The organism is Bacillus sp. AG4(2022) (assembly GCF_031844465.1).
In the GTDB taxonomy this organism is placed as follows: Bacteria; Bacillota; Bacilli; order Bacillales; family Cytobacillaceae; genus Bacillus_AB; species Bacillus_AB infantis.
The window spans coordinates 341,554-399,224 of the sequence record NZ_JAUZVH010000001.1 but is presented as its reverse complement, the minus strand read 5'-3'; the positions used below and the strand labels follow the sequence as shown (position 1 = coordinate 399,224).

Annotated in this window: 55 protein-coding genes (2 of these 55 only partly in view); 46 read left to right on the top strand and 9 right to left on the bottom strand. The window is 44.1% G+C overall.

Features of this window, described 5'->3' with window-relative positions:
• The 18 genes from Q9R36_RS01970 to Q9R36_RS01885 form a co-directional block, all read left to right on the top strand.
• A protein-coding gene (locus Q9R36_RS01970) for a PTS sugar transporter subunit IIB (protein WP_311224464.1) crosses the window boundary here: on the top strand, positions 1-284 show its 3' portion. Its footprint begins 22 nt before the window's first position; 284 of the gene's 306 nt are visible here — the last part of the coding sequence; its start codon lies off the left edge, out of view; it ends in the stop codon at positions 282-284.
• Positions 285-298: 14 nt separating this feature from the next.
• A complete protein-coding gene (gene celB, locus Q9R36_RS01965; RefSeq protein WP_009790987.1) occupies positions 299-1,648 on the top strand; it encodes a PTS cellobiose transporter subunit IIC in 1,350 nt (449 codons plus the stop codon).
• A gap of 12 nt (positions 1,649-1,660) precedes the next feature.
• Positions 1,661-2,404 carry a chitin disaccharide deacetylase gene (gene chbG, locus Q9R36_RS01960; RefSeq protein ID WP_311224463.1) on the top strand — a complete coding sequence of 248 codons (744 nt, stop codon included), beginning with the start codon at positions 1,661-1,663 and terminating at the stop codon, positions 2,402-2,404.
• Between the two features lie 132 nt (positions 2,405-2,536).
• Complete coding sequence (locus Q9R36_RS01955; protein ID WP_311224631.1) at positions 2,537-2,851, top strand: PTS sugar transporter subunit IIB; 315 nt, start codon at positions 2,537-2,539, stop codon at positions 2,849-2,851.
• 83 nt (positions 2,852-2,934) lie between these two features.
• On the top strand, positions 2,935-3,264 hold the full coding sequence (locus tag Q9R36_RS01950) for a PTS sugar transporter subunit IIA (RefSeq protein ID WP_101547560.1): 330 nt from the start codon (positions 2,935-2,937) through the stop codon (positions 3,262-3,264).
• Positions 3,261-4,589, top strand: a complete 1,329-nt coding sequence (locus Q9R36_RS01945; protein WP_311224462.1) for a 6-phospho-beta-glucosidase — start codon at positions 3,261-3,263, stop codon at positions 4,587-4,589. The genes Q9R36_RS01950 and Q9R36_RS01945 overlap by 4 nt, the downstream gene beginning before the upstream one ends.
• Positions 4,590-4,802: 213 nt before the next feature.
• The gene (locus Q9R36_RS01940) at positions 4,803-5,720 is read left to right on the top strand and encodes a LysR family transcriptional regulator (RefSeq protein ID WP_009790992.1); all 918 of its coding nucleotides are present in this window, start codon (positions 4,803-4,805) and stop codon (positions 5,718-5,720) included.
• Between the two features lie 140 nt (positions 5,721-5,860).
• A complete protein-coding gene (locus Q9R36_RS01935) occupies positions 5,861-6,964 on the top strand; it encodes a 5-methyltetrahydropteroyltriglutamate--homocysteine S-methyltransferase (protein WP_311224461.1) in 1,104 nt (367 codons plus the stop codon).
• Positions 6,965-7,095: 131 nt separating this feature from the next.
• Positions 7,096-7,536 carry a cell wall hydrolase gene (locus Q9R36_RS01930; RefSeq protein ID WP_022543758.1) on the top strand — a complete coding sequence of 147 codons (441 nt, stop codon included), beginning with the start codon at positions 7,096-7,098 and terminating at the stop codon, positions 7,534-7,536.
• 299 nt (positions 7,537-7,835) lie between these two features.
• Positions 7,836-9,425, top strand: a complete 1,590-nt coding sequence (locus Q9R36_RS01925; protein WP_094767346.1) for a malate:quinone oxidoreductase — start codon at positions 7,836-7,838, stop codon at positions 9,423-9,425.
• Positions 9,426-9,524: 99 nt separating this feature from the next.
• The gene (locus Q9R36_RS01920; protein ID WP_311224460.1) at positions 9,525-9,899 is read left to right on the top strand and encodes an NUDIX domain-containing protein; all 375 of its coding nucleotides are present in this window, start codon (positions 9,525-9,527) and stop codon (positions 9,897-9,899) included.
• Between the two features lie 309 nt (positions 9,900-10,208).
• Entirely contained in the window at positions 10,209-10,811 is a 603-nt protein-coding gene (locus tag Q9R36_RS01915) for a VanZ family protein (RefSeq protein ID WP_094767344.1), read from the top strand.
• A complete protein-coding gene (locus Q9R36_RS01910) occupies positions 10,789-11,472 on the top strand; it encodes a response regulator transcription factor (RefSeq protein ID WP_094767343.1) in 684 nt (227 codons plus the stop codon). Before Q9R36_RS01915 ends, Q9R36_RS01910 begins: the two co-directional genes overlap by 23 nt.
• Positions 11,462-12,592, top strand: a complete 1,131-nt coding sequence (locus tag Q9R36_RS01905; RefSeq protein ID WP_101547582.1) for a sensor histidine kinase — start codon at positions 11,462-11,464, stop codon at positions 12,590-12,592. The genes Q9R36_RS01910 and Q9R36_RS01905 overlap by 11 nt, the downstream gene beginning before the upstream one ends.
• A 235-nt stretch (positions 12,593-12,827) precedes the next feature.
• On the top strand, positions 12,828-13,229 hold the full coding sequence (locus tag Q9R36_RS01900; protein ID WP_009791002.1) for an Rrf2 family transcriptional regulator: 402 nt from the start codon (positions 12,828-12,830) through the stop codon (positions 13,227-13,229).
• 34 nt (positions 13,230-13,263) lie between these two features.
• Positions 13,264-14,175 carry an NAD(P)/FAD-dependent oxidoreductase gene (locus tag Q9R36_RS01895; RefSeq protein WP_101547583.1) on the top strand — a complete coding sequence of 304 codons (912 nt, stop codon included), beginning with the start codon at positions 13,264-13,266 and terminating at the stop codon, positions 14,173-14,175.
• A gap of 23 nt (positions 14,176-14,198) precedes the next feature.
• Positions 14,199-14,774, top strand: coding sequence for a class I SAM-dependent methyltransferase (locus Q9R36_RS01890; RefSeq protein WP_101547584.1), 576 nt, complete (start codon positions 14,199-14,201; stop codon positions 14,772-14,774).
• A gap of 637 nt (positions 14,775-15,411) precedes the next feature.
• Complete coding sequence (locus Q9R36_RS01885; RefSeq protein ID WP_101547585.1) at positions 15,412-16,617, top strand: YecA family protein; 1,206 nt, start codon at positions 15,412-15,414, stop codon at positions 16,615-16,617.
• 80 nt (positions 16,618-16,697) lie between these two features.
• On the opposite strand, the gene Q9R36_RS01880 is transcribed toward Q9R36_RS01885, so the two are convergent.
• On the bottom strand, positions 16,698-17,693 hold the full coding sequence (locus tag Q9R36_RS01880) for a linear amide C-N hydrolase (RefSeq protein ID WP_311224459.1): 996 nt from the start codon (positions 17,691-17,693) through the stop codon (positions 16,698-16,700).
• A gap of 217 nt (positions 17,694-17,910) precedes the next feature.
• On the opposite strand from Q9R36_RS01880, the gene Q9R36_RS01875 reads away from it, so the two are divergent.
• The 3 genes from Q9R36_RS01875 to Q9R36_RS01865 all read left to right on the top strand — a co-directional run bounded on the left by Q9R36_RS01875 (position 17,911) and on the right by Q9R36_RS01865 (position 20,038).
• Positions 17,911-19,257: a PepSY-associated TM helix domain-containing protein gene (locus tag Q9R36_RS01875; protein WP_311224458.1), complete on the top strand. Its 1,347-nt coding sequence runs from the start codon at positions 17,911-17,913 to the stop codon at positions 19,255-19,257.
• Between the two features lie 12 nt (positions 19,258-19,269).
• Entirely contained in the window at positions 19,270-19,731 is a 462-nt protein-coding gene (locus Q9R36_RS01870) for a FixH family protein (protein ID WP_311224457.1), read from the top strand.
• Positions 19,732-19,858: 127 nt separating this feature from the next.
• Positions 19,859-20,038 (top strand): hypothetical protein, encoded by a 180-nt coding sequence (locus Q9R36_RS01865; RefSeq protein ID WP_129612320.1) that lies wholly within the window; start codon positions 19,859-19,861, stop codon positions 20,036-20,038.
• Between the two features lie 140 nt (positions 20,039-20,178).
• Here the strand turns inward: Q9R36_RS01865 and pdxR are convergent, their stop codons facing one another.
• Positions 20,179-21,570 (bottom strand): MocR-like pyridoxine biosynthesis transcription factor PdxR, encoded by a 1,392-nt coding sequence (gene pdxR / locus Q9R36_RS01860; protein ID WP_311224456.1) that lies wholly within the window; start codon positions 21,568-21,570, stop codon positions 20,179-20,181.
• Positions 21,571-21,680: 110 nt separating this feature from the next.
• On the opposite strand from pdxR, the gene Q9R36_RS01855 reads away from it, so the two are divergent.
• Complete coding sequence (locus Q9R36_RS01855) at positions 21,681-22,385, top strand: aspartate/glutamate racemase family protein (protein ID WP_311224455.1); 705 nt, start codon at positions 21,681-21,683, stop codon at positions 22,383-22,385.
• Positions 22,386-22,722: 337 nt separating this feature from the next.
• Here the strand turns inward: Q9R36_RS01855 and Q9R36_RS01850 are convergent, their stop codons facing one another.
• On the bottom strand, positions 22,723-24,486 hold the full coding sequence (locus tag Q9R36_RS01850) for an ABC transporter ATP-binding protein (protein ID WP_311224454.1): 1,764 nt from the start codon (positions 24,484-24,486) through the stop codon (positions 22,723-22,725).
• Positions 24,487-24,519: 33 nt separating this feature from the next.
• Positions 24,520-25,206, bottom strand: coding sequence for a rhamnogalacturonan acetylesterase (locus Q9R36_RS01845; protein ID WP_009791017.1), 687 nt, complete (start codon positions 25,204-25,206; stop codon positions 24,520-24,522).
• 295 nt (positions 25,207-25,501) lie between these two features.
• Here Q9R36_RS01845 and Q9R36_RS01840 point away from each other — a divergent pair, with 295 nt between their 5' ends.
• The 5 genes from Q9R36_RS01840 to Q9R36_RS01820 all read left to right on the top strand — a co-directional run bounded on the left by Q9R36_RS01840 (position 25,502) and on the right by Q9R36_RS01820 (position 32,614).
• On the top strand, positions 25,502-27,724 hold the full coding sequence (locus Q9R36_RS01840) for a helix-turn-helix transcriptional regulator (protein ID WP_224951780.1): 2,223 nt from the start codon (positions 25,502-25,504) through the stop codon (positions 27,722-27,724).
• A gap of 461 nt (positions 27,725-28,185) precedes the next feature.
• Positions 28,186-29,334 carry a glycoside hydrolase family 88/105 protein gene (locus tag Q9R36_RS01835; RefSeq protein ID WP_022543765.1) on the top strand — a complete coding sequence of 383 codons (1,149 nt, stop codon included), beginning with the start codon at positions 28,186-28,188 and terminating at the stop codon, positions 29,332-29,334.
• The gene (locus Q9R36_RS01830) at positions 29,315-30,646 is read left to right on the top strand and encodes a glycoside hydrolase family 28 protein (protein WP_311224453.1); all 1,332 of its coding nucleotides are present in this window, start codon (positions 29,315-29,317) and stop codon (positions 30,644-30,646) included. The genes Q9R36_RS01835 and Q9R36_RS01830 overlap by 20 nt, the downstream gene beginning before the upstream one ends.
• Complete coding sequence (locus Q9R36_RS01825) at positions 30,643-31,545, top strand: dienelactone hydrolase family protein (RefSeq protein ID WP_311224452.1); 903 nt, start codon at positions 30,643-30,645, stop codon at positions 31,543-31,545. Before Q9R36_RS01830 ends, Q9R36_RS01825 begins: the two co-directional genes overlap by 4 nt.
• Positions 31,546-31,846: 301 nt before the next feature.
• Complete coding sequence (locus Q9R36_RS01820) at positions 31,847-32,614, top strand: NAD-dependent epimerase/dehydratase family protein (RefSeq protein ID WP_311224451.1); 768 nt, start codon at positions 31,847-31,849, stop codon at positions 32,612-32,614.
• 249 nt (positions 32,615-32,863) lie between these two features.
• Here Q9R36_RS01820 and Q9R36_RS26090 read toward each other — a convergent pair whose 3' ends face one another.
• Both Q9R36_RS26090 and Q9R36_RS01815 read right to left on the bottom strand, forming a co-directional pair.
• The gene (locus Q9R36_RS26090; protein ID WP_022543767.1) at positions 32,864-33,151 is read right to left on the bottom strand and encodes a hypothetical protein; all 288 of its coding nucleotides are present in this window, start codon (positions 33,149-33,151) and stop codon (positions 32,864-32,866) included.
• 322 nt (positions 33,152-33,473) lie between these two features.
• Positions 33,474-34,343 carry a carbohydrate ABC transporter permease gene (locus Q9R36_RS01815; protein WP_009791026.1) on the bottom strand — a complete coding sequence of 290 codons (870 nt, stop codon included), beginning with the start codon at positions 34,341-34,343 and terminating at the stop codon, positions 33,474-33,476.
• Positions 34,344-34,693: 350 nt separating this feature from the next.
• Between Q9R36_RS01815 and Q9R36_RS01810 the strand changes: the two genes are divergently transcribed.
• From Q9R36_RS01810 to Q9R36_RS01790, 5 genes are all read left to right on the top strand, one after another.
• Positions 34,694-35,677: an ABC transporter permease gene (locus Q9R36_RS01810; protein WP_022543768.1), complete on the top strand. Its 984-nt coding sequence runs from the start codon at positions 34,694-34,696 to the stop codon at positions 35,675-35,677.
• 36 nt (positions 35,678-35,713) lie between these two features.
• Positions 35,714-36,379 (top strand): YesL family protein, encoded by a 666-nt coding sequence (locus tag Q9R36_RS01805; protein WP_224951787.1) that lies wholly within the window; start codon positions 35,714-35,716, stop codon positions 36,377-36,379.
• A 52-nt stretch (positions 36,380-36,431) separates the two neighbouring features.
• Positions 36,432-37,952: an extracellular solute-binding protein gene (locus Q9R36_RS01800; RefSeq protein WP_009791029.1), complete on the top strand. Its 1,521-nt coding sequence runs from the start codon at positions 36,432-36,434 to the stop codon at positions 37,950-37,952.
• A 100-nt stretch (positions 37,953-38,052) separates the two neighbouring features.
• Complete coding sequence (locus Q9R36_RS01795) at positions 38,053-39,045, top strand: pectinesterase family protein (protein ID WP_311224450.1); 993 nt, start codon at positions 38,053-38,055, stop codon at positions 39,043-39,045.
• Between the two features lie 275 nt (positions 39,046-39,320).
• Positions 39,321-40,262, top strand: coding sequence for a pectinesterase family protein (locus Q9R36_RS01790; protein ID WP_311224449.1), 942 nt, complete (start codon positions 39,321-39,323; stop codon positions 40,260-40,262).
• Between the two features lie 125 nt (positions 40,263-40,387).
• Here the strand turns inward: Q9R36_RS01790 and Q9R36_RS01785 are convergent, their stop codons facing one another.
• Positions 40,388-41,185: an alpha/beta hydrolase gene (locus Q9R36_RS01785; protein ID WP_311224448.1), complete on the bottom strand. Its 798-nt coding sequence runs from the start codon at positions 41,183-41,185 to the stop codon at positions 40,388-40,390.
• A 303-nt stretch (positions 41,186-41,488) separates the two neighbouring features.
• On the opposite strand from Q9R36_RS01785, the gene Q9R36_RS01780 reads away from it, so the two are divergent.
• The 13 genes from Q9R36_RS01780 to Q9R36_RS01720 all read left to right on the top strand — a co-directional run bounded on the left by Q9R36_RS01780 (position 41,489) and on the right by Q9R36_RS01720 (position 55,391).
• On the top strand, positions 41,489-42,253 hold the full coding sequence (locus Q9R36_RS01780) for a Nif3-like dinuclear metal center hexameric protein (RefSeq protein WP_311224447.1): 765 nt from the start codon (positions 41,489-41,491) through the stop codon (positions 42,251-42,253).
• Between the two features lie 108 nt (positions 42,254-42,361).
• Entirely contained in the window at positions 42,362-43,312 is a 951-nt protein-coding gene (locus tag Q9R36_RS01775) for an aldo/keto reductase family protein (RefSeq protein WP_224896657.1), read from the top strand.
• Between the two features lie 353 nt (positions 43,313-43,665).
• Complete coding sequence (gene uxaC / locus Q9R36_RS01770) at positions 43,666-45,102, top strand: glucuronate isomerase (RefSeq protein WP_311224446.1); 1,437 nt, start codon at positions 43,666-43,668, stop codon at positions 45,100-45,102.
• A 92-nt stretch (positions 45,103-45,194) separates the two neighbouring features.
• On the top strand, positions 45,195-46,190 hold the full coding sequence (locus Q9R36_RS01765; RefSeq protein ID WP_311224445.1) for a LacI family DNA-binding transcriptional regulator: 996 nt from the start codon (positions 45,195-45,197) through the stop codon (positions 46,188-46,190).
• Positions 46,191-46,262: 72 nt separating this feature from the next.
• Positions 46,263-47,726, top strand: coding sequence for a tagaturonate reductase (locus Q9R36_RS01760; RefSeq protein ID WP_311224444.1), 1,464 nt, complete (start codon positions 46,263-46,265; stop codon positions 47,724-47,726).
• Positions 47,723-49,216, top strand: coding sequence for a UxaA family hydrolase (locus Q9R36_RS01755; protein ID WP_311224443.1), 1,494 nt, complete (start codon positions 47,723-47,725; stop codon positions 49,214-49,216). The genes Q9R36_RS01760 and Q9R36_RS01755 overlap by 4 nt, the downstream gene beginning before the upstream one ends.
• Before the next feature lie 38 nt (positions 49,217-49,254).
• The gene (locus Q9R36_RS01750) at positions 49,255-49,872 is read left to right on the top strand and encodes a bifunctional 2-keto-4-hydroxyglutarate aldolase/2-keto-3-deoxy-6-phosphogluconate aldolase (RefSeq protein ID WP_311224442.1); all 618 of its coding nucleotides are present in this window, start codon (positions 49,255-49,257) and stop codon (positions 49,870-49,872) included.
• 34 nt (positions 49,873-49,906) lie between these two features.
• Positions 49,907-50,920 (top strand): PfkB family carbohydrate kinase, encoded by a 1,014-nt coding sequence (locus Q9R36_RS01745; RefSeq protein WP_311224441.1) that lies wholly within the window; start codon positions 49,907-49,909, stop codon positions 50,918-50,920.
• 28 nt (positions 50,921-50,948) lie between these two features.
• Entirely contained in the window at positions 50,949-51,779 is an 831-nt protein-coding gene (gene kduI, locus Q9R36_RS01740) for a 5-dehydro-4-deoxy-D-glucuronate isomerase (protein ID WP_311224440.1), read from the top strand.
• Positions 51,780-51,806: 27 nt separating this feature from the next.
• Positions 51,807-52,589, top strand: coding sequence for a 2-dehydro-3-deoxy-D-gluconate 5-dehydrogenase KduD (gene kduD, locus Q9R36_RS01735; protein ID WP_311224439.1), 783 nt, complete (start codon positions 51,807-51,809; stop codon positions 52,587-52,589).
• 58 nt (positions 52,590-52,647) lie between these two features.
• A complete protein-coding gene (locus Q9R36_RS01730; RefSeq protein ID WP_009791044.1) occupies positions 52,648-53,508 on the top strand; it encodes a sugar phosphate isomerase/epimerase family protein in 861 nt (286 codons plus the stop codon).
• A 226-nt stretch (positions 53,509-53,734) separates the two neighbouring features.
• The gene (locus Q9R36_RS01725; RefSeq protein WP_311224438.1) at positions 53,735-54,745 is read left to right on the top strand and encodes a VanW family protein; all 1,011 of its coding nucleotides are present in this window, start codon (positions 53,735-53,737) and stop codon (positions 54,743-54,745) included.
• A gap of 340 nt (positions 54,746-55,085) precedes the next feature.
• Positions 55,086-55,391 carry a DUF3219 family protein gene (locus Q9R36_RS01720; RefSeq protein ID WP_311224437.1) on the top strand — a complete coding sequence of 102 codons (306 nt, stop codon included), beginning with the start codon at positions 55,086-55,088 and terminating at the stop codon, positions 55,389-55,391.
• Positions 55,392-55,445: 54 nt separating this feature from the next.
• On the opposite strand, the gene Q9R36_RS01715 is transcribed toward Q9R36_RS01720, so the two are convergent.
• Positions 55,446-55,688, bottom strand: a complete 243-nt coding sequence (locus Q9R36_RS01715; RefSeq protein WP_094767328.1) for a hypothetical protein — start codon at positions 55,686-55,688, stop codon at positions 55,446-55,448.
• A gap of 321 nt (positions 55,689-56,009) precedes the next feature.
• Complete coding sequence (locus tag Q9R36_RS01710) at positions 56,010-56,303, bottom strand: phage holin family protein (RefSeq protein WP_371931605.1); 294 nt, start codon at positions 56,301-56,303, stop codon at positions 56,010-56,012.
• Positions 56,304-56,507: 204 nt separating this feature from the next.
• Here Q9R36_RS01710 and Q9R36_RS01705 point away from each other — a divergent pair, with 204 nt between their 5' ends.
• Positions 56,508-57,671 carry the 5' portion of a carbon starvation CstA family protein gene (locus Q9R36_RS01705; RefSeq protein ID WP_009791052.1) on the top strand. The gene runs 582 nt beyond the window's last position, so 1,164 of the gene's 1,746 nt are visible here — the first part of the coding sequence; its start codon is at positions 56,508-56,510; the stop codon falls past the right edge of the window.

Below are 57,671 nucleotides of genomic sequence, written 5' to 3'. Positions count from 1 at the left end.
CAGCCGGGATGTCTACAAGTCTGTTAGTTACAAAGATGGAGAAAAGTGCTAGAGAACAAGATAAAGAATATAACATTTGGGCTGTTTCAAGTGATGCGGTGCACCATCATATTGACAGGGCGGATGTGCTGCTTCTAGGCCCTCAAGTGCGTTTTATGCTTCCTCAATTGAAGAAGCTGGGTGAAGAAAAAAAGATCCCGGTTGACGTAATTAATATCGTTCACTATGGCACATGCAATGGGACCGAAGTATTAAGCTTTGCAGAAAAATTAGTAAATAAATAGGGGGAGTGAGTTTAATGAGCAAAATGAATGATTTCCTTGAAAATAAGGTGATGCCTGTTGCAGGCAGGGTAGCGGGCCAGCGCCATCTTCAGGCACTCCGTGATGGAATTATCCTGACGATGCCGCTGATTATTGTCGGTTCATTATTCCTGATTCTTGGTTTCTTGCCTATTCCCGGCTATGACGACTTCATGGCAAATACATTCGGTGATCAATGGCTGACAAAGCTGATGTATCCAGTGGGTGCGACCTTCGATATTATGGCCTTGATTGCCGCCTTTGGCATAGCTTACCGCCTTGCTGAAAAATATGGAGTGGATGCGCTGTCTGCAGGCGCAATTTCTGTTGCGGCATTTCTTTTGGCAACACCGTACCAGGTCTCCTTTACGCCAGACGGAGCATCAGAAGCAGTACTTGTAGGAGGAGCGATCCCGGCCGCTTTAATGGGAAGCAAGGGACTTTTTGTAGCGATGCTTATTGCCATGCTCTCAACGGAAATATACCGATTTATCATCCAAAAAAATATCATTATAAAAATGCCTGATGGCGTACCGCCTGCTGTCAGCAAATCATTCGTTGCACTCATTCCAGGTTTTATTGTTATCACGGTCATTTGGGTTCTTCGCCTGCTGGTAGAGCAGACGGATTTTCAGAGCTTGCATAATATCATTGGCGAAGTGCTTGGAAAACCACTTGGCATTCTGGGCGGAAGTTTGATTGGCAGCCTGGTTGCAGTATTTCTTGTACAGCTGTTATGGTCCTGTGGATTACATGGAGCTTCCATTGTTGGAGGGGTAATGGGGCCAATTTGGCTCTCAGCAATGGATGCCAACCGCCTTGCGTTCCAGGGGGGCGAAACTTTGCCGAATATATTCACACAGCAATTTTTCGATATCTTTGTATATATAGGAGGAAGCGGCGCAACGTTAGCATTGGTGCTTGCGATGATTTTGAGGGCACGAAGCAAGCAAATGAAGCAATTAGGCCGTCTAGCTATCGGGCCGGGACTATTCAATATTAACGAACCTGTCGTATTTGGAATGCCAATAGTGATGAACCCTATTTTGATCGTTCCGTTTGTACTTACACCGCTTGTAATGGTCTTAACCACCTATATTGGCATGAGTACAGGGCTGGTCGCAAAACCGGCAGGAATTGCGGTTCCATGGACAATGCCTCCGATTATCGGGGGATATTTGGCAGCAGGAGGAAAAATGTCAGGTGCTGTCCTGCAATTAATAAACTTTGCCTTAGCTTTTACCATCTATTATCCTTTCTTCCGCATCTGGGATAAACAAAAGCTCGTTGAAGAAGGCGGTTTTCAGCCTCCAGTCGATGCCAATAAAAAAGTTGCAAGCATGTAAGGAGCTGAAGTTATGACTAAGTTAATCATCAATGCCGATGATTTCGGCTATTCAAAAGGAGTTAATCTGGGAATCATTGAAGCCTTTCAAAATGGTGTGGTTACCTCAACCACATTAATGGCAAATATGCCTGGAGCAGAACATGCTGCCGGCCTGGCGAAGAATAACCCTGGCCTTGGAGTGGGAATCCATTTCGTGTTGACCTGCGGAAGGCCGGTAAGCAATGAAGCGGCCTCGCTTGTAAATAGCCAAGGAGAATTTAACAGGATATCGGCAATAGAGGAGGATGGAATTCCAGAGGAAATTGAACTTGAATTAAGAAGCCAATTTGAAAAGTTCATTTCTTTTGGCATCATACCCACTCATATCGACAGCCATCATCATGTGCATTCACTTCCAAATGTTTATCCCGCTGTAGAAAAAATAGCCAGGGAAAATCAATTGCCTATTAGAAAAGTAAGTTCAGATCCAAACCCATTGCAGCCTGTCCAATATTTTAATCATGAATTTTATGGAGATCAGCTGACGACAGAGTATTTGCTCGAACTGCTTGATAAAGCACGTCCTTATGAAACTGCAGAGTTAATGACACATCCTGCTTTTGTTGATGAACAGGTCTATTCTGGCAGTTCATATGCTTTGCAGCGTGTCAGGGAACTAACCATATTAACCGACCCTGCTGTTCAAACGGCCATTACTGACAGGGGCATAGACCTTATAACCTTTAGGGAGGTTTCTATTAAATCCGTGGTTTGAAAGGGATGAACAGGTTCCTGGACTGGCATGGTCCGGAACCTGTTTAGATGAATTCCAGTGATAAAAAAAGAATTAATGAATTTTATGGAGGACATTTTTTGCAAGATAAACAAATCAGGGAGGAATAAGAGGATGAATATTTTGCTATGCTGCGCAGCAGGAATGTCTACAAGCTTATTGGTGACTAAAATGGAAACAGCAGCTAAAAGCCAGGGCATTGAGGCAAAGATTTGGGCGGAAGGGGCAGATGCAGTTAAACGGCATATTGATAATGCAGATGTATTGCTCCTTGGTCCGCAGGTGCGTTATTTGATGCCTCAAATGAAAAAGCTATGCGAGGAAAAAAATATACCAGTAGATTCTATTAATCCTGTTCATTATGGAATGTGCAATGGACCGGAAGTTTTAAAGGCTGCTATTGATCTGATCAACAGTCAAAAGGGATAGCTTCATAGGTTCCCTTCTTGCACATGAAATAGGTAGAACGTGTCTTTTATAAATAAATCATAGAAGGAAGGGATGTTTTCTTTATGGCTGGCATCGAAGAGACAATCTTTCAAATCATCCTTCACGGCGGCAATGGGAAAAGCTCTGCCATGGAAGCAATTGCTGCTGCCAAGAGCGGGGATATAGCTGGGGCAAGAAAAAAAATTGAGGAAGCTGCTAATGAACTGAATAGCGCGCATCTTATCCAAACGTCTCTGATCCAAAGGGAAGTGAGAGGAGAAAGTACAGAGATTACTTTGTTAATGGTGCATGCTCAGGACCATCTTATGAATGCGATTACGATAAAAGACATGGCAGGCGAATTTGTAGACTTGTATGAGCACGTAAATCTATCCGGAGGTGTGAATGCATGAAAAAAGGAATAAAAATAGCTACCATTGGCGGGGGGTCAAGTTATACTCCTGAGTTAGTTGAAGGCTTTATTAAGAGGTATCATGAGCTGCCGGTAAGTGAGCTCTGGCTGGTTGATGTAGAAGCTGGAAAAGAGAAGCTCGAGATTGTAGGGAATCTCGCTAAACGGATGGTTCAGAAGGCAGGGCTCCCCATTGAAGTTCATCTGTCCCTTGATCGTAAAGAAGCCTTGAAGAATGCAGATTTTGTAACAACGCAATTTCGGGTAGGATTATTAGATGCACGGGCAAAGGATGAAAGAATCCCTTTAAAATACGGGGTGCTGGGACAAGAAACAAACGGTCCTGGTGGATTATTCAAGGGCTTGCGGACCATACCGGTTATTTTAGATATTTGCAGAGATATGGAGGAACTGTGTCCTGATGCCTGGCTGATTAACTTTACAAATCCTGCTGGAATGGTAACGGAAGCGGTGCTCCGCTATTCTCATATCAAAAAGGTAGTTGGCCTCTGCAATGTACCTATAGGTATGGAAATGGGAATTGCTAAACTGCTTGATGTGGAACATTCCCGGATCCGGATCGATTTTGCCGGATTGAATCACATGGTATATGGTCTTGATGTGTACCTGGATGGGGAGAGTGTAAAAGGAAAAGTAATAGACCTTCTCACTGATCCGCAGAACAGCAGCTTTGTAAAGAATGTTCAGGGAATTGGATGGGAAACATCTTTTCTTAAAGCCCTAAACGTTCTTCCATGCCCATACCATCTGTATTATTATAAAACGAGGGAAATGGTAGAGAAGGACTTGAAAAATTCAGAGATGGAAGGTACCCGTGCAGAGGTAGTTCAAAAACTTGAAAATGACCTTTTCGAACTTTATAAGGATCCCAACCTGGACATTAAGCCGCCGCAGCTTGAGAAACGCGGAGGCGCATACTATTCTGATGCAGCTGTCCGGTTGATTTCTTCTATGTACAATGACAAACGCGATATCCAGCCTGTCAATACATTGAATAATGGAGCGATAGCGAGCCTTCCGGATAATTCAGCAGTCGAGGTAAGCTGTATTATTACTAAGGATGGCCCAAGGCCTATTGTCATGGGTGATCTCCCTGTGCCGGTCCGCGGATTGGTCCAGCAGATCAAATCTTTTGAACGAGTCGCTGCAGAAGCTGCTGTCACAGGAGATTATGATAAAGCTGTCCTGGCACTGACAATCAATCCTTTAGTTGCATCTGACAAGCTGGCAAAGCAAATTGTCGACGAAATGCTTGAAGCCCACAAAGAACATTTGCCGCAGTTTTTTAATAAGGTAGAGGCATAGGATACATAAGAATCTGGCTGCTGGGGCTGGATTCTTTCTTTTTGCTTCAACACCTGGATCAGAAGTGTGTAAGCGCCAGAAGGATTTAATGGATTATTGCTGTAGATTGCCTTATAATCTTCTCAAAACCAGATAGAAATAATGGAGAATTGTGCACCACATATACTATCTAGCAGCTTTAAAGCAAAAAAACTCTTCGTAAAGGAAGTAGCCATGACACTACAACAGCTAAAATACGTAATCGAAGTAGCCAGAAGCCGCTCGATCAACAAAGCTGCACAAAGGCTGTTTATCAGCCAGCCCAGCCTTTCGAATGCACTGAAAGAGCTGGAGGAGGAAGTGGGAATCACGATTTTTTCGCGGTCCAATAAGGGGATTATCATCACTCCTGAAGGATCAGAGTTTCTTGGCTATGCCAGGCAGGTGGTTGAGCAGGCGGAGCTTCTTGAAAACCGTTATACGAATGCACGGTCCCCGCAGCAGCACTTTTCTGTTTCTGCCCAGCACTATGCCTTTGCGGTCAGTGCGTTTGTCCGCCTGTTAAAAGAATATGATCCGGAGGAATATGAATTCAGCCTGCGGGAAACGAAGACCTATGAAATCATTGATGATGTGAAGAACCTGCGCAGTGAGATCGGGATTTTGTATGTGAATGAATTCAATAAAAATGTCATTTATAAGTTTCTGAGGGAAGGAAGTCTGGAGTTTCATGAGCTGTTTGAGGCAGATCCCCATATATTTATCAGCTCCACAAATCCGCTTGCGGAAAGGGATTATGTCACTTTATCTGATTTGGATCCGTATCCATATCTCTCTTATGAGCAGGGAGACTATAATTCCTTCTATTTTTCCGAGGAGATTCTCAGCACCCTTTCCAGGCCGAAGAATATCCGGGTGACGGATCGGGCCACTCTGTTTAATCTGCTGATCGGGCTGGACGGCTATACCATTTCAACAGGTGTTATCAGCCATAAATTAAACAGCAAGGATATCATAGCCATTCCCTTAAAGGTGGATGAGAAGATTAATGTGGGTTATATCACGCATAAAAATGTGACCAACAGCCCGCTTGCGAATATTTATATTCAATATTTAAAAGAAAGCATAAAAGAAGAGCTTGGCGGGTTATAGCTTAAAGCTATAACAAGGCATAGCGACATTGTGTTACGTTATAAGAACTTCCCTGTGCTACAATTACTTTAATGAAAACAAGCCAAGTTCCAGGGCAGCATTTTTATAAGCCTTGGATATATGGGGAGAGGGAGTTCATTATGACTAAGACACTTGTTAAAGCTCCATTCAGAGCAGATCATGTAGGAAGCTTATTGCGCCCGGAGAGAATCCATAAGAGCAGAAAGGAGTTCCAGGAAGGCACGATTTCAGCCCAGGAGCTGCATGCTATTGAGACAGAAGAAATCAAGAAGATTGTGGACAAGCAAATTGAGGTCGGCCTTCAGGCTGTCACCGATGGGGAATTCCGCCGCCGGTTCTGGCATACCGATTTCCTTGAACATTTGAATGGGGTGGAGGGCTACGTGCCGGATCATGGCTTTGCCTTCAAAGGGGAAGAAACGGAAAGATATGATGTGAGAGTCACAGGAAAAATTACGTTTAACCAAGATCATCCGCATATTAAAGACTTTATCGAATTTAAAGAAATTGTCGGTGACCGTGCGGTTGCAAAGCAGACCATCCCAAGCCCTAACCAATTATTTAACGCAGGCATCCGCAACCTTGATATCTATCCGGACGTTGAAGAATATGCGAATGATATCATCAAGACTTACAAGGATAGCATCAAAGCCTTCTATGATGCAGGCTGCCGCTACCTTCAATTTGATGATGTGTACATCGCCGGCCTGAATGCACCGGAAATTCCATTCAATGACAGCGGCTATTCACGTGAGGAATTAATCAGCCTGGCATTAAGAGTTGTGAACGGTGTGCTGGAGGATAAGCCGGAGGATCTGACTGTAACCACTCACCTTTGCCGCGGGAACTACCGCTCTAAATGGGCATTCGAAGGCAGCTATGCCAAGATTGCGCCTGTATTGTTTGCAAAAGAGAAGGTGAACGGATTTTTCCTGGAATACGATGATGACCGTTCCGGCGATTTCGGTCCTCTGGAGTTCGTTCCAAATGGCGGCCCGTTGGTGGTGCTGGGTGTATTCACGTCCAAGCATGGCACTTTGGAAGACAAGGAGAACATTAAAGCACGTGTAGAAGAAGCAACCAAATATCTGCCGCTGGAGCAATTATGCATCAGCCCTCAATGCGGATTCGCTTCTACCCATCACGGCAATATCCTGACAGAGGAAGAGCAGTGGGCTAAGCTGAAGTATATTGTAGATATTTCTAAGGAAATTTGGGGATAAAATATTTAGCGAACAGCTTATGGATGCTGTTCGCTTTTTTTCGTACCGATTATAAAAAGGACATCCCCATTCCACAATCACTAACATTCAAACAGGCCTCCCCATCATACACTGTCATGGAGGTGAGATATATGCCACGAGTGAATTACCGAAGTGCCGACGTAGACCTGATGGCCAGGATGATGCGGGCAGAGGCTGAAGGGGAAGGCAAGCAGGGGATGCTGTATGTGGGAAATGTGATTGTGAACCGTCTTTTAGCCAATTGTTTGGATTTTAAGGATTTGAGATCTGTTCGGGATGTCATCTTTCAGGTGCAGGGCGGAAATTATTCTTTTGAAGCCGTTCAAAAGGGCAATGTGTTTTATCAAAGGGCAAGGGAAGCGGAGAGAAGATTAGCCAAGCAGAACCTTGATTATTGGAGACAGCATCCGGGGAAGTATGCTCTCTGGTATTTTAATCCATATGCCCCTTGTCCTCCCACTTGGTATGATCAGCCTTTTGCCGGCCAGTTCAAGAATCATTGTTATTATGAACCGAAGGCAGGGACTTGTGAGGCTGTTTATTCCGGGTAAGCTTACTCTCTTTGAGTAGGCTTTTTTATTTTCACGGCAGCAGAAAGGGTAAAGATTAATATGCCAGTTTTTGAAAAAAATGCTGAGCCCTGATATGCCAGACTTGTTAACGCTTACTTTTTATTTTAATATAGGAATATAATATATATAAATTTCCAATCCTGATATAATGATAAAAGTACAGAATTTTTGATTTTTCCAGTATAAAGTGAACCTTTGCACTTTTTTCCAAACGAAAAATAATATATAATTATCAGATAATAGTAGATAAATTACCCAATAAATCATTATAATAGAATATGAAAGGGTTTTATTTGAAACGGAAAAGTGAATTTCTAGGTGAAATAGCGCACAATCTTTTTTCACATATAGGAGGCAAAGAACGTATTATGAGCAGCGTACAGAAAGCAACAGACGTAATCTTAATTGGTGCCGGGATCATGAGCGCAACATTGGGTTCTTTTCTGAAGGAGCTTGCTCCTGAGTGGGAGATCAAGGTTTTTGAGAAGCTTGCGGGTGCAGGGGAAGAAAGCTCGAATGAGTGGAATAATGCGGGTACAGGCCATGCTGCCTTGTGCGAGCTGAATTATACGCCAGAGAAGCCGGATGGCTCTATCGATATAAAGAAAGCGATTAATATTAACGAACAATTCCAGCTGTCGCGCCAGTTTTGGTCTTATTTAGTCAAAAAGGACCTTATCCGCAATCCTCAGGAATTCATCATGCCTATACCGCATATGAGCCTTGTGGAAGGTGAGAAAAATGTAGAATTCCTGCAAAAACGATTTAAAGCGCTTTCAGGTGTCCCGCTGTTTCAGGGCATGGAATTCTCAAGTGATCCAAGGAAATTGAAGGAATGGATTCCTCTTATCATGGAGGACCGGAAATCAACCGAACCGATCGCCGCCACGAAAATTGATTCCGGTACTGATGTGAACTTCGGTGCTTTGACAAGGATGCTGTTCGACTATTTAAAAAAGCAAAATGTAGAAATGAATTACAAGCATACGGTAAAGGATATCAAGCGCAACAGCCAGGGCTTGTGGGACGTGAAGGTAAAGAATCTTGAGAGCGGTGCTGTGGAACACCATACTGCCAAGTTCGTGTTCATCGGTGGCGGGGGCGGCAGTCTGCCGCTGCTGCAGAAAACCGGGATTCCTGAGTCGAAGCGTATTGGCGGCTTCCCTGTCAGCGGACTTTTCCTTGTCTGCAATAACCCGGAGATCATTGCCAGGCACCATGCCAAGGTATACGGGAAAGCAAAGGTCGGAGCGCCGCCGATGTCGGTTCCACATCTTGATACAAGGTATATCGATAACAAGAAGTCCCTGCTGTTCGGGCCTTTTGCCGGATTCTCTCCTAAGTTCCTGAAAACTGGTTCCAATTTCGATCTGATCGGTTCTGTTAAACCGAATAATGTCTTTACCATGCTGGCAGCGGGAATGAAGGAATTCCCTTTGACGAAGTATTTGATCGAGCAGGTACTGCTGTCGCATGAAAAGCGGATCCAGGAACTGCGCGAGTTCATCCCGAATGCCAAGAGCGGTGATTGGGATACAGTTGTAGCCGGCCAGCGTGTTCAGGTCATCAAGGACACAGAAGCAGGCGGCAAAGGAACGCTGCAATTTGGGACAGAGGTTGTAAGTGCTTCAGACGGTTCGGTTGCTGCCTTGCTCGGCGCATCTCCAGGTGCATCAACTGCCGTACAGGTCATGCTTGAAGTGCTAGAGAAATGCTTCCCTGAGCATATGCAGAAATGGCAGCCGAAAATCAAAGAAATGATTCCGTCATTCGGTGTGTCGCTGGCCAGCAATCCAGCACTTTTCCATGAGATCCAGACTTCAACAGCCGAGACACTTGGCTTAAGGAAAAAAGAACTGGTTTCCTAGAAAAATATTATGTCAACTTCAAAATCAACTAGAACCTTTAATCATGATAAGATTAGAGGTTCTTTTTCTATTTAAATGAGAAGGAAAGTGGGAAGGAAAATGGATTATATAAAAACAATTCGAAAATGGATTGGACACGAAACGCTGTTCACTGTCGGCTGCGGCGTTATCATTGAGAACGAGGGAAAAATCCTTCTTCAGCACCGTACAGACGAAGATAATTGGTGCATACCCGGCGGAGTGATGGAGCTGGGCGAAACATTTGAGAAGACAGCTAAAAGAGAAACCTTTGAAGAAACAGGACTTGAGGTTCAGGAGCTTGAGCTGTTCGGGATTTACTCAGGGGAAAAATGCTTTGTTGAATATCCCAATCCAAGACAGGGTATTCAGTGTCCAGATTATATTCAAAACCAGCTCTTTCAGCGGGACCTTAAAGCAAACGGGAGACGAAAGCAGGGAGCATCGGTATTTTGAGAAGAACGGCCTGCCAGGCAATTTAAATCCAAGGCAGAAAGAGTTTATTCAAGATTGGGCGGAGGGGAAGAAGACGCCTGTACTGGATTAAAATGAAAGAGTAATCTGTATACAGGCATCCAACTGAAGGAGTATCTGATATTTGAAAACCCTGCAAAATTGCGGGGCTTTTCTATATGTACAAGCAATCCGCAGACAGACCCATTAAATCCCTGAATAATTTAGTCATCCTTAATTCTTTCTTTAAAATTTCTTTAACATTTCCTCCTATACTGAGCTTTGTTAAGAGAATGATTAGGAGGAAAGATAATGGAAAAATCGATTATGTTCACTATTGAATCATGGTATGTGCTTGGCCCGCTCTATTTAATGGGGCTTCTGGTCCTGGCGGTCTGGGGAAAGCGTAAAGAAAGGAAGGTGACCATAGCTCAATACGTTGTTTTATTGTCATTTGGAATCTACTTGCTTTGCGTGATCCATCTTGTGTTTTTCCCGATAGAGGTGAATATAGGAAAGTATGCGAATCAAACAAAGTGGTATCAGACTGTGAACTTTATACCTGTGCTGACAATTGATATAACGACTTTTATGCTGAATGTACTTATGCTTGTGCCATTCGGGATGTACCTGCCGTTCCTGAAAAGAAGAATAGTTTCCTTTAAAGACGCTGCAAAGCACGGCTTTGCATTGAGTCTTGCTTTTGAATTGGTTCAGCTGCTGATCAGGGTTACGCTTGGAAGCGGCAGAAGTACGGATGTGAATGATCTGCTGGCAAATACAGCAGGAGCTATAATTGGATTTTTCATAGTGAAAAGCTTATTTAAAATGAAGCTTATTGGCGGTCTGCTGAAGCAGTTTCAGCTGCATGAAAAGAGGGGAGAGTCAGTCATTGACGAGAATATTGATTGTTGATGATGATCAGCATATTGCTGAGCTGATTGAGGTGTATTTAAAGAATGAAGGCTATGAGATCAGTATAGCTGGCAATGGGGTTGAGGCATTGAATTTCTTTGTCAAAAGCCAGCCGGATTTGATCATTCTGGATATTATGATGCCTGAGATGGACGGGCTGTCTTTTTGCACGCAGGTGAGGAAGAGCAGCCAGGTGCCTATTCTGATGGTGAGTGCAAAGGTAGAGGATATGGACAAAATCGTGGGTCTGATGACTGGTGCCGATGACTATATGAGCAAGCCATTTAATCCGCTGGAGCTCACAGCAAGAGTGAAGGCTCTTCTCAGGAGAGCAAACTACTCCCAGCCAGAAAAGGGCGATGCTGTTCTGCAAATCGGCCCGCTTGCAATCGATAAACAAAAGCATCATGTGCTGGCCGAAGGGAATAGCATAAAGCTGACTTCCATTGAGTTTGAGATCCTTTATCTGCTGGCAAGAAACCAGGGCCGTGTTTTTTCATCTGAAGAAATATTTGAAAGTGTTTGGAATGAACCAGGTGAAGGGTCCAATAAGACAGTTATGGTCCATATAAGCAATCTGCGCGAAAAGCTTGAAGCAGCTTTACCAGGCGAAAAAATCATTCACACGGTATGGGGAGTGGGGTATAAAATTGAAAGATAATCTTAAGCATATCCTCAGGTTCATTCCAAAGTGGAAGATTGCGATGTATATCATCCTCTCTTTTTTCCTTGCACTGGCTGTTGCCGCCCTCCTATTGCCGGCTGTCTGGTATATAGAGGACAATTCGAGATTTGCTGAAAGCCTGCTGTTCCTTTTATCATACGGAAGATCATTGGTGCTTCTCGTTTTTTATGCAATCCTGATGACAGGGTTCCTGCTGCTTTTTTACCTGTACGAAAGAAAAAGGTACCTCAGCTTTTATGTGAAAAAGCTGACAAAAGAGGTGCAGCAGCTGGCTTTTGAAAAGGGCTCAGCTGTATTATCCGGCAATGGAGAATTCAGCAGGCTGGCTGAAGGGATTCAGGAGATCTTCACTAAGTCGGAGCAGGCTATTGGCGAAGTAAGAAAAGCAGAGCAGCTGAAAAATGAGCTGGTGACAAATGTAGCACATGATTTGCGGTCTCCGCTCACTTCCATCATCGGCTATTTAAATTTAATCAATGAAGACCGCTATCAGGATGAGGTGGAGCTGCGCCATTATATTCAAGTCATCACTGATAAGACAGCAGGTTTGCACTCCTTGGTAGACGACATTTTCGAATACACATACATGCAGAACCAGCAGGCACTCTTTGAAAAGCATCCGATCGACCTGGAGGAATTGATGAATCAGCTTGCGGTTCAATCCCGTGTGCAGCTGGAGGACGCAGGAATGGAGTGGCGGCAGTTCCTGGAAGGAGATGAACCCCCTATTGTTCCCGGGGATGGAGGGAAGCTGATCCGGGTCTTTGAGAACCTGATCCAAAACGCTGTCCGGTATGGCAGAGAAGGAAAGTATCTGGATATCATATTTGGAGGCACAGGCAATATTGTCGAAATACAGGTTGTCAATTACGGAACTGCCATCCCTGGGGCTGACCTGCCTCATATTTTTGAGAGATTTTTCCGGGTCGAGAAATCTAGATCGCATTTTACTGGAGGGGCTGGTCTCGGACTGGCAATAGCAAAGAGCATCATTGAGCTACACGAAGGAACAATTGAAGCAGCAAGCAGCCCGGGAAGGACAGCATTTATTATCAGTCTGCCAAGAGGATATAGTGATGAACGGCAAAGGAACTAATAAATTTCGGCTCCCGGTCAGTATAAGTAGTCGGGTTTAGGGAGAAAAATTTGAAGTGGCATATGAATTAACAGACCAATCGCTTATGATTTGGTCTTCTTTTATTTTCCTGGTATCGCCAGTTACTGGATATAAAAAATGTAATTCTCGTTGACTTTCTTTACCTCAAGTGATAAAATCGACACAATTACAGATATTAAGAGTCTTTAATATCTTTTTATTAGAGGAGGTTATTATGAAATATTCAAACGCGACAAACTATGCTCTTCATACGATGGTCCATCTAATGCTGGAGCCTGGGGAGGGCACAGTGGGAGTACAGGAATTAGCAGAAATGCAGCACCTCTCCCCGACGTACCTTTCTAAGGTTTTAACCAAACTTGCGAAAGCGGGCTTGATCGAATCAACTCCTGGTGCAAAGGGAGGCTATAAAATTTCCAGAAAAAAACATGAAATATCCTTTTTGGATGTCATCCACGCGATTGAAGGGGAGACTAGCTTATTCGATTGCTCCATTCACCATGAAGGCTGCTTGATTGAGAACGTCATGAGACAGGCAGAGGAAAATATGAAAAGTGAACTGGCATCAAAGCTTCTAATCGATATCGCTAAAGAGGCAGAATCACAACGGAAATAAGAAAATATCTAAATTCATTGAGGGAGTGAACAAAATGGTATTAGACTGCGCGGTGATTGGCGGAGGCCCGGCTGGGTTGAATGCTGCTTTAGTGCTCGGAAGATCAAGACGTAAAACGATCCTGTTTGATGACAACAAACCGAGAAATGCGGTAACTTCTACGTCCCATGGGTTTATCACAAGGGATGGTATACATCCGCAGGAATTCAAAAAGATTGCTCAAGGAGAATTAAGCAAGTACCCGAACGTGAGGCTTGAACGGCAGCGGGTGCATCGTATAAATAAAGAAAACAATTTGTTTCAAATAGAGACAGAAAACGCGGAAGTATATAGTGCCAAAAAAATTATAATCGCCACAGGCTTCAAGGAAATTCTTCCAGATATTCCAAAGGCGAAAGAGTTCTATGGCAAGAGCCTGTTCGGCTGTCCTTACTGTGATGGCTGGGAATTAAGAGATCGGCCGCTGGCGGTGATCGCTGAAGAGCAGCAGGCGGCGTTTCATATGGCGAAGGTGGTGTCTAACTGGACGAATGATTTAATTATTTTTACGAACGGCAGGAAAGTCCTTTCGCTCGAAGAAAAAGCATTGCTCAAAAATAATGGCATCGGTATTAACGAAAAGAAGATTTCCTCACTCATTGGAAAAGAGGGGCTGCTGGAAAAAATCCAGCTTGATGATGGAACCTCAGTGCTTCGTGAAGGAGGGTTTATTGCCTCGGAATGGAAACAAGCTGCTTCTTTTGATTCACTCGGCTACACACTGAATGAGCAGGGAGGGATTACAACTGACAGTTGGCAGCGCACGAACACAGAAGGGCTGTATGCCTGCGGGGATACGCGAATTGCCGGTGCTTCCCAGTTAATCATTGCGGCAGCGGAAGGCAGTATGGCTGCCATAGCTGTGAATGCAGCTCTTATAGAAGAGAAATATAGCCAGGATAAATAGAAGTCAAAAATAGGAGGATTTATATGAACCATCATTCTCATGGCAAGCACGATAAAGGAAAAGTATCATACCTGGAAAGCCCCGAGCGAAGAAAGGTATTATCTCCCGAACAATTACTGAACATGATTCCTTTAAAGGAAAATGATAGCATGCTGGATTTTGGCGCCGGGACCGGTTATTTTTCCATCCCTGCAGCGAAAAGGATCAATGGCAGCGTATATGCGCTGGATATCGATGCGGCTATGCTGGAAATCATAAAAGAGAAAGCATTGGAGGAACAGGTGACAAATATTGTCCCAGTGCTGGGGAGTATGGAGGCACTTCCTCTAAAAGACAGTTCTATTGATATCATTATCGCTTCTCTGGTCCTGCATGAAATTCAGCCACTCGCACCGCTATTACAGCAAATGAAAAATGTCCTGAAAAAAGAAGGTTATCTAATTTGTCTGGAACTTGAACCAAAGAAAAGTTCTGGGAAAGCGCCGAGAATTTCCATGGAAGGGATGGAGCGTGAAATGAAAGAAGCAGGATTTACAGTAACTGAGAAATCCTTTCCAGCATCATCTTTATACATGCTAATTGCACAGAGAACGGAGTAAGTACTTATTTTTTTAACTAATTAAGGATATTAAGTGTCTTTAAAGTATTTAATTGAAAAAGTTACGTGGTCTTTCCTTTAATAGAGGGGAGACCCTTTTCTTATGTCACAAACTAGGCAAACAATATACATCAAACCTGGGAACGAATTATAGGAGACCGACCCAACCGCAAGCCTTAAAATAAGCGGAGATTTTCCGGTTAGGCTGCTGAATATGGCACGAGTGGGTGTAAATAAGCGGAGAAATTCCGGTTAAGAGGAGCGTAGTCACCTATTTTCCTGTTATTTGAGTCGATAGCCGGAATTTCTCCGTCTATTTTGGCTATATTTATAGTTTTATTGAAATTAGAGGGAATTTCTCCGCTTATTTTTCAGCCTGCCACTGATTCCCTCATTCAGGTCAGGAAAGGACTGGTACTACATACTGACTATAGGAGACGTTAATTTTTGACAGCATAATCCTTTAAATCCCTTCAAATCAAGGGTTTATTATTATTGACGGACTATTTTCTATTTTGATTTATTTTATCCAGGCAGGCTCTTGTGTGTATAATAGTAGATTGGAAATGTACATGTATTCATGAATGAAAAATCGATGATTGATTGTGAATGAATAAGAGAGAAAGGAGTACATATACATGAGCGGAAATGCAGTACTTGAAAAACAGAAAAATAATATCCTGGACGGATTGAAAGATTTGAAGAAAAGCCAGGAAGTGAAGCAGTTCAAAAAGCACTGGAGTGAATTGAGTGTTCCTTTTACACTGAATGAAGGGCTGAGTCGTTTCACGAAAGGTGAACTTGATACAATAAGAAAAAATCTGGCCATTAAAAATGCGAGCAGCCTGAAAAAGGCGGAGCTGATCATCCTGCTACAGGAGAAAATTGCTGAAAATCTTGAAAGCATTCCTCTTAACTGGGACAGTGAAAGATTCCAGCTGCTGCTGGATATTGCCGAAAGCGGCGGACTGATGCCTGCACCACATATAGAGGCGCAGCAGATCGAATACTTCCGCGGAACCGGGATTATTTACAGCGGTATTATTGAAGGGGAGCCAGTTCTCGCTGTACCAAACGAACTGATTGATAAAGTAAAAGAACTAAAGAACAGTATACATATCAGATCTGCCGTCAATAAAAACACAGAATGGATCAGGCTTACAGGCGGGCTTCTGTATTATTATGGAACCCTGTCAATTGTTCAGCTGGCTGAATTTCTGGAAAAATATCTAAAACATCCAGTACACCTAAGGGAATATCTTAATGTAATCCGTGATGCCAACTCATTCCGTACGGAGCTGCAGATTAATGGGGATGGCTATTCTAATCGCAGGGTATTTGATGCTAAACGAGTGATCCAGGAGCATCAGGCAAGGAAGAGCCTATCATACTATCCTTTTACCAAACAGCAGCTGCTGGCCGCTGGTGAGCCTGGTTTTGTGGAAAGAAATAAAAGCTATATGCAGCTCGTCCAATTCCTGTCGCAGCATTTTGAAATTTCTAAAGAAGATGCAGACCAGGTCGCCGAAGAGTGTATTTTTGCAACAAGGGTAGGCGATACACCTGAAGATCTGATGAAATACTTAACAAGCATGTTTAAGTTCGACAGTGTTGAGAAACTGCAGGCACTGATGGACATAGTGGTGGAACTGATGAACAGCACAAGGGAATGGTTCCTCAAAGGCTATACCTCCCTGGAGCTTAGCAGCATGGAGAAAAAGCAGTTAAAGCCGCTGCCGGCTGCCGATAAAGACACTAATGCCGACGCAAAAGTGGGCAGAAATGATCCCTGTCCTTGCGGAAGCGGGAAAAAGTACAAAAAATGCTGCGGCAGATCAATATAACTCTATCAACATAAATGAAGAGGCTGCCCTGGACTGATTTTTTCACAGCAGGGGCTGCCTCTTTTTTTCATAACGAAAAATCAGCAGAGCTTCCCTGAAAGGTCCTGATGCCAGTCGGGCTGGCGGATATCAATCTGTTTTAGCTCTTGTGAATTCAGGTCCAGCTCGTTTAAATGGATAGCATATAGATTACTGTTGAAATCTGTGTAAAAATAATAGCTTCTGTTCGTATGGTCTCGTATCACACTCCATTGGGTCCAGCTGTAGATGCCGGGATATTCTCTCAGGTAAACAGTCCCTGCTGGTACTGATAAAGTCTGTAAGATTTGCCTGGCTTCTCCAATACTCTGCTGGATATTCCTTGGATAAAACCTCGTTTTGCTGAAGAATTCTGCCCGGACAAAACGGGATTGCGGGGTAGGGTCACCCGGGATTCCAAGCTGGCCGCTTCCGCCCAGTTCGACGCCGCAGAGAGAATTCTGCTTATCCGTCAGACTCAGTTGCTCATATAAACTTAAATTGGCAAGATGCCACTCATACGGAGGGTCATTCGTCAAAACGCCCAGACTTGTTGTATAAGTTTTCATTTTTCCATCAATAAATTCGACAACTAAATGGCTGCCTGAAGCGTCACTGATGATATAGTGAAGGTTTCTTGATACATCAGGGACTGCTCTTGTGATGCTTAGCTGTGACAGTCCGATTTCAGCTTCTTCTACTGTTCTGAAGCTGCTTAGTACATAGGAAACCAGATTGTTATTATAAAGCAGCTGTTTGCCGGGTTCCGGCTCTGGATATTCACTGCAAAATAGCGATAAACCTGAAGCTGAAAGGCCAGCCTCATTTATTCCATCATAAAATATGACTATCCGGCCATCGGCAGGCTGATAGCTCACCCCGACAAAAGCAAGCTCGTTTTCCCATTTTATTTCTTCAGGCCTTTCTATTGCAGGAAAAGATTGGCCTCTGGGGACAAAGGTTACCTTTGTGGGATACCGTTCAGCCCAATCCCAGGTCCTGCCTGAAATCAGAGAGCAATTTTTTCCTGACCGTGGAAATGATATATTCGTGCACATGCTATCTCTCCTAAATCAATGTCTTATGAATATGTTATTCGCTCTTTTAAAAACTGCTTGTACCAATTCAGCAGGCGAAAGGCGGAAATGTTCACATTTCATTGGCCAATTTAATTCTTTCACTGCAAAAACTTCATTCATCCCTCACATTTGCCCTTTATAGTATTTTTCGAGCAGCAGATTAAGAGATTTTCAAGATGAAAGGAATACAGCTTCTATGGAGAAAAAAATGAAACCGGAGGGCTCCCTCTATAAAACGGTTTGGCGATGGCATTTTTATGCCGGCATTATTTTTGCACCGTTCCTGATCATTCTGGCAGTGACAGGATCGGTCTACCTGTTCAAGCCGCAGATTGAACAGGTGATCTACAAGGAATATTATGAAGTCCAGCCGCAGGGGGATCGCATTCTTCCTTCAGAACAGCTTGAAGAAGTTAAGAGGCTGTATCCTGATGCTTTTATATCGAAATACCGGCCTGGGGAGGGAGACGCCCGTTCTACTGAAGTAAGCATCATGAATGGGGAAGAGTCACTTACCGTATTTATTGATCCTTATACAGGAAAGTCATTGGGAACATTGAACAATGAGGACCGGATCATGGATAAAATTGAGGAAATCCATGGAGAATTGATGGCAGGAACCCTTGGCGACCGGGTTGTCGAATTGGCTGCCTGCTGGGCGGTTGTCCTGATTGTTACGGGCCTATATTTATGGTTTCCGAGGAAAACAAAAGGGCTGGCAGGCGTGCTGCTACCCCGTTTGAATAAGGGAAAAAGAGTTTTCAGAAGAGATCTGCACGCTGTGCCTGCATTTTGGGTGACAGCAGGAATGCTTTTCTTAATCATGACCGGCCTGCCCTGGTCAGGCCTCTGGGGAGTGAACTTCCAGAACTGGGCCACGAACACAGGGGAAGGATACCCGCCTTCCGTCTGGACCGGGAGTGCTCCTGAATCGGAAATATTGACAAAAGACATTGCAGAAGTACCTTGGGCAGCCGAGAACCTCGAGGTCCCAAAATCGGAAGTGGAAGGCTTTATCCCGCTTTCCATCAATGATGCAGTCACGATTGCCCAGTATGAAGGCATGGATCCGGGCTATACAATCATTTTCCCTTCAACGAAGGAAGGCGTTTTTACACTCTCTGCATTTCCGGCAAAGGCCCAGGATGAAGCCACCATCCATCTGGATCAGTATTCTGGTGCAGTGCTTGCCGATTACCGTTATGACAATTACGGCTTTATCGGGAAGCTGGTAGCCTGGGGGATCACCCTCCATAAAGGCACCCAGTTTGAACTGATCAATCAGCTGATAAGCCTGTTCATTTGTCTTGGCATCATTCTTGTCGCCGCCAGCGGACTGTATCTCTGGCTGAAGCGGAAGCCGAAAAAAGGGATGGGCGCCCCTGCAGGTCCTTCAGCATTAAAAATGAAGATGTTCCTGCTTATATTGATTGCACTGGGGATCATTTTTCCGCTTGTCGGCCTGTCGCTCATTGCGGTCTGGCTTGTGGACTGGCTCATCATCAGGCGGATTCCAGCTGTCAAAAAATTTATGAATGCATAAGGGAGTCTTATTGTGAAAAGAGTTTTATATTTAATCGTAATGGGAGTGCTGCTTGGCGGCTGCTCCCTTGATGATAATGCAGAGGAATTATATAAAATAGAGCAGCCGCTTCAGGCAGAAATCATGCCCCCTGACTCATTTGCTGCAGGTGAAGATGTGCCAATCCGGGCAGTGCTTACACAGAACGGAGAAAAAGTGGCAGGTGCAGATTATGTCCATTTTGAAATCTGGAAGCGGGACGGCAGCGTTCATTATCCAATGGAAGAAGCCGCTGATGAAGGAGAAGGTGTTTATCAGCTTACCAAAAAATTTGAACAGGATGGCGTCTATATAATTAAAGTGCATGCCAGCAGCGGCGGCTCGCTCATCATGCCGCAAAAGCAATTTGTTGTCGGGGAGCTTACCGAAGCCGAGCTGGAGGAGCTGATGAGAGAAGGGGAGGCGCCTTCCGGCAGTCATGAGGGACATCATTAAGAAGTGAAGGAAAAAGATCCGTTGAAAAGTTCAATGGGTCTTTTTTTGAATAGAGAATTTCACCATTCATTCTAGAATAGATGAATTGACAATTTTATGGTAAAATATCCTGAAGGAGGCGGGATTCATGACCTTTTATAAAAAGTATTATATAGGATATCTCGTTTTTGTCCTGCTATTGCTGATGGTTTATGTTATGATTCCATCTGAATACGGCTTTTATGCTCTTATGGGATTAACCATACTGTTTTGCCTGTATCAATTCATGATTTTGCGGAAGAAAAGCAAGAGTACAAAGAATAATTAGCAGATTGGTAATTTGGCTGCCTTACTCATTTAATGGGGGGCAGCTATTTTTATGCTGAAGTGGTGAGCGGCACTGACCTCCAGCACTTCCATTCCTTAGTAAGGCTCTCTGAATGAGTATTCAGGTCGGCGATCACTTCATCAATAGCTGCTGATCGCTCTCCCCAGCCTCGCTATCCCTTCTTCAATCCTATCAGGCATCATACTGCCGTACCCGAGAACGATCTTATTTTTGTGATTGCCTTTCATGATGCTATAATCCTCAACAGGATATATCCGGACAGAATGGCTGGAAATCCAGTTCAGCAGCCCTTCATCAAAAACAATGGAGGGGAATTCAGCAACCAGATGCATTCCAGCAGCATGCCCCCAGATACGGCAGTCAGGAAAGTGTTCTTTCAAGCTGTCCACCAAAGCCTGCCGCCGCTGCCTGTAGATTCTTTTCATCTTTCTTATATGCTTGTCAAAGTGGCCGTCTTTTAAAAAACGCGCAAGGATCAGTTGCTCTATACCTGAGTGATGGCGGTCGGAATACCATTTAAGCCTCTTGAAATCCGCCAGTAAATCAGCGGGCAGGACAGCATAGCCAATCCTGAGGCCAGGCGAAAGAATTTTGCTGAAAGTCCCTACATAAATGACCCTCTCAGGATCCAACCCCTGAATGCTGTGGACCTGAGAACCTTCATAAGTGAACTCGCTGTCATAATCGTCTTCTACTATATAAGTGTTGTGTCTGCGCGCATACTCGATGAGCTGGATCCTTCTTTGAATGGTCAACGTACTGCCCAGCGGAAATTGATGTGAAGGAAGGGTGAAAATAAAGCCTGGTGGCGTATCCATAGGAAGATGTTCAGGCTTAAGTCCTTTTTCATCCGCAGGAATAGGCACCAAGTCTGCTCCATGATAGCTGAAAATATTCCTCATTTCATCGGTAACAGGATCTTCAACAGCTATCGATTGCTTATTTTTGACCAGCAGTTCGGTTATAAGCGAGAGCGCCTGCGTGGCACCGCTTGTAATGACAATATTGTCTGCCGTGCAATTCACGCCGCGTGTATGATACAGGTATCTGGACAATTCTTCCCTAAGCTCCTGCAGGCCTGAAGAATCAAGATAGCCAAATGCCTGTTCATCAGCATTAATGCATACATCCTTTGCCAGCTTGCCCCACACTTTTCTGGGGAAATGATCCATGGCCGGTGTAGAAGCTTTCAAGTCTATCATATTCTCTAAGTCATCGTTTACTTTCTCCTTTTCTTTCCGCCGATGGGCCATTTCTGGCCGGAGAAAGGCTGCGCCAGCAGCTATATATGTCCCTGACTTTGGCCGAACCTCCAAATATCCTTCTGATGCCAGCTGGTCATAGACTTCCAGTGTAATATTTCGGGAGACCTGCAAAGAGGCTGAAAGCTCGCGTGTTGACGGAACCTTTTCGCCTTCCTGCAATTCCCCATTTAAAATATATGATCTCAGCTTCTCATAAATTTGCTGAGTCAACGACTTTGGGCCTTCCCGAACAATTTGAAACCACATAATCTTCTCTCCAATCTGTCAACTGGTACTATAAAAGTCATCTAATTGTGGCTCTATTTTCATCCAGTATATCATGATATCTTTACAGTACCATAAGGAGGATGATCGAAATGAAAACAATTGGATTAATCGGGGGAATGAGCTGGGAATCGACAAGCGTGTATTATTCATATATCAACCGCCTTGTCCAGGAAAAACTGGGCGGGATCCATTCAGCCCGCTGCCTGCTTTACTCTTTTGATTTTGAAGAAATTGCTGCCCTGCAAAGAAGCGGGAACTGGGAAAAGGCAACTGAAAAAATGATTGAAGCAGCAAGGTTCCTTGAAACGGGAGGAGCAGACTGCATCGTTATTTGCACCAATACTATGCATCTGATGGCAGAAGATCTTCAAAAAGCCTGCAGGATTCCCGTCATACATATTGTAGAATGCGTGGTTGAGGAGATTAAAAAGCAAGGCATAGAGGCAGTTGGCCTGCTCGGCACCAAATTCACAATGGAGCAGACTTTTTATAAAAAAATCCTTGAGGAACATGGCATTGAGGTTCTCGTTCCAGAGGAAGGTGACCGGGAACGGGTTCATGAGGTGATTTTTGAGGAATTATGCAGGGGTAAATTCAAGGAAGACTCAAAGGCTGCTTATCTCGATATCATTCATCGTCTGGAAAAGAAAGGCGCCCAGGGAATTATCCTCGGGTGTACGGAGATCCCTCTGCTAATCAGCCAGGAAGACTGCCAGCTGCCTTTGTTCGACACAACCTTTATACATGCTTCAAAGGCAGTGAAATTTGCACTGAGTCACTCTGATAGATGGTAAGAGAGCCAGTCGATGCATGATGGCATACAAAAGAAGCCACTCATGTATAGAAAAGGGCCCAATCAATGCATGACCGCCATCAAAAGAAGCCGCTCATGTATAGAAAGAGGCCCAATCAATACATGATGGCTATCAAGAGGAGCCACTTATGTATAGAAAAGGGCCCAATCGATGTATGATTGCCAACAAAGGAAGCCGCCCGTGTATAGGAAAAGGCCCGCCCGATGCATGACGGCCATCAAAAAAACTACTCATGTATAGAAAGAGAACTATTGATGCATGACTATCACCAAAAAGCATCTATGAATGAAAAGAGTCATTCCCAAAAAAATAATTTTTACATCTGCAGCTGCTTCAACTCATAAAAGCTCCCTTGCTGATGCATCAGCTCCTCATAGGTGCCAAATTCTACACATCTTCCATCCTGGATAACAGCGATTTTGTCGGCATTGCGGATGGTAGAGAAGCGGTGAGCCACGATGAAAGTAGTGCGGCCCCTGGTCAAGGTGTCCAAAGCTTCCTGGATTTTTCTCTCAGAGTGGCTGTCAAGAGCAGAGGTTGCTTCATCAAGGATGATGACCTCCGGATCCCGGATCAATGCTCTGGCGATCGAAATTCTCTGGCGCTGCCCGCCGGAGAGTTTATCTCCGTGTTCACCTATTCGTGTTTCCAACCCGTCCGGGAGTTTTTTTACTACCTCCCACAGATTTGCGGCTTTCAGTACTCTTTTCAGCTCATCTTCTGTGACAGACAGCTTGCCGTAAGTCACATTTTGCCTGATGGTCCCTGAAAAAAGAATCGTTGATTGCGGGACAACCGCGAGATGATTGCGGAACGACCTTAGATCAATCTCTGCCATATCATGACCGTCCAGAAGGATTTTTCCTTCGCTCGGCTGAATAAAGCCAATCAGCAGATTGAGAATCGTTGATTTGCCGGAGCCGGATTCGCCTACAAAGGCAATGGTTTCACCCGGTTTGACTTCAATCGTGATGTCCTGCAAGGTATTTTCATAGGCGCCTGGGTACCTGTAGCTCACAGACTGAATGGAAAAGCTGCCGTGCACCTTCTTTAGCTTTGGTTTATTTTCATAGTTTTCAACCTCTCCTGCAGTCAATATTTCGCCGATGGATTTGACTGACTCAAGCCCCTTAGCAATCGTCGGGATCAAGGTAATCATGCCGGAAACCGAGTTCACCACTGTTGTAAAATAGGTCTGGTACATAACGACCTCTCCTGGTGTGATAGAGCCGCGATAGGCAAGGATGCCGGTGAACACCAGGCAGATGATCTGGAAAATCTGAAAGCTAGCCCAGCTGACTGAACCGAATAAGGATTGGATGATATCCAGGTGAAAGCCTTTTAAAAGAATCTGCTGAAAGCGGTGGTTAAGGCGATTGACCTCCTGCTTCTCCAAGGCATGCGCCCTTGCAATCGGGACAAGCTCAATCATTTCAATGACCCGGGCGGAGGTTTCTTCCATTTCCTGCCTGAATTCTGAATTCGAGTGTTTTATTTTTTTCCTGAAAATAACAATGATAAGTGCGGAAATTGGAACGATAAGGATAAAAAACAGGAAGACAACAGGGCTGTTGTAGAGCGTGATGGCAAGAGCTACGATTAGATTGATAAATATATTCAGCAGGCTCACAAAAACCTGGGAGGAAAGAGTTTGGACCGCTTCAACGTCCCGCATGATTTTCGACTGCAGCCGGCCTGACTGCATTTCCTTCTGGTAGGGGATGGAGAGTTCCTGCAGTTTTTTGATGAGTGAAGCCCGCAGGCCGGATTCAACGCTGCGAATCGCATAGCTGTGCAGCTTTGTATGATAATAGTTTGATAGGATATTCTGCAGCACAAGGACGATCATCACGATGGCATTGATATAGATGGTGCGGATGCCGTTTCCCCCGTGATTGGTTGCTGCATTGATGACATTGGCAATGGCGATGGGCATGACCCAGGCAGGGATATGCTTGATTGTGAATAGGACGGCAGAATAAAACAGCTTTATCGCATGGCCTTTATACAGACCAATCAGCACTTTCAGTGAATTCTGCTGATTTTGTTTATAAATATTTTGTATAAATGAGTCCTCCAAAGCATTCCTCTCCTTGATGCCCCATGAAAGCTGCTAATTCAGCAGGTCTTTTAGCGGCAGATCGCTTTTTTTAATCTCTTCAGCAATTAAATGCGCTACTGCCTCGGCGCCTTTTTCATTGAAATGGGTATTATCTTCAAGGCCATCTGGATAATTTGGGGATTCACCCGGAGCCAGATGCATGAAATATAAGGCTGACTCGTCCTGTCCCATGCTGTTAAAAAAGTTTCGTGTAGCTTTGTGAATGTCCAGGAGCGGAACCTGATTTTTTTCGGCAAACTGCTTCATGGCTTCAGGGAAATCCCCGACTGAAAGCTCATCAATGGTATTGGTTCCGTCAAACTTTCTTCTTGTGACAGGGGTGAAGAGCACAGGATGAGCTTGATTTCTTCTGGCAGTTTCCACATACTCCAAAAGGTATTCCTGATAGTCCCCATAGGGGCGGGTTCCGCGCTCAGGATCCTCTGTTTTCTGGTCGTTATGTCCAAACTGGATGATCAGGTAATCGCCAGGCATAATGCTGCTCTCAATAGAAGTCAGGTGGCCCTGTTTGATAAACGATTTTGTGCTTCTGCCATTGATGGCCCGGTTATCTAGCACAGCATGACGATTGAGGTATTGTACAAATGCTTCTCCCCAGCCCGTTTCCGGCCGCTTCTCAGGCAATTTGACAGCGGCAGTTGAGTCGCCGGCGATAAATATGGTGGTTTTTGGGTCCATAATTGTGCACTCTCTTTCAGGTAAATTTATCTGTCCGCCGTTATGTTAACGTTAACATCTTTAAGGGAAGTTGAAAAAGCCACTATATTAATAGATCATATTATGCTATTATCTATTTAATGACGGACAAGTTCGAAATTTCTGTATATTTATGTTAACGCTCACATTATATAAAAAGGGCTATCAGAAAGTCAAACAAATTGAAGCAGGCATCTAATCATTTCGTTTGATTCATCTATAGATTGTTGATAACGCTTTCATTTATGATATGGCGGAAAACAAGGAGTTGAACATTTTGAGGAATGGCAGAGTGTTTTACAAGCTGTTTATCCCATTCTTTTTATTGGGGATAGGTCTAGTGGCAGGCTTCAGCATTTTTATCTATAACTCGACTTACAATTCAGTTGAGGAAAGCTTTCTAAAGGATAAGGAAAGCTACACCAAACAAATTCTGCATAATGTCGAGCAGAAGGTCAGGACCATTGAATATGGCTATACCGCCTACAGCTCTACAGCAAGCTTTAAGGAAGTTTTCACAAGACCGCTTTCAGGCAGGGACTTTGAGGTATACCAGGATATCATCAAAGAAATGAGCTATATAGAGATGATGGGAATTGAGGGCAGCAAATACAGGCTCATCAGCCTGGCGGAAAAATGGGGAATCGTTAATGAATCTTTAAAGAAGCTGACCCCTGAAGAATATAACGCGTATAAGGAACAATACATAAATGAAAATGACCGGAATCTCTTCTGGAAGCCGACGGAAGAAGGCATAGAAATGGTCATGACACTACCATTTTATCAGCGCGAGAAATTTGCCCTGGGAATTGCCAATATCCCGAGAAGGAGCATTGATCAAATTGTCGGGGAACAAGATAATGCGGTTGAAATTTATAACAGCCAGGATAAGCTCTTATATTCCAGTGTGAACAAGGGGAGCAGCCTGACGGAAACAAGCTTTGATGAGGTGAAAGCGGCTGCCGAAGCAGCAGAGGAGAAAGCGGACGTCTTTAAAGCTGACAACGGAAAAACTTATGTTTTCCTTGAGGCAGATTATAACCATTGGCTGTACCTTGTGGAAATCAACGAAAACGAAATCGGAAGCATCATCCACAATACTAGGATGGGGCTGATTCTTGCTTCTGTCATCTTAATCCTTCTTGTCGGCGGAACATCCTACCTTTTGGCAGACTCTTATTCAAGGCCAATCAAAAAAATCCAGGAAAGATTGTCGCAGGGCGGCATCAGCCGTAAGCAAAATGAGCTTTCCTTCCTGGCTGCCTCTGTTGATAGGATCGTCGATCAGAATGAATTGCTCACTGAAAGCTTATCAAAGCAAAAGCCGGAGCTTGAAACGTTATTTGTTCTGAGTCTGTTTAGGAAGCGAATTGCTGAAAAGGATATCCAGCACAGGCTTGAGCAGTTTGACTACCATTTTGGAACAGACAAGGTCTTTTATACCGGACTTATCCAAATTGACCAAATGGACGGCGGGCAGAATGCAGATAAAGATATCTTTCTGCTGGCAATCAATCATATAGTCCGCGAGATCGTCCCGAAGGAGGAAAGGCTGATCCCGATTGTTCTTAATGATGAGATGCAAGCGATGATCTTTGCCTGTGACAATGAACAGGAAGCCGAAAGGCGAATTATGATGTATTACGAGGAAATCCAGGAAAAAGTAAAGGAAACGCTCAATCTGGTTGTGAGCGTTGGGGTCAGCCCTGTGTATCATTCATTGATCGACAGCAAAAAAGCAGTGGATCTGGCAAAAGAATCGCTACATTACCGTGTAAATGTCGGGCCTGAAAGCATCATATTTTACCACGACATTTCCTCAATGCTGAATGATGCTTCGATTTCCAAATTTCCGATTGAATTGCACAATGAATTGATGAGCGCAATCCGCTCAGGCAGGGAGGAAGAGGTTCGGAATCTGACAGGTTTGCTTATCGATGAAATTTTCAGACTGAACAAAAACCCGATCAGTCTGGGTGTCACTCTAATCAGGGTGATTAATGATCTTGTCCAATTAGGACAGCTGCTTGGAGCAGAGTCGAATATATTCGAAAATATTAAGAAGCTCTACCAGACTGCCATGCATGCCTATTATCCGCAAATAATCAAAGACATGCTTTACCAGCAGCTGATTCAGCCGGTCATCATCAGTACGCAGAGCAATACAGAACAGGGCTTCAAAAACATATCCGATAAAATTGTCTATATTATCCAAAGTGAATTTGATCAGGAAATCTCCCTCGACATCATTGCTGACAGGCTTCATTACAACCCGAATTATTTAAGTAATGTGTTTAAGAAGGAATATGGGGAGAATTTTGTGGATTATTTAATGAATTACCGGCTCCAAATGGCGCAGATGTGGCTGAAGGAAACGGACATGACAATTAAAGAGATAGCCGAGAAGCTGCAATACCGCAACTCACAGAATTTTATCCGTTTCTTCAAAAAGAAAGTGGGCAAGACTCCCGGGGACTATCGAAAAGAATACCGCCAATAATGAAACAATGCAAAAGCTTCTTCCCTGTGAAGAAGCTTTTGTTATACAGCTATGCTTACTAAGCTAACCATTTATCACTGTAGAAAAATTCTGGACAAAAGGATATGCAATCCAATCTGTCTGCCTATAGGAATATAAATCCCCCTTTAATACCAACTGATAGACATAAACAGTTTTCCAGTTTAAAAGTATCATTTTTACGCTATTATTTCTTAAATCATCGATATACCAGCCTTTGTAAGCGTAATCACAAAATGATTATATACGGAATTTTCTTGTTTTTAGTATCCTTAAAGCATTAAGTGCCATTAAGCCAGAAGGGAGCACTCTCCCAAAAAGGCTGCCTGGCAGGTAATCAAATATGAATAAAAGCAACCGCAACGCAGTTGGAAAATGGGGATGGGAGGCTCAAAACCTCTCTCCCAATTCAAACTTAAATTGAAAGTGGAGGGATTTTACAAGTGCAGGATAGAAATTGGTCTGTCAGGACAGCCGATTCCATTATGGAAAGAACTCCTTTATTGTTCGAGGACAAGGGCTATAATGGCAAATGGGCATATGATTATGGTGTGGTTCTAAAAGGATTCCATCTCGTATGGAAGAGTACCGGAGACCGGAAGTATTTTCAGTTTATAAAAGAGAATATGGATCACTTCATCAATGAAGACGGCTCCATCAGCCGGTATGAGATGGAAGATTACAATATTGACCATATCAACAACGGGAAGATGCTATTTGTGTTATATCGTGAAACTGGAAATGAGAAGTACAAAAAAGCAGCCGATCTACTCCGCAGGCAGCTGGAAACACATCCGCGCACCTCAGAAGGCGCTTTTTGGCATAAAAAGATCTATCCCTATCAAATATGGCTTGATGGATTATATATGGGTGCCCCTTTTTATGCGGAATACCAGAGGGCATTTATGGATGGAGAAGGGCTTGAAGATATCATCAGCCAATTCAAGATAAGCTTCAGCCATTTATTAGATGAAAAAACCGGACTGCTTTATCACGCGTGGGATGAGAAAAAGGAGCAGCCTTGGGCAGATAAAGAAACGGGTCTATCGGCCAATTTCTGGGGCCGTTCCATGGGCTGGTATCTGCTTGCGCTCACTGATGTACTGGAGGTGATTCCAGAGGTCACTCCAGGCAGGGGCTTTCTTGTCAAAGTGCTTGAAAATACTCTTGAAGCGCTGCTCAACTATCAGGATGAAGAAAGCGGTGTGTGGCATCAGGTTGTCAATAAGCCAAATGAAAAAGGAAACTATCTCGAATCATCCTGCAGCAGCATGATTGTCTGTGCAATTGCCCGGGGAATCCGGCAGGGGGTCCTCCATAGGGAGAAGTGGGAATCGCAGCTGCAAAAATCCCATCAAGGTCTGCTGGATGAATTTGTTCTTTTGACAAAAGAAGGCTGGGTAAATTTGAACAAAAACTGCCAGGTGGCAGGTCTCGGAGGACCAGATAAGAGGGACGGGACATACGCCTATTATATTAGTGAGCCGGTTACCTGCAACGACCAGAAAGGGCTTGGGGCATTTTTGCAGGCGGCGGCTGAGTTTGAATATTTGATGAACAGGAGCGTTGATCATGGCAGTCTATCATATTAGCGAATATTTAAAAGGGAATGCTGGACTTGCAACCGAAGGCATCCAAAAGGCCATTGATGAAGCCTATCGGAATGGCGGCGGCAAGGTGGTGATTCCAGCCGGCGAGTTCCTCACTGGCCCATTATTCCTTAAAGATAATATTGAACTTCACCTGGAGAATGGCGCTCATTTAAAGTTTTCCGACAAGCAGGAGGATTATCCAGTAGTAACATCGCGCTGGGAGGGTGTTAAGCGTAAGGTATACGCATCGTGCCTGTTTGCAGAAGGAGCCAGGAATATTGCTGTAACTGGATTTGGAACGATTGACGGTAATGGAATGGAGTGGTGGGATGTTTTCAGGAACCGCAGGGAGGAGCTGAAATATCCGCGTCCGAAGCTGATCAGCTTTGACCACTGTGAGCATATTACACTGCGTGATGTACGCCTGATCAACTCCCCAAGCTGGACCGTTAATCCAATCTGCTGCCGGGACATAACCGTAGATAATGTTTCAATCCTGAATCCAGCCGACTCTCCAAATACAGATGGAATAGACCCGGAATCGTGCAGAAATGTGAGGATCAGCAATTGCCATATTGATGTCGGTGATGACTGCATTGCCATAAAGTCAGGCACAGAGGATACCGAAGAAAGAGTCGCCTGTGAAAATATCACAATTACCAATTGTACGATGGTCCATGGCCATGGAGCTGTCGTATTCGGCAGTGAAATGAGCGGGGATATCCGCAATGTGACAATCAGCAACTGCGTATTCCAGGATACAGACAGGGGAATCCGCTTTAAATCAAGGCGCGGCCGCGGCGGAGTTGTAGAGGATGTCCGTGTCGACAATATTGTGATGGAGGGGGTCATCTGCCCATTCATTATCAATCTCTACTATTTCTGCGGACCGCGCGGGAAAGATCAATATGTTTGGGACAAAAATCCATATCCCGTTACTGCTGAAACCCCTATGTTCCGCCGCCTCCATTTTGCCAATATTACAGCGAGGAATGTGCAGGCGTCAGCCGGATACATTTACGGCCTGGCAGAACAATATGCAACCGATATTACTTTCAGCCAGATTGATATTTCACTTGCGAAAAATGCCGTACCCGGCAAGCCTGCCATGATGGCCGGGATTGAGGATATGGCGAACCGCGGCTTTTACGTCGGCTTTGCGAAGGATGTCCTGTTCAGCCGGGTGACGATTGAAAATCATGAAGGGCCAGCCTTCCATATAGAACACAGCGAGGATGTTGAAGTCATCTCCTGCAAATCAAGGAACACAAAGGAAGGTGAAGAGCTGGTCAGGGAAGTGGCGGCAAAGTGACAGCTGCAGATAAACGCCGGAAGCTTCTGAGCCTGCTGGGTGACCGCTCTGTTCCAGAAAATCATGAGCACCAGGTGCTGATGATTGAGAAAAGGCAGGGTTATGTACTGGAGACATTGAGGCTGAGCCTGAATGGCCTGGAAACAGTGCCGGCCTATTTTGCAAAGCCTCTTAATGCCTCTGCCCCTTTGCCTGCCGTCATTTACTGCCATTCTCATGGCGGGAATTTTGAGAACGGTAAAGACGAGCTGCTGACAGGCAGCCCTTACCTGGTTGAACACTCTTTTATTGAAGAGATCACGGGGCTGGGATTTGCCGTCTGTGCCATAGATATGTGGGGATTCAATGAAAGAAGAGGAAAGCAGGAAAGCGAATTGGTCAAGGAGATGCTGCTGAAGGGCCAAACATTGTGGGGGATGAGGGTCTTTGACAGCATGTCCCTGATTGATTATCTTCAGGGCCGCCCGGATGTGGATGGAGAACGCCTTGCCGCCATCGGGATGTCGATGGGCGGACTGATGAGCTGGTGGCTCTCTGCACTGGACGAAAGGATCAAAGTTTCAGTTGACATTGCAGCACAGGTGCATATCGAAACACTGATGGAAAAACGCGGACTTGATCATCATGGCTTCTATTATTATGTTCCGGGTCTGCTGAAGCATTTTTCAACTTTAGCAGTCCAGGAGTTGATTTTACCAAGATCGCGCCTTAGCGTAATCGGCAAAGACGACCGCCTGTGTCCAGCGGAAGGAGCTGTATTTTTGAACAGCAGCCTTAAGGATTCTTATGAAAAGCGGCAGGTTCCCGGGAATTGGGAAGGACGGATTTTGACAGGTGGACATCAGGAAACGAAGGAAATGAGAGAATTATGGAAAGCTTTTTTAATAGATCATCTGTGAACATAAAAAAACGATTTCAATAGAATGACATACACTTCGGACTTGGTGCAATCGATCTTTGCCAGCCTGAGTATGAAGGGCTTATAAAGAAAGGGTATCGGAATAAACTATTCCGGCCTTTTTTTTGCCAGTAACATCCGGAGCATACTGTCTGTTTCTCTATTTTACAAATCTTTTAGTACAGCATCCGCCTCTCTGCCCGCTCATAAGCTAGCAAAGATTTCCTGCAAATAGGAATAACGAATGTATGGAAGGGTAATTTAAATAAAAATGACAGCGTTTACATGAGCAGGAGGAGAAAATGATGAGAAAGAAAATCACCCTTGTTGGCGGTTCGGGTACGATTGGCACGGTCTTATATAACGGTCTTAGCTCCAAATACGATATCGTCATTCTTGATAAAAAAAAACCTGAACAGACAGCGGAGTTTATTCAAACAGATGCAGCCGATTATGAGGACCTTGTGGAAAACATTCCAAAGGATACGGATGTGCTTGTTAATCTGCTGACAATCAAGACAGACAATGATCTGGAGAATCTAAAGGAATTCCACATGATGACCAGCATCCATTTTATCGCTTCATTTTATATCCTCCATGCTGCCGATTCTCTCGGAATTCCCAAAGTCGTATTTGCAAGCAGCAATCATGCAGCTGATTATTATGAAAAGGATGGCTATTCTTCTTTGGGCAGAGAGATCACCACTCAGGATTTTCCTATATCCATAGGGTTGTACGGTGTTTTAAAATATGCATCTGAAGGCATCGGGCGAATCATGGCCCGGAACGAAAACAATCGCCTTTCAGTGATCAATTTAAGGATCGGAAGCGTTCTTCCAGATGAAAAGGAAGCCGTAAAGGAAGATGACAGGCTGCATAGAACTCTTTTATCACATGAAGATGCTGTACAGCTGTTTGATCTCGCCATCCAGTCGACTGTTAAAAATGGCACCTATTACGGTGTGTCAGATAATGCGGACAAACCCTGGTCTACAGAAACAGCCTGGAAAGAGCTTGGGTTTGTTTCAAAGAAAAATGCACAGCAGGTATTGAAAGAGAATCGTGAATAAACCCAGGAGGCTGGCCCCGGAAGAGGGCCAGCCTATTAATATGGCACTTGAAATTGAAATGGCCTATGTTTGGCTGGAGGAATCTGAATGTATGAACCAGATTAATATTAAAGCAAAAAAAGCAGCTGAAACTGTAACGGGTTCCCTTACGAGGTGCAAAAAGAGATAAAGCGTCAAAAAAACAATACAATAACAGGTTATTTAAACAGTAAAACGGCAGCCATTACGCTGCCGTTTTCTTTATTTCGTCTAAGGTGCGGTTCGAAGAAATTCATCTGTAAATTCCATAATTAAAGCGTAAATAAAAAGGCTTATTGGTAACAGATTTACAATCAAAGCAAAAATTCTTTTAGCTAATTTTTCTCTGCTAAACATTGAAATAATGCTAAAAGGGATGCCAATCAAGGAAATGAGAAATACGAGTAATCCAAACACTTTTGGTATCGGTGTGTATATGGATATAGGAATAACAATAATTGTAACTATTGCTATTATGAATGAGATTTTGGTGAATATCTTTAGATTTTTCCTTTCCAAATTAATGCACCTCTCATTTTATTTAACAGGGTCTTTGCTAAAATAATCATCTCAAATAGATTATATCTTTTAAAGTGAAAACCTTCTCTGTTAAACCCAATCGTTGTGCCGGAGTACCAACTTCAGATTTAAATCCCGTTGTTTTAAACGGGATGCAAAAGCAAAAATAAGAGAGCAAAATCTTTGCGATTTCACTCTCTAAATGTACTGCTAATTATAATGGTAGCACCCTAGAACGGAACCCGTTACTGTAACAGCTACTTTTTTTGTATTTATACTTCTTATTTCATTGGAAATTTAAGGAAACCCTATGGAAAAGTTCTTAAGCCTTAACAGAACCAACCATTGCTCCTTTAACGAAATATTTCTGCAGGAACGGATAAACGATAAGCATTGGAACTGTTGCAACAGTTATAACAGCCATCTTAACGGTTTGAGCAGGGGGGACAACATCTACTGCAGAAGAGTCTGCCTGCATACCGCTTGATACGATAACAATTTGTCGGAGTAAAACTTGAACTGGCCACTTATTAGAATCAGTCAGATAAAGAATAGCATTTGTATACTGATTCCAATACGCCACCGCGTAGAACAGGGAAATGGTGGCAATCGAGGGAAGCGATAATGGAAGCATGATTTTAAAGAAGATCATTAAGTCGTTGCATCCATCCACTTTTGCTGATTCTTCCAGGCTATCTGGAATGGCTGAAAAAAAGTTTCTCATGATAATAAGATTAAATGCATTAATCGCTATTGGCAAAATTAAAGACCAGTAAGAGTCGATTAAACCCAGGCTCTTTACTACTAGATAGGTAGGAATCATCCCCCCGCTAAATAACATTGTAAACACTACAAGAAAATTAATTGCACTTCTTCCTGTTAAATACCTTCGTGACAATGAATAGGCCATAAAAGCTGTTAAAACCATACTGACAAATGTTCCGACTAATGTTACCAGGATCGATACAGTCATACTTTTAAAAATCGTTGGTGTTGAAAAGATATACTCATAGGCACTCAGTGAAAAAGTAGTAGGGAACAAGATGAAATCTTTAGCCACCATCTCTTCTGTCGTTGCGAACGAGCTGGCAATCACGTTAATAAAGGGAATAAGGCAGGCTAAGGCGATGAGTAATAGGATCGCATGGTTAACAAAGTCAAATATGCGATTCCCAAAAGATTTGTCGTGCATTTGAGAATCCCTCCATAATGAAGTTAATATTTTCTTGAGTTAACTATATCAACCTGAAAAATAGTATGTCCATAATCATTTTCCATCCACCTGGTAATATGGGGGGAAGTACATACATTGAGTTCTTCTATCACTCTTCAAGAATTCTAAAGTAAATACTCATTTACATAAATAGATAATCATTTTATATGATTGATATCAGAAAGCGCTTTCAAATCAGGGCTCTGAGCTTAATCTAACTGAATGATTGTAGACGTTATACCAGTTTTTTTATACCTTTAAATTGTACTCCGAAACACAAAAGCTATAAAAACTTAATAAAAAAATATTTAATGAAGGAGGAATTTCCGATGAGAGAGTCCGCTACTGTTGCAGAGGATCAGCAAAGTATTTTACCGGATCTCAATAAGAAAGCAGTCAAAAAATCCAGGAAGAAGACTTTCGCTGCTATTGTGAGAAATAAGTGGCTGTATTTAATGATGATCCCCGGTATCATATACTTTATTATTTTCAAATACCTTCCAATGGGAGGAATCATTATCGCCTTCCAGGACTATCAGCCATTCTTAGGCATAGCTAATAGTCCATGGGTTGGCTTCAAACACTTTGAACGGTTATTTACGGAACCTACATTCTTTATGCTGCTTGGGAATACACTATTGCTATTTGCATTAAACTTATTCATTTTCTTTCCAATACCAATCGTTTTGGCTCTTATGTTAAATGAGGTGAAAAATAAATATTTAAAAAGCGGGGTTCAAACGATTATTTATATCCCGCACTTTATGAGCTGGGTTATCATAGTTTCCATTTGTTATGTATTTTTAGCGCAGGACGGCGGAGCAATCAATGCATTGATTGCTGGTATGGGCGGAGAGAAAATACCTTTTCTGACTGATGGCACATGGTCAAGGATTATTTATATCCTTCAAATCATATGGAAAGAAATGGGCTGGTCCACCATCATTTACTTAGCAGCTGTAACGGCAGTGGATCCAGGTTTATATGAAGCAGCCAAAATGGATGGTGCGAGCCGGCTCCGTCAAATTTGGCACATTACATTACCTGCTATCCGGCCAATTATTATTATTATGCTGATCCTAAAAATTGGCCAAACTTTGGATTTAGGGTTTGAACATGTTTACCTGCTATTAAATTCAATCAACAGAGAAGCAATGGAAATATTCGATACTTATGTATACACAGCAGGCATGAAGAACGGACAGTTAAGCTTCAGTACCGCTGTAGGATTATTTAAAGGGCTTGTCGGTCTAATTCTCGTTGTTGGAGCGAACCGGTTAGCAAAAAAATTCGGCGAAGAAGGACTGTATTAACATTAAAATATTAATAGGGGAGGTCCCGAGGAGCTTATGAGCAGGATTGGAGAACGCTTCAATAACTTTTGCATCATTCTACTCAAGCTGGTTTATATCCAGATGCTATGGTTTTTATTCACCTTTCTGGGATTAGTAGTATTGGGGATTGGACCTGCTTCTTACGCAATGTTTACCGTACTAAGGCAATGGATTAGAGGAAACAAGGATTTTTCCATTTTTAAGGCATTTTATCACGCATACAGGACAGGTTTTAAAGAAGCTTCAGCAATCGGCCTTCTTTACACAGCAGGAGGATTGATTCTTTACGTTGACTTGCTGTATGTAGAGTCGCAGGTATTAAGAGGTCTGCTGATTGTAATCGGTGTACTTTACTTCATTTCATTAACCTACATCTTTCCTGTTTTAGTTCACTATGATTGGAAGAGTGTCACGCTGAAGCTGAAGTGTTCCCTGCTGTTCGGCATATCATATCTGCAGTATACATTGATGTTATTTGCTGCTCTCGCTGTGATTTATTTTATTCTTTTAATGTTTATTCCGATAACGGTTGTTCTCTTCGGAATTAGTTTAGGGGCATACACCATCATGTGGATGGCAATTCAGGTATTTAAGAGAATAGAATTGCAGGCAGATGCTAATCCCATTGAAGGAGGTGGTGAGGCTAACGCGCCTTCTCTAAGCAAGAAACTTAGCCATTAAATTAACTTTTGCTTTTCCCAATAAATTTTATATTATCTAGGAGGATGTAAACATGGTGAAACCCAAAAAGTTTGGAAAAGTCTTAGCAGCGGGCACGATATTGGCCTCATCACTCATTCTGGGTGCTTGCAGCAAGGAAGATGAGGCAAGCAGTACAAAAGCAGCTGTTGACGCGGACGGAAAAGCTAATATCAGCTGGAGCCCGATCCTTTATGTAGCAACAGCTCCAAACGATGTGATAGAGAAGAAAATTGAAGAAGCTACAAATACCAATCTTACATTTAATTGGATTCCAGATGCGACTAAAGATGAGCGGCTGATTGCATCCATTGCTTCCGGGGAATTGGACGATATCATTTCTTTGCCATCTACTCTTGTAACAAATTCATCAGTCAGACAGGCGTTGAAATCAGGTGTATTTTGGGAAGTGAGCAAATACCTCGATGATTATCCTAATTTAAAGAAAATCTCTGAGGATCGCCGAACAGCAGCTTCTATCGAAGGAAATCTATACGGTGTTCCATTTCAAAAGGATTTCGCCCGCGGCGGTGTGCTAATCCGAAAAGACTGGCTTGATAATCTTGGCATGAAGGTTCCTGAGAACCTGGATGAGTTGTTTGAAGTGGCGAAAGCGTTTACTGAGGATGACCCTGATGGGAATGGCAAAAAGGATACTTTTGGCTGGAGTGACCGGAATGAGCTGAGATACGGCAGCTTTAAAACACTTGCTTCTTACTTTGGTGTACCAAATGGCTGGGCAGTGGACGACAATGGAAAATTTACACCAGAGCATGAAACAGATGAATATATGGAAACGATGAAATATTCAAGAGAACTATACAAAAATGGTTATCTTGATCAAGACTTTGCCGTAACTTCAAAAGATGACCAGCTGCAGAAATTTGCACAAGGCAAAGCAGGTATTTATGCAGGTCTTATAAGTATTACACAGTTAAAAAACCTGGCTGAGGGAATCAATAATAATGTGGCAATCGTTCCCCAGAATAAAATTGCCGGCCCGGACGGTGAATACAGAATCTGGTCCGAAGGTAACGGTGTTAACGGATTGCTGGCGTTCCCTAAATCAGCAGTGAAAACAGAAGAGGAATTAAAAGCAGTTCTCCAATTTGTTAACGATCTAATAAATGAAGACGTTTTCATGCTGATGACGGGCGGTATAAAGGAAACCCACTATACAATTGATGATAAAGATGCCTATACCATTTTGGATAATGAACTGTGGCAAAAAGAGGTTCAAGGCTTCTCAGGCTCCCGACCAAGTGAAATTACTTATAAACTAACTGACGCTGATCCTGATAAGCAATTGGTAAATGAAATGATTTCAGAAAATGACGAATTTGCAGTCATGGACCCGTCTGTTCCACTTGAGTCACCAACTGCCAGTGAGAGGGGTACTGAGCTTCAAAAGCTGATCATTGATGCTACGATAAAATACATCATGGGTGAAATAGATGACAAAGGATTTAAAGCTGAGGTTAAAAGATGGAAAGAATCAGGCGGAGACCAAATGAAGAAAGAATACGAAGAAGCCTATGAAAAATCAAACAAGTGATAACGAGCTTTAATATGCGGTCCTTCCTTTTATCTGAAGGAAGGATTGTTCCTGTTTTTTGTTTAATGCCTTTTCTAAAAATACTTATAGGGTGATACGAATGATTGTTGCACAAGACGGAACAGGTCAATTTTTAACGATTCAAGAAGCTATAGACAGTATTCCGAAAGGTAACAGCAGCCGGATAAATATTTATATAAAAGATGGTGTGTACAAGGAAAAGCTCGATATCAATAAGCCGTCAGTATCCCTGATCGGAACACACCGGGATCTGGTAAAAATCACTTTTAATGATTATGCGAATAAATTGGAAGATGACAGCAAAAAAATGGGTACATTCGGGTCTTATTCCTGCATTGTTACCGGTGATAGGTTTTTGGCTGAAAATATCACTTTCGAAAATAATGCAGGCAAAGGCAGTGAGGTTGGACAGGCGGTGGCCATGTATGTGGATGCTGATCAGACTGAGTTTCACAATTGTGCTTTTTTAGCCAGGCAGGATACTGTGTTTACTGCACCTCTTCCGCCAAAGCCGATTGAAGGCAGTTCGTTCGGCGGGCCGCGTGATGGATTGGAAAAACGGCATTGCCGCAGCTATTTTAAGCACTGCTGCATAGAGGGCGATGTGGATTTCATTTTTGGTTCTGCAACTTCTGTTTTTGAAGATTGCGAAATTCATAGTTTAGATTTAAACCGAACAGATGTAAATGGCTATATCACAGCTGCATCCACCCCTTTTGACCAGGAATATGGCTATGTTTTTATCAATTGCACCTTATTAAGTAAGGCGGCAGCCCGTACGGTCTACTTGGGCAGGCCTTGGCGTGATTATGCCAAAACAGTCTTTATCAATACATGGATGGGTGAGCATATTAAAGCTGAAGGCTGGCATAATTGGGATAAACCCCAAGCGGAGAACACAGCGTTTTATGCTGAGTATAACAGCAGCGGCCCGGGCGGCTGTAAGGACAAACGGGTAAGCTGGGCAAAATTTCTAACAGATGAGCAAGTTAAAGAGTATAAGCTTGAGAACATTTTTGGATCTTTGAAAGGCTGGCCAAAATTGGGTCTGCCTTACAGCACTGCGGGCTAAAGAAGTCTAATTAAAATGATTAAGGACACTTACAAAGCACTAGAAAAGAAATGAATATATTAGGCTGTATCAGCGGGATCAGTTCTTTCGTGTTTTTTCTTATTTTCATAATTAAATCTCAAAATTACTAAGTAAAAGACCAGAACTGAAGCTATCATAAAGAATTTCGCTTTGCAAAGTATTAATTTGGGTATCCAACGGCCTAAAATTTACTTCCTGAAAATTGGCGTTAAATATGCGGAATGGGAGCGTTTAGGAAAGGGAGTGGTAAGATAATGACTTTTAAAGAAAGTGTAACTAAACCATTAAAAATGACTGTAGCCAAAGACGGGAAAGGTGCTTATCAGACCGTTCAAGAAGCGATTGATGCTATACCGGCTGATAATAAAAATAAAGTGGAAATCTTTATTAAGAACGGAGTATATAAGGAACGAATCGTAGTTCCGGCAAATAAACCATTTGTGACGCTAATTGGAGAAAGTGTCGAGAACACAATCCTCACTTATGATAACCATGCAAAAATAATGTCCCCCGATGGCGGTACCATTGGAACACGCAATAGCGCAAGTGTATTCCTTTATGCGAGGGATTTTACAGCCAGAAACCTTACCTTTGAAAACTCATTCAATCCAAAACGCTTGGAAGAAGAGACACAGGCGGTAGCTGTTTATGCCAGCGGTGAGAGAATGGAATTTTACCAGGTGCGGTTTCTGGGAAATCAAGATACACTTTACCTAAAAGAGGGGTCTCAGTATTTTAGCCGGTGTTATATTGAAGGTGATATTGATTTTATTTTTGGAGGGGCAAGAGCAGTTTTCAAAGAATGTGAGATCTTTTCTTTGAATAGAGGGTCTTCTGCAGAAAACGGATATATATCAGCTGCAAGTACCCATATAAATGAGCCATATGGATTCCTGTTTTTAAACAATCGATTTACAAGCTCAGCGGCCAAAGGAACGGTCTATCTTGGAAGGCCCTGGCACCCTGGCGGGGATCCGGAGGCCATAGCAAGCGTCATATTCAAAAATAATTATTTGGGTGCCCACATTCATCCGGATGGCTGGACTGACATGTCAGGCTTCAGTGCCAAAGATGCAAGATTCTATGAATATATGAATGAAGGACCTGGCTCAAATCCCGATAGGCCTCAGCTTACAGATGAAGAAGCTGAAGCAGCCAGCATCGAGACTGTGTTAAAAGGGTGGAATCCGGAATAGAGAAAAGGGTGCAGTCTGAAAATGACTGCCCCCTTTTTAATAGAATGTTTAAACACAAATGCTGTGCATTGAAAAGGAGAATTAGAAAGCTGACCAGAAACCGGTCTTCACTCTGTTGAATTAAATTATTGGCAGAATGTATGCTGAGCGAGCCATACAGCACAAAGCTCAGTCCATTTGCCTGCAGCAGAGTCATCGCTGGCAAGTCCTAGGCCATGCCGTCCATGCGGAAAAACATGTAACTCATATGGCACTTTTAATTTGCTCAATAATGAGACATATAATAGGCTGTTTTCAACAGGAACAGCTGCATCATCAGACGTATGCCATATAAAGGTTGGCGGCGGCAAAGTTTTAGCACCTTCACGTTCGCAGGATAATAAAGCCCTGATCTCCTCATTGGGCTCGTCTCCCAGAAGATTAGTCATCGATCCTTCATGATAATGCTCTAATAATGATATGACCGGATAGCTTAAAATAGCTAAATCCGGATGGCAGTTCTCTAAGTCAATGTTATCCTCTTCTTTTGTTGTACGCAGATGTGACAAAGTCGAGGCGCAGGCTGCTAAATGTCCGCCAGCCGAAAACCCCAGAACTCCTATCTTTTGCTTATCGATATTCCACTTTTCAGAGTGGTGCCTGACAAAGCGTATAGCCCGCTGCACATCTGCTAAAGGAACTGGATGCCTGTAGGGAGCTACTCGGTAATGCAGTACAAATGCTGAAATGCCAAGAGAGTTTAGCCATTTTGCAACCGGTTCTCCCTCATGATCAGCTCTATGGTGATACCCCCCTCCAGGACATACAATCACTGAACTTCTGCCTGTATTATTACTTGCAGGATAGAAAGCAAGAACAGGCTTGCGATCCTCATCTCCAGACTCCAGAAAAGGAATCTTTCCTGTCCACAATGAATAAATCAAAAGGTATTCCTCCTAAATTAATCGTTTGTAAAAGAACAGTTACATACACTTGCCGCAATTAAATTATATAGTAATTATAAATGTAGAAGAATAATCATTATTTAGTATAGTGGTTTTTATTCTGCTTTTTCCTTTTATTGTGGTGAATGCTCCTATTTATAAGCTCCATTCTAAGACGCATAGATATAAGACTGTCATTTAGGCAGTAAGGTGTAATTGAAGCCCAGGGTAATGGGATACTTGAAATTTCTAATAATACAGTAAAGGTTTGTGTTAAAATGTGAAAAAACGAGGTGGATAAAATTGGATATCGACCAGTTTACTTTGACTATAGAAGAATTATTCGGCAAAGAGCTTTTAGAAACGTTTGAAGACGATTATGGCTTCACGAACAGCACAGATAAGGAAATCAGAACCGTTGGCTATGCTACGAATCTATCATTGGAAACCATCGAACATGCCGTCCGGAGTCAGGTTGATTTAATTATCACCCATCATGACGCCTGGGATTTCATTTACGGGCTTAATGAAGAATGCAGGAACAAATTGCAAAAGCATGAGATCAGCCACTTCTGGATTCATGGTCCCCTGGATTATATCCGTTTTGGGACATGTACCTCATTAATGGAGAAAATCGGCATTGACGAGATCATCCAATATTCTATTTTTGATAATGGCGGCATTCCGGGCATCGGTGAATTCAAGGAGCCTTTAGGTTTTGAGGAATTGGCATTTAAGCTCAGCCGCCTATTGAATGAACCGGTGAGACGCTGGAGAAATAACGGCAAAGAAGTCAAGAGGGTGGGGATCATGACAGGAGCCGGCCATTCTACCGATTACCTGAAGCTTGCTCTTGATGACGGGTGCGATACTTATATTACTGGCGAAGCTTCTTTATATACCATTCAATACGCACAATTTTCCGGAATGAATCTCCTTGTAGGCAGCCATACCTTCACAGAAATTTTTGGGGTAAAGACTCTTGCAGGGAAAGTGAAGCAGAGGCATCCGGAAATCAAAGTTATGAAGCTGGAAGAATCACATTTTGAGCTCAATCCTATAAGATGAAAGATCTTCTGAGCATCTAAAAAGAAAATTTTCTTTAAGGGTGATAGACTAAAATACATAGAGTTTTCAAAAAACTCTATCAATACATAAATAAAGGAGCTAATGATCATGGAATACCGGCGTCTTGGAAATACCGGCCTAAAGGTCAGCGAGATCAGCCTCGGCAGCTGGCTCACCTATGGAGGGTATGTGGAGGAGCAGAAGGCATCCTCTTCCATAGATAAAGCATATGAGCTAGGCATCAATTTTTTTGATACGGCGAATGTGTATATGCGCGGAGAGGCAGAAAAGGTCGTTGGTAAGGCACTTGCCAAATATGACAGAAGCTCCTATGTGCTTGCAACGAAGGTTTTCGGCAAGATGGGGGACGGGCCCAATGATTCAGGGCTTTCGCGCAAACATATCATGGAGCAGGCGGATGCAAGCCTGAAGCGGCTCGGGCTTGATTATATCGACATCTACTATTGCCACCGCTTCCATCCGGAAACCCCTCTTGAAGAAACTCTGCGCGCTCTTGATGATCTGATCAGGCAGGGCAAGATATTGTATGCAGGTGTGAGCGAATGGACGGCAGAGCAGATGACAGAAGCCGTACACCTGGCAGATAAGAAGCTGTGGGACCGGATCGTCGTGAACCAGCCGAATTACAGCATGCTGCATCGGAACATTGAAAAAGAAATCATACCTGTCAGCGAAAAGCATGGAATCGGCCAGGTCGTGTTCTCGCCGCTTGCCCAAGGCGTGCTGACAGGCAAATATAAAAAAGGGGAAGCACCTCCGGAGGGAAGCCGTGCCTCTCAAAAGGACCTGGGCACTCTTTACGGTGTCCTGAACGATCGTAATCTTGAAAAAGCAGAGAGCCTGGAAAAGATTGCGCAGCAAGAGGATCTTACCTTATCCCAGCTCGCCCTTGCCTGGATCCTCAGACAGCCAAACGTAGCAAGCGCCCTTGTCGGGGCAAGCCGCCCTGAGCAGCTTGAGGAAAATGTAAAGGCATCAGGCGTAAAGCTGAAAGAAGACAGCCTCCAGCAGATTGAAGAAATTCTTACTGCAGAATAAGGCAATTATTATAGCTGTTGTTCTGCTATTTAAATTTATGGGGGTTCCGGGGATAAATCTTACCGGGACTCTTTATTTTTTTGGCTGTGTGAGTGTACCTTGTTGATTTTGGGCTACAACAATGTTTAACAAAGCCATTTTTAAAAAAGTGCTTTTGCTTTCCAGGCAACAAACTAAACAAACAATTTAAATGACTGTTTACCAGTACAAAGTATCTTTTTAATTAAGGAAAGGAGCTGGGCAGAATAAAAGAATGTTAACGTTAACAAAAGTCGTTTACAGAACTTTCTAAATTTGTTAGACTGAATTTATAGAAAATTGTTAACGTTAACAAATAACGGAGGGTGATTCATATGGAAAAGTTTATGGGCGAGAATTTTCTCCTGAAAAATGAAACGGCTGCATTTTTATATCATGAGCAAGCAAAGGATTTGCCGATCATCGATTACCATTGCCACATCAGCCCAAAGGAAATTTATGAAAATAAAAAGTTCAAGAATATTACAGAAGCCTGGCTGTATGGGGACCATTACAAATGGAGGGTAATGCGGGCCAATGGGATTGATGAAAAGTATATAACCGGTGATGCAGACGATTATGATAAGTTTCTTGCCTGGGCGAGGACAGTGCCGATGACAATAGGAAATCCGCTGTACAATTGGACTCACCTGGAGCTTCAGCGCTTTTTTGGCATCTATGACATCTTAAATGAAAAGTCTGCACCAGACATTTGGCATAAGGTCAATAAGCAGCTCGCAACAGATGATTTCAGAGTACGGGAGATCATCAGGAAATCAAATGTCCGGGTCATCTGCACGACCGACGATCCGGCCGATTCGCTTGAATATCACAAGCTTCTTTCAAAGGAGGAGGACTTTCCGGTACTGGTCGTACCAGGATTCAGGCCTGATAAAGGTCTGGAAATCAACCGCCATGGCTACAAAGAATGGATAGAACGGCTTGAGGCAGCGAGCGGGATTACGGTTGACAGCTATGCAAGCCTTCTTGAAGCATTGGATTCAAGAGTCCATTTCTTCCACTCCCTCGGCGGCCGGGTTTCCGACCATGCGCTTGATCAGGTTGTATATGAAGAAGCAGCATTTGAAGAGGTTTCACAAATTTTTGCTAAAAAGCTTTCAGGTGGCACTGTATCCGAGAAAGAGGAAAAGCAGTATAAAACCTATACGCTTATTCATCTGGGCAAGCTTTATGCCAGCCTGGGATGGGCTATGCAATACCATATGAATGCCCACCGCAATAATAATACGAAGATGTTCCAGACCCTTGGCCCTGATACTGGCTACGACTCTATTAATGATGACAAGATTGCAAAGCCGCTCGTCAGTCTGCTTGATTCTTTAGATCAGGCAGGAGGGCTGCCAAAAACGATCCTGTATTCACTGAATCCGGGTGACAACCATATTCTTGCCAGCATCATCAACAGCTTCCAGGACGGCAGCATACCTGGGAAAATCCAATTCGGGACTGCCTGGTGGTTCAATGATACGAGGGATGGGATGCTCGATCAGATGAAAGCCTTGGCAAATATGGGGCTCTTCAGCAGGTTCATCGGGATGCTTACCGATTCAAGAAGCTTCCTGTCTTATACCAGGCATGAATATTTCCGCAGGATTGTCTGCAGCCTGATCGGTGAATGGGTCGAAAATGGGGAAGTTCCGAATGATAAGGAACTGCTCAGCCGGATTATCAAAGGGATTTCCTATTATAATGCAGAGGAATATTTTCAATTCCAGGAAGCTGGAAAACAGCATGCAGCTGCTGTTAAATAATCCGTGATCACGTCCAGGCTTGGAGCCGGAGGGCAGGGAAGGTTATAATAAAAGGATGAATAGCATTGATTGGTTAAAAGGAAGGTTTATATATGGTAACTATTAAAGATATTGCAAGAATGGCCAATGTGTCGCATACAACTGTATCGCGGGCATTGAACAACAGTCCTCTGATCAAAGAGCCGACAAAACGGAAAATCCTTGAAATTGCCTCCCAGCTGAACTATTCGCCGAATGTGAATGCCAAGAGCCTGGTTATGCAGAAATCACATACAATCGGCTTGTTCCTGACAAGCATCGCAAATGGAACATCTGCAAGCTTCCTTGCGGATACAATCAAGGGAGTCAACGGAGCCATTTCTCAGGATTATAATCTGTTCATACGCGGAATCGATGATTATCAGGATTTCTCCAGCATCAACAGGCAGCGTTTTGACGGAATCATCCTTATGAGCCAAAGCGTCCGGGATAACCCCTTTATCTACCATGTCCTGCAAAAGGAGATTCCTCTAATCGTCCTGAACAGGGAGATAGAAGAAGAAAGTGTATACAATATATGCTCAAACGATGCTGAAGGCTCGAAACAGGCAGTGGAATTTCTGATCAATAACGGCCATAGGGATATTGCGATCATTGAGGGAACTTCAAGCTTTAAATCATCTCAGATGCGCAAGGACGGTTATATGAAGGCATTGATTGAGAAGGGCATTCCTGTCAAAAGCAGTTATGCAGTGAAAGGCAATTATGATATGGAAAGCGGCTTTCTGGCCATGGAGCAGCTTTTATCCCTTAAGAACCCGCCGACTGCCGTTTTCTGCTCTAATGATGATATGGCGATTGGTGCCATGAACTGTGCATTTGAAAAAGGTCTGAAAGTGCCTGATGATCTATCTGTTATCGGCTTTGATGATATCGGTTATTCACAATACACGACTCCACCGCTATCCACCGTGAAGAGGCCTGTAGAGCAAATCAGCCTGCTGGGTGCGAAAAAAATGCTCTCTCTTGTTCAAGGAGGGCTTGAGGCGGAAAAAATATTTGTTAACACTGAGCTCATCATTAGAAGCTCTGTGAAAAGGATTAGCTAGCACAGCCCGAAGCCAGCGGGCTCCTGGTAAAAATGTTAACGTGTGCAGGATTGAATATAAGGGAGGAAGGATATGGAGCGCCTGAGCAGTAAAACACATGCCAAAAGGATATTCCCTGAAAGAATCCTTCAATTTGGCGAAGGGAACTTTTTAAGGGGTTTCGCAGACTGGCAGATTCAAATTTTAAATGAGAAAAAAGGGTTCAATGGAAGTGCGGTTGTCGTACAGCCCCGAGGGTCCAGTAAAATTGAACGGCTTAACCGGCAGGATGGGCTGTACACCCTTTATCTTGAAGGGCTGAAGGAAGGGGTCCCTGTAAAGGAACATATGGTGATCGATTCAATCAGCAGGGGAATCAATCTTCAAACAGATTATGAGGAATTTATCAGGCTTGCCGGACAGAAGGAGCTCAGATTCATCATCAGCAATGCAACCGAGGCTGGAATGGTCTTTGATCCCGATGACAGGCTGGAGGACCGTCCGCAGAAGGGGTTTACCGGAAAGCTGGCAGGTTTTTTATACCATCGCTACCTGGCCTTTAAGGGCGATGAAAAATATGGTTGCATCATCCTTCCGTGTGAATTGGTTGAAGAAAATGGCGGAAAATTGAAGGGAATTATTCTCCAATACGCAGATTCATGGAATCTTAGCGAGGATTTCAAAAGCTGGATTGATCATGCCAATGTGTTCTGCTCAACACTGGTGGACCGGATTGTCCCGGGTTTCCCGAAGGATAGCCTGGAGGAGAAAACAGAAGAGCTTGGTTATGAAGACGAACTCCTTGTAACAGGGGAGCATTATCATCTCTGGGCTATAGAGGGGCCGTCCTGGCTAAAAGATGAGCTGCCTGCTGAAGGGACTGGACTGAATCTTGTCATCACTGATGACATCACTCCTTTTCGTACAAGGAAAGTAAGGATATTAAACGGTGCTCATACGGCAATGACGCCCCTGGCACTCCTTTCCGGGCTTGAAACAGTTGAAGAATCTGTGAAACATCCTGAGGTGGGTCTTTTTATAAAAAAGCTGATCGAAGAGGAAATCCTTCCGGCACTTGATGGGGACAGAAAAGAGCTGGAGCAGTATGCAGAAGAGGTAATGAACCGTTTTGCCAACCCTTATATCAAGCATTACCTAAAGAGCATTTCCTTGAACTCAGTGTCGAAATTTTCTGCCAGAAACCTGCCGGCCCTGCTTGATTATATAAAAGAAGAAGGAAAACTGCCGGCAAAAATCGTCTTTTCCTTATGTTGCCTATTGTATTTATACAAGAAAATGGATGTGGAAGACAGCAGTACGGTACTCGAAATCCTTCAATCGGAATGGCGAAGCTTTGAGAAAAAGCAGATTGGGATAGAGCAGCTGTCGGCTAACTTTCTGAAAGAACAAAAGCTTTGGGGCAGGGATCTCACCGGGATTGCAGGCCTTAAGGAAGCAGTGGCTGGATATCTCAGGGAAATAGAAGAAACAGGCATTGAGAAAGCGCTTCAGCGCGTAATCGACAAGCCTGTCCTGGCTAGGGGGGAACTAGAATGAGAGATTTTCTTAAAATCAATCCGGCAGACAATATTATTCTCGCACTAAAAGACCTGAAAGCTGGCGCTGAATTAACAGTGGATGGCCAATCCATCATTTTGCGCGAGGATATCCGCCGCGGGCACAAAATTGCAGCAGCCGGGATTAATGAGAATGAAAATATCGTAAAGTACGGCTATCCAATCGGGCATGCAACAGCAGCGATCGGCCAGGGAGAGCTGGTCCATACCCATAATACGAAAACGAATCTTTCCGGCCAGGAAGAATACAGCTACTCCCCTGCTTTTGCAGACAGTCCTTTCCGCAATGAACAAAGAACCTTTAAGGGCTATCGGCGCAGGAACGGCAAAGCCGGAATCCGCAATGAATTATGGATTGTCCCGACGGTCGGCTGTGTGAATGGAATTGCTGAAAAAATCATCAGCCGCTTTGAAAAGCATGCCGGCGGCCAAAATCCATTTGATCAAGCCCTGGTTCTTAAGCACAGCTATGGCTGCTCCCAGCTGGGGGATGATCATGAAAATACGAAGCAAATCCTTCTTGATGCAGTCCATCACCCCAATGCAGGCGGCGTGCTTGTTTTAGGGCTTGGCTGTGAGAACAATGAGATGGAGGAGTTCAGGAAGTCTCTGGGAACAGTGGATGAAAGCCGGGTTAAATTTCTCGTATCCCAGGAAGTATCTGATGAGATTGAAGCTGGATTTCAGCTCGTGAAAGAAATCTATGAAGCAGCCAAGGATGATAAAAGGGAGGATATTCCGCTCTCTGAATTGAACATCGGCCTGAAGTGCGGAGGATCTGACGGGTTCTCGGGCATAACCGCCAACCCTTTGCTCGGCCGCTTATCTGATTATCTGATCGCCCAGGGCGGGACGACCGTATTGACTGAAGTGCCGGAAATGTTCGGTGCAGAAACCATCCTTATGGAAAGGGCGGAAAACGAAGAGGTTTTTGAAAAGGTTGTCAGCCTGATCAATGATTTTAAAGGCTATTTCCTTGAACATAAACAGCCGGTTTATGAGAATCCATCACCAGGCAATAAAGCGGGAGGCATCACCACTCTTGAGGATAAGTCTCTTGGCTGCACCCAGAAAGCCGGAACCTCCAAGGTGGTTGATGTCCTGCCATACGGCGGTACTCTCCGTAAAAAAGGGCTGAACCTTCTCAGCGCGCCAGGGAATGATCTGATTGCTTCCACTGCACTGGCCGCAGCAGGCTGCCATATTGTCCTGTTCACCACAGGCAGGGGAACCCCGTTCGGAACCTTTGTGCCGACGATGAAAATCTCGACCAATACCCAGCTTTATGAAACAAAGCCCCATTGGATCGATTTCAATGCAGGTACACTCCTTGAAGAAGAAATTTCCGCTGATGAAGTACTGCAGCAGTTCACGGACTATATCATCAGTGTGGCAAGCGGGGAATTGGTCAATAACGAGAAAAACGATTTCAGGGAAATTTCAATTTTTAAGAGCGGAGTCACTTTATAGGCGGGAAATGCAAAACAATTTCTGCCGGGGAGGCAATTATGAAGAAGCTGAACATATTGAATCGATTGATTGAATCCGGAGTGGTGGCGGTTGTCAGGGCCGACTCAAGTGAAGAGGCCGTGAAAATTTCAGAAGCCTGTGTAAAGGGAGGAATTGCCGGGATTGAAATCACCTTTACCATTGATGGAGCTGAAGCTGTCTTAAAGGAATTGTCAGGATATTTTGCAGATGACTCGAGTGTCGTTCTGGGGGCCGGAACTGTCCTGGATGCGGCGACAGCGAGGATTGCCATTCTCGCCGGCGCTGAATTTATCGTCAGCCCGGCCTTTGACAGAGAGACTGCTAAGCTGTGCAACCTTTATCAGGTGCCCTATATGCCCGGCTGCATGACGATTACAGAAATGAAGGCAGCGCTGGAATACGGGGCAGATATTATCAAGCTATTTCCTGGCAATGCCTTTGGACCGGACTTCATTAAATCGGTCAAGGCGCCGCTTCCGCAGGCTAATATCATGCCGACAGGTGGAGTCAGCCTGGAAAATGCCGGGGAATGGATCAGAACTGCTGTGTGGCAGTTGGGGTTGGCGGGAACCTGGCGGCGCCTGCCAAAACAGGAAACTATGAAAAAATTACCGAAATGTCTGCAGAATATATAAAAATTGTCAAAGAAGCAAGGAAAGAGGAACTGCAATGAAGAAGATTGTTACGTTGGGAGAAATTATGCTGCGATTTTCGACAGAAGAGGGCGTAAGGCTTTCCCAGGCAGCAGGCCTTACCGTCCACTATGGCGGTGCAGAAGCTAATGTCGCTGTATCCCTGGCCAACTTTGGCTATGAATCTTTTTTTGCAGGCAAGGTGCCTGACAACCCTTTAGGACAAGGGGCAGAAAGGCATTTAAAAGGAAATGGCGTCCGGACAGATTTCCTTTTAAAAGGCGGAGACCGCCTCGGCACCTACTATTTGGAATCAGGGACAGGGGAACGAAGCGCCCAGGTCACATACGACCGCAAGCATTCGAGCTTCTCGGAACTGGTGCCTGAAGAAGTAGATTTGGACGGCATGCTGCGCGATGCTTCACTTTTTCATGTAAGCGGAATCACACTGGCCCTTTCTCCTGAGCTCAGGGAGCTTGCACTCCTCGCTTTCAAGAAAGCTAAGGAATATGGGGCGCTGACAAGCCTTGACTTCAATTACCGCGGAAAGCTCTGGAGCCAGTCAGAAGCCGGGGAAGCCTTAAAGAAACTGCTTCCATATGCAGATATCTGTTCATGCGGGGAATTGGACAGCATCCATCTCTTGGGGATGGAGTCTGCAGATAGCTCTCTTTCACAAACGGAAAGGCTGCAAAACTATTATCGTAAACTGGCTGCTTCATATCCCGGCATCCGGTATATCTGCTCTACGTTCCGGAAAATCAAATCAGCCACAAGCAACACGCTTCAGGGGAATCTGTACACTGGAAGCCGGCTTTTTCAGTCTAAGGTCCACCATATAGAGCCTATCGTGGACAGGGTTGGCGGAGGGGATGCCTTTATGGCCGGGATTCTTGCTGGTGTGCTGGAGGGGTGGGATCCTCAAATGACGGCAGATTTTGCGACAGCGGCTTCAGCTCTTAAACACACAGTCCATGGAGACAGCAATTCATTTACAAAGGAAGAAGTGTTAGCTTTGGCGGGAAGTGAACCAGGAAAAATACTCCGCTGAAAATAATGATTGAAAAGGAGAATGCACAATGGAAACACGCTATGCGATTCATCCCGAGGACATGAAGAAGTATACGACCGATGATTTAAGAAGAGAGTTCCTGGTGGAAACACTGTTTGAATCAGGGCAGGTCCACTTGACATATACACATAATGACCGGATGATCTTTGGCGGTGTTACACCTGCTGAGAATGAACTGACAATCAAGCTGGACAAGGAATTGGGCGTCGATTATTTCCTGGAGCGGCGTGAGCTCGGCATCATCAATATTGGCGGGGACGGCACGGTCATCCTTGATGGCACAGAATATGATATGCAGGCCAGGGACGGATTATATGTTGGAAAAGGGACGAGGGAAGTACTTTTCCGTTCCAAAAATGCCGCACAGCCAGCCAAATTCTATATCAACTCCACACCTGCCCATCACCAGTATCCGACGGTCAAAATTGATATCAATGAAATCAAGCCGCTGGAAATGGGTGAGCCGGGCACCTTGAATGAGCGGAAAATCTATCAGTATGTCCATCCAAATGTCTGTGAGAGCTGCCAGCTGCAGATGGGCTTAACGATGCTGTCTGCGGGAAGCGTCTGGAATACGATGCCGTGCCATACCCATGAGCGGAGAATGGAGGTATATCTCTATTTCGATATGGAGGAAGATACCCGTGTGTTCCACTTCATGGGAAGGCCTGATGAAACAAGGCATCTTGTTATGAAGAACGAACAGGCTGCCATCTCCCCGAGCTGGTCCATCCATACCGGCACGGCAACAAGCAATTATACCTTCATCTGGGGAATGTGCGGAGAGAATATCACTTATACCGATATGGACCATGTCAAAATGGAAGAATTGCGATAAGAGACTGATAGAAACGGAGGATTTCGTATGACAGAGGCACCAAGTTCTTTTTCAATGGATATGTTCAGCCTTGCCGGCAAGACTGCAATCGTAACAGGCGGAAACAAAGGCCTTGGCCAGGCATATGCGGCAGCGCTTGCCAAGGCAGGGGCCGACCTGTTTGTCATTTCCAGAAGCGGCGATTGGCAGGAAACTGAAAAATTAATAGAAGAAACAGGGCAGAAGGCGGTATTCTTCCAGGCAGACCTTAGCGATCGAACAAAGATTAAAGAAGCAGTAGACGCCTGTCTGAATGAATACGGAAAAATTGATATCCTTGTCAATAATGCAGGTACGATCCGCCGTGCCCCGCTTCTTGAGTATAAAGAAGAAGACTGGGATGCTGTATTGGAAGTTAATTTGAATTCACTTTATCTGCTCAGCCAGGAGGCAGCAAAAGTAATGGCTGAACAGAAATCCGGGAAAATCATTAATATTGCGAGCATGCTGTCTTTCCAGGGAGGAAAATTCGTCCCTTCCTATACGGCAAGCAAGCATGCAGTGGCAGGTCTGACAAAGGCGTTTGCAAATGAGCTGGCAGAATCCAATATCCAGGTAAACGCGATTGCACCTGGCTATATTGCGACAGATAATACAGCTGCAATCAGGTCTGATGAAAAGAGGAATGCAGAAATTCTTTCACGGATTCCTGCAGGGAAATGGGGGCAGGCTGCCGACCTGATGGGGGCCGTTGTGTTCCTGGCAAGTGACGCTTCCAGCTATATGAACGGACATCTTTTAGCGGTGGATGGAGGCTGGCTCGTACGATAAGAGAATATATGAAAGAAGCCGTACAAGAGTGCGGCTTTCTTATTAGGAGGAGACTAAGATGAACCTTGGAATCAGAGCCCACGATATTGAAAAAGATTCATTGGAAGAGCTGGCAGAAGAAATTGGCCGCAAGGGGTTTTCATGTATTCAGCTTGCTCTGGGAAAATCCCTTCCTGCTCTTTATCCATCACCGGGAACCCTTTCGCCGGGTCTTTCCCGTTACATCGGAAAGACATTCGGAGATGCCGGCGTCCAAATTGCTGTACTTGGCTGTTATGTTAATCTCATTCACCCAGACCTGTCAGAGAGGCGAAAAGGACTGGAGAAATTTAAAGAGCATATCCGGTATGCAAGGGATTTTGGCTGCAGCATCGTCGGTACCGAGACTGGAAGTGTTCTTCCTGAAATGGGCTATAGTGAAAGAAATTTTGAGGAAAAGCCCTTTTTAGACGCAGTGGAAAGTGTTGCCGAGCTCGCCCTTGAAGCTGAAAGATTCGGTGTAATTGTCGGTGTAGAAGCAGGGGTGAATCATCCAGTCCACTCAGCTGATAGGCTCAAACGCCTCTTGGACCTTGTAGATTCAAATAATGTCCAGGTCATATTTGATCCCGCTAACCTCATTACGGTTGAAAACTATCATAGGCAGGATGAGCTGTTAGCAGAAGCTATTGAACTTCTTGGGGAAAAAATCGCCATTTTCCATGCAAAAGACTTCGTTGTCGAAGAGGACCAGGTGAAGATCGTTCCGGCAGGACAGGGCCTGTTAAACTATAGCCTGATCTCAAAGCTGCTTAAAGATCGAAAGCCGTATATCCAGGTTCTCATGGAAGGAACAAAAGAACCGGATATTGAAGGATGTGCTGACTATTTAAGAATGAAATTCAGCAGCAGAAGCATTGGAAAAGGACTCTTAAGGTAAAAATGGTCACTTCCTCCGGGGAGTGTTTTTCGTTCAGCCAAACTGCTTCCTTTCATTCCCAATTCCCCTAATTCTTTATAAAGAATCCATTTTATTGTAAAATAGTAGATAGTTCCTAGCTGCACCGGGAATACCTTTCATATTGAAGAATAAGATGATAAGCGAAAGCTGTTTTCAGGATAGAAGTTTGTGGTTTTTGGAAATAAAAAACAGGGTTGGGGGACTCATGACAAAAAGCAGAAGATGGATGGCAGCTTTGTTGATTGGCAGTTTGGCAGTTTTGGGCGGGTGTGCGGACCAGGCATCCAAGGAGGAGAACCTAAAGGAAAAAGTGAATGAACTCGAAAGCCAGCTTCAGAAGGAGAAAGAAAAGCAGGAACAGGAAAAACTGGCTGAAGAAGCAAAAGAACCGGTAGTGGTCCAGGTGATAGATCCGAACACGAAAGCAATCATTAAGACGTTTAAACCCGAGGAAATGGGCTATGAAAATGATCTGGAAAAGTATAAGCAGCAAATCAGCCAATGGGCGAAGGGCCTGGCAAGAGGGACAGATGCAAGTCCCGGCTATGACAAAAGGATGTTCCCTGACCGGATCGATGCGAACGGTGGGATTGTAAAAGGGAATCCAAGGACGATCCTCGAGGAAGCGGAGCTGACCGCAAAGGTGATTGAGGCTTCTGCTGAGGGGGGAAATGTTGAACTGCCGCTCATCGTTTCCGAAAGCGGCTATAAGCCGGAGGACGCTGCCCATTTAAGCGAAGTGGTGGTTGCCTCTTATACAACCAAGTTTAATAGTTCTGTAGCAGGAAGGACTAAGAATATCGAGTTGTCTGCCCAGGCAATTCAAAATGTGATTGTGGGCGTCGACGATTATTTCTCCTTTAACACAACAGTAGGGCCAAGCGATGAGGCACATGGCTATCAGCCGGCTCAGGAGGCTATCAATGGAAAGCTGGTCATGGGCATAGGCGGCGGAATCTGCCAGACTTCGTCAACCCTCTTCAATGCAGTCGATCAGGTGGGGGTAGACTATGTAGAGAAGCACCATCATTCTGTTACGGTCGGTTATGTGCCCGTCGGCAGGGATGCCACTGTTTCCTACGGCGGCAAGGATTTCCGATTTCAGAATAAAGCCGGGGCCCCGTTCCTGCTGAAAACTGTCATGGCAAACGGACAGCTGACCGTTGAGGTCCGGACCTCCAAGCAGTATGCAGATGTCATTAAGAAGAGAACTTGATTATTTCTATAAATTGGATGTTATCTCTTCCAAAAATCGGGTAATTATGTAGTAACAATTCACCGAAGAGAGGGATTCATCCATGAAAATCATTGAAAAACTCTGGGACAATATGATAAAAAGCGACTGGACTTACCTGATAGATGAAGAAGAACATATGAATACGCCAGAAGAAGACGAATGAGAAAGAGCTTCCCCTTTGGAGCTCTTTTTTTTTGGAAATCAAGTTGTTTGAATTCCTGTAAATAAAGGTGTACGATTCATTTAACCAAGAATTCTTACATAAAATAAGCCAATCTTGTCCGTTTCAAGATGAATAAGAAAAAGGAGGAATTCGTTCATGGCCAAGCAGGTAATCCTGAATGGGAACCGGATTGATGTATACAACTATAAAGAGGAAACACTGGCTGAAAAAGGGGAGCAGGCCATTCATCTCTCTTTTGCCTTCAAAGTGAGCCATCAGGAATATCATGATATCACTACCCTGTTATATGATCTGTATTTTGATGTATCGGTGCCTGAGGATGCATTGGAGTTTCGGGGAATGATCGATAAATATTATACCTCTTTAACGAATCTGTACGAGGAAGATGCTGTCGGGGAATTCCACCTGGAGCTGAAGGAAACAGACGGGGAAGAGGACTGAAAACAAAAAGCGGGAATCAGAGCGCTGCAGCCTGTTTCCCTTCTTCTTGCCTGATTATTGCGGAGTATTGTCCTGGTCGTATTTTAAATGCAATAGGATTTCATCTTCAAGAAGGGATAATGCCATCCTTACAGCCTTCAGCCGGCTTTTTGAGAACTCCTGGACGGTAATTTGCCGGATCTGTTCCCTGGCCATGGCAACATACCCTTCCTCTCCATCTTTCGTGTTCCCTGCAGGGTAAATGGATATTTCTATCTGCCTGTCCGGGTTATTGATGAATAAACCTCTCCATTCCATAGCATCACCTCTTATGTCTCTACGGTGCTGTTCCATTTTTACCCCCATTTCTCTAATTATAAGCCGTTTTGCTGAATAACAACCGAAAATTAATGAAAACGTTGAGATGATTTGTCCACACTTTTTCCGAAGAATTGAAATATATTGTTAGGGAAGATCTCCTCCGTATATTTCAGTATCTGCTGCTGCAGGTGCTGAGCTGCCGTTTTTATAGACGGGCACCATGAAAGCTGAATGCTTTTATGGTGTTTTTTTTGAAATCAAAAGAGCAGCATGTCTCCGGTATTCACTGATCATATCTAAAAAACAGCAAGCCTCCCCTTAGTCTTTATGCTTGTCTTTTTTCCTGTTTGCAGGTTTGCCGAGAAATGACTGCTTGTACATTTGATGTCCAAGCACAGCGACCCCTGCAGCAATAACGCCGTTCAGGATCCCGTTGATGGAGAAGCCAAAGGCAAACGCCCCAAAGCCGACTGACAGCAGCAAAAGAATCCAGATGATGGTCCAGTCAGGAACCCAGGGTGTGTGCTTCAAAGCCAATCCAATGACCCATAGCGCCGGCACAAGCATGATATATTTCTGGTTCAGAAATTGAAGCAAGTCCAAAATAGCCACCTCCTTCATGGTATGCGAATGCCGGTAAGATATGCTGCTAATGGTACATCCTATGCCTGCTGTGATTTTTTGCCTGTTTTATTGCCGTATGCCGTAAGCATCAATAATGAGTGAATCTATAAAAATATTCGGAATATATTGACTATAAGAAGGCGCTTTCATTATGATGTAATTGATACCAGGTGATAAAAGGAGGTTATAGAATTGAATTCGATTTGGCTGGCTGTTATCGGCATGCTTGTTTTTGCGGCAGGCTACAGGTATTACTCAAAATGGGTGGCAGAAAAGATTTACAGACTTGATCCCAACTATGTCACTCCTGCTCATCAATACCAGGATGGGGTTGACTTTGTGCCCACCAATAAATTTGTCCTTTGGGGCCATCATTTTACATCAGTTGCAGGGGCTGCCCCGATTGTGGGACCAGCTATTGCAGTATATTGGGGGTGGCTGCCTGCCTTTTTGTGGGTCATTCTCGGGACTGTTTTTGCAGCAGGAATCCACGATTTCGGCACACTCGTACTCTCTGTCCGGAATAAAGGGCAGTCAATTGGAACCATCACAAGCAAATTAATAGGCAAAAGAGCAAAAATGATGTTCTTATTCATTATCTTAATTTTAGTCCTTATGGTGAATGCTGTATTTGCCTGGGTTATTTCAAACCTTTTCATCCAGTTTCCTGCGAGCGTCCTGCCAGTGTTCATCGAAATACCCCTCGCCATCTGGATCGGGTATGCCGTATACAAGCGGAAAAAAGAAATGCTTATTCCCTCCATCATTGCCCTCGTTGTCATGTACGGAACCGCCGTACTTGCGAGCATGGTGCCTGCCCTGCAGATCGATTTGCCGAAATACTTTGGCGGAGCGGAAGCTGAGGTCCTTTTTGGCCTTGACGGCGTTGCCATGTCATTTTTTATCTGGATCGTCATTTTAATGGTGTATTGCTATATCGCTTCAATTCTCCCGGTATGGAAGCTGCTGCAGCCTCGGGACTATATCAACTCCCATCAGCTTGTCGTCGGCCTTGTCATCATGTATGCGGGACTTGTATTCCTGCAGCCGAAGGTGACAGCACCTGCTGTTAATGCGAGCGCTGCGGACCCTTCCTGGCTGCCGCTATTATTCATCACGATTGCCTGCGGTGCGATTTCAGGCTTTCACGGGCTAGTTTCCTCCGGTACTTCTTCCAAGCAGCTTGATAAAGAAACTGATGCCAGGTTTGTAGGCTACCTTGGGGCAGTAGGGGAAGGGGCACTTGCCTTAATCTCCATCATCGCTGTCATTACCTTATTCGCCTCACAGGGTGACTTCACGGCTGCTTACAGCAGCTTTGCCGCTGCAAGCTCAGGAGGGCTCGGGTCATTCATC

Coding starts and splice junctions, on each gene's coding strand:
- Q9R36_RS01940 (WP_009790992.1), top strand. CDS start 4,803: ATGACACTACAACAGCTAAAATACGTAATCGAAGTAGCCAGAAGCCGC.
- Q9R36_RS01845 (WP_009791017.1), bottom strand. CDS start 25,206: ATGGACCCAAAAACCACCATATTTATCGCCGGCGACTCAACTGCCGCT.
- Q9R36_RS01725 (WP_311224438.1), top strand. CDS start 53,735: ATGACAAAAAGCAGAAGATGGATGGCAGCTTTGTTGATTGGCAGTTTG.
- Q9R36_RS01900 (WP_009791002.1), top strand. CDS start 12,828: ATGAAATATTCAAACGCGACAAACTATGCTCTTCATACGATGGTCCAT.
- kduD (WP_311224439.1), top strand. CDS start 51,807: ATGACAGAGGCACCAAGTTCTTTTTCAATGGATATGTTCAGCCTTGCC.
- Q9R36_RS01765 (WP_311224445.1), top strand. CDS start 45,195: ATGGTAACTATTAAAGATATTGCAAGAATGGCCAATGTGTCGCATACA.
- Q9R36_RS01880 (WP_311224459.1), bottom strand. CDS start 17,693: ATGTGCACGAATATATCATTTCCACGGTCAGGAAAAAATTGCTCTCTG.
- celB (WP_009790987.1), top strand. CDS start 299: ATGAGCAAAATGAATGATTTCCTTGAAAATAAGGTGATGCCTGTTGCA.
- Q9R36_RS01795 (WP_311224450.1), top strand. CDS start 38,053: ATGATTGTTGCACAAGACGGAACAGGTCAATTTTTAACGATTCAAGAA.
- Q9R36_RS01775 (WP_224896657.1), top strand. CDS start 42,362: ATGGAATACCGGCGTCTTGGAAATACCGGCCTAAAGGTCAGCGAGATC.
- Q9R36_RS01810 (WP_022543768.1), top strand. CDS start 34,694: ATGAGAGAGTCCGCTACTGTTGCAGAGGATCAGCAAAGTATTTTACCG.
- Q9R36_RS01805 (WP_224951787.1), top strand. CDS start 35,714: ATGAGCAGGATTGGAGAACGCTTCAATAACTTTTGCATCATTCTACTC.
- Q9R36_RS01945 (WP_311224462.1), top strand. CDS start 3,261: ATGAAAAAAGGAATAAAAATAGCTACCATTGGCGGGGGGTCAAGTTAT.
- Q9R36_RS01890 (WP_101547584.1), top strand. CDS start 14,199: ATGAACCATCATTCTCATGGCAAGCACGATAAAGGAAAAGTATCATAC.
- Q9R36_RS01730 (WP_009791044.1), top strand. CDS start 52,648: ATGAACCTTGGAATCAGAGCCCACGATATTGAAAAAGATTCATTGGAA.
- Q9R36_RS01750 (WP_311224442.1), top strand. CDS start 49,255: ATGAAGAAGCTGAACATATTGAATCGATTGATTGAATCCGGAGTGGTG.
- Q9R36_RS01855 (WP_311224455.1), top strand. CDS start 21,681: ATGAAAACAATTGGATTAATCGGGGGAATGAGCTGGGAATCGACAAGC.
- Q9R36_RS01865 (WP_129612320.1), top strand. CDS start 19,859: ATGACCTTTTATAAAAAGTATTATATAGGATATCTCGTTTTTGTCCTG.
- Q9R36_RS01895 (WP_101547583.1), top strand. CDS start 13,264: ATGGTATTAGACTGCGCGGTGATTGGCGGAGGCCCGGCTGGGTTGAAT.
- Q9R36_RS01830 (WP_311224453.1), top strand. CDS start 29,315: ATGGCAGTCTATCATATTAGCGAATATTTAAAAGGGAATGCTGGACTT.
- Q9R36_RS01920 (WP_311224460.1), top strand. CDS start 9,525: ATGGATTATATAAAAACAATTCGAAAATGGATTGGACACGAAACGCTG.
- chbG (WP_311224463.1), top strand. CDS start 1,661: ATGACTAAGTTAATCATCAATGCCGATGATTTCGGCTATTCAAAAGGA.
- Q9R36_RS01955 (WP_311224631.1), top strand. CDS start 2,537: ATGAATATTTTGCTATGCTGCGCAGCAGGAATGTCTACAAGCTTATTG.
- Q9R36_RS01875 (WP_311224458.1), top strand. CDS start 17,911: ATGGAGAAAAAAATGAAACCGGAGGGCTCCCTCTATAAAACGGTTTGG.
- Q9R36_RS01800 (WP_009791029.1), top strand. CDS start 36,432: ATGGTGAAACCCAAAAAGTTTGGAAAAGTCTTAGCAGCGGGCACGATA.
- Q9R36_RS01950 (WP_101547560.1), top strand. CDS start 2,935: ATGGCTGGCATCGAAGAGACAATCTTTCAAATCATCCTTCACGGCGGC.
- Q9R36_RS01935 (WP_311224461.1), top strand. CDS start 5,861: ATGACTAAGACACTTGTTAAAGCTCCATTCAGAGCAGATCATGTAGGA.
- uxaC (WP_311224446.1), top strand. CDS start 43,666: ATGGAAAAGTTTATGGGCGAGAATTTTCTCCTGAAAAATGAAACGGCT.
- pdxR (WP_311224456.1), bottom strand. CDS start 21,570: ATGTGGTTTCAAATTGTTCGGGAAGGCCCAAAGTCGTTGACTCAGCAA.
- kduI (WP_311224440.1), top strand. CDS start 50,949: ATGGAAACACGCTATGCGATTCATCCCGAGGACATGAAGAAGTATACG.
- Q9R36_RS01745 (WP_311224441.1), top strand. CDS start 49,907: ATGAAGAAGATTGTTACGTTGGGAGAAATTATGCTGCGATTTTCGACA.
- Q9R36_RS01715 (WP_094767328.1), bottom strand. CDS start 55,688: ATGGAATGGAGAGGTTTATTCATCAATAACCCGGACAGGCAGATAGAA.
- Q9R36_RS01790 (WP_311224449.1), top strand. CDS start 39,321: ATGACTTTTAAAGAAAGTGTAACTAAACCATTAAAAATGACTGTAGCC.
- Q9R36_RS01930 (WP_022543758.1), top strand. CDS start 7,096: ATGCCACGAGTGAATTACCGAAGTGCCGACGTAGACCTGATGGCCAGG.
- Q9R36_RS01720 (WP_311224437.1), top strand. CDS start 55,086: ATGGCCAAGCAGGTAATCCTGAATGGGAACCGGATTGATGTATACAAC.
- Q9R36_RS01925 (WP_094767346.1), top strand. CDS start 7,836: ATGAAAGGGTTTTATTTGAAACGGAAAAGTGAATTTCTAGGTGAAATA.
- Q9R36_RS01820 (WP_311224451.1), top strand. CDS start 31,847: ATGATGAGAAAGAAAATCACCCTTGTTGGCGGTTCGGGTACGATTGGC.
- Q9R36_RS01815 (WP_009791026.1), bottom strand. CDS start 34,343: ATGCACGACAAATCTTTTGGGAATCGCATATTTGACTTTGTTAACCAT.
- Q9R36_RS01915 (WP_094767344.1), top strand. CDS start 10,209: ATGGAAAAATCGATTATGTTCACTATTGAATCATGGTATGTGCTTGGC.
- Q9R36_RS01885 (WP_101547585.1), top strand. CDS start 15,412: ATGAGCGGAAATGCAGTACTTGAAAAACAGAAAAATAATATCCTGGAC.
- Q9R36_RS01760 (WP_311224444.1), top strand. CDS start 46,263: ATGGAGCGCCTGAGCAGTAAAACACATGCCAAAAGGATATTCCCTGAA.
- Q9R36_RS01755 (WP_311224443.1), top strand. CDS start 47,723: ATGAGAGATTTTCTTAAAATCAATCCGGCAGACAATATTATTCTCGCA.